Origin of the sequence: Actinomycetospora corticicola, from assembly GCF_013409505.1 — a bacterium.
Taxonomy (GTDB): domain Bacteria; phylum Actinomycetota; class Actinomycetes; order Mycobacteriales; family Pseudonocardiaceae; genus Actinomycetospora; species Actinomycetospora corticicola.
Map to the genome: position 1 here is coordinate 3,571,691 of NZ_JACCBN010000001.1, position 56,664 is coordinate 3,628,354.

The following is a 56,664-nucleotide window of genomic DNA, read 5'->3' on the forward strand; positions in this document are numbered from 1 at the left end:
CGGGCCGTGGGCGCCCGGCGCCATGGGTGCCGCCCACGCCGAGGTTCACACCAGGCAGCCGCGCGGGCCCTCCGACCTGCCCCACGTCACCCTCGCGCCCGTGAACGACGACGGCCCGGCGCCGGAGCGGGAACTCCAGGGCCGGGCCGTCGGTCGGACCAGATCAGTCGCGCGAACCCCCGCGATCGGCGTCGCCGGAGGTGGTCGACGCGACGCGGTTCGGCGTCGCGTCGGGCCGGGGCCGGGGCCGGGGCGTGGGGCTCGGACCACCCTTGCGCCGCATGTCGACGGCCACGGTGTCGGCGTCGAGCCCGCCCGAGCGGGCCGGGGTGTGCCCACCGGGTGCCACGCTCGGGGCCGGCGACGGCGAGGACGTCGACGACGGGCTCTTCGGCTTGATCGACACCGGCTTGCCGGGCGCGGGCCGTCGAGGCGTGGGCGAGGACGATGAGGACGACGACGGCGAGGTGCCGACCGTCGTCGTCGGGGCGTCCGCCTCCGGGGCACTGGGCTTCGGCGCGGATCCCGAGCCGTTCGCGGCCGGAGCGGGCTTCGGACCCGACCCTGCCGCGGCGGCGCCGGCCTGCCCGTTCACGGCACTCCCGTTGGCCGCCGGCGCGGGCTTCGGCGCCGCACCGCCGCCCGGACCGGAGGACCCCTTCGCGCCGGCGGGAGCAGGGCTCCCCGAGGACGGTGCGGCACCGCTCTTCGCGGCGCCGGGGTTCTGGGCCGGACCCGGGGTCGGGCCGCCCTGCTTCGGCGCAGCCTGCGGAGGACCGGACTGCGGCGTCTGGCCCCGGGCGCCGTTCTGCTGCTGCCCCTGCGGGGCATTCTGCTGACCGCCCTGCGGCGCCTGACCCTTCGCGCCGTTCTGCTGCTGGCTCTGCGGGGTGCCCTGCTGCTGACCGCCCTGGGGCGCCTGCCCCTTGGCCCCGTTCTGCTGCTGGCCACCCTGCGGGGCGTTCTGCTGGCCACCCTGCGGCGCCTGGCTCTTCGCGCCGTTCTGCTGCTGGCCCTTCGGGCCGTTCTGCTGAGCGGCCGGCGACGGCTTCGGCCCTGCGCCGTTCGGCCCGGGGGTCGCACCGGGCTTCGGCGCACCGGGACCGGACGGTGTCTGACCACCGCGGCCGGCCTGACCGTTGGCGCCGTTGGCGGGCCCGGCGTTCTTGGCACCGCCGCCCGCGGACCCGGCCGCCGCACCCGCTGCCGTGGCACCGCCGGGCGAGGGCTTGGACGGCGAGGGCTTCGACGGTGACTGCGGACCGGGACCCGGCCCGGGGCGCCCGTTCTGGCCGGACTGCGCCGAACCGTTCTGCTGCGCGGGGCCGGAGGGCGACGGACCACCCGCGGAGGGCTTCTGTCCGGGACCGGCCGAGGGCTTCGAGGGCGACTGCGGACCGGAGCCCGGGGAACCACCGGGACCGGACGACGACGCGGCCTTCGCCGCCGCCGCACCGGCGGCAGCCCCCGCGGCACCGGCGGCGACGGCACCGGCCTTGCCGGGACCGCTGCCCTCACCCGTGCCGGAGGACCCGGCCCCGGAGGACCCGGCCGAGGTGCCCGAGGTCCCGCCGGACGAGCTGCCCGACGGCTTGCCGTCGGCAGCGGCCGCGGCCGGCTTCGCCGCCCCGGCGCCGGCACCGGACTCGCCGCCCTGCACCCGCTGGGTGGCCTCGGACGACCCGGGGCCGGCGCCACGGGCGGCGGCGAGCTGCGCCGCGGAGACCGGGGTGGTCGGGGTCGGGTCGACCGCCGGCTGCGGCGCGGGCGGACCCGACGGTCGCGGCGGCGGGGGCAGGGGCCGACCGGGCGGCGGGTAGTAGCCGGGCGGAGGACCGAGCGCGGGGTTCGCCCCGGTCGGCGGGCCCATCATCGGGGGCCGGGCGCCGTCGGGGTCGCTGGACACCCACGCGAGGACCCGGTTCCCCGTGCGGCGCACGTACTGCGAGCCGTAGAGGACCACGCCGATCAGCACGAGCAGGAGCCCGGCGATCGCGCCGCCCGCCACGCGCAGCACGGAGCTGGACTGGCTCTGCGTCGGGGTGGACGGGTCGCCGGTGACCTGCGTGGTGATGCGTGGCGGCTGACCCGGGGCCGGCGTCTCGAGGACCTCGACGGCCTGGGTGAAGGACTGGGTGACCGCCCGGGCGGACCGGACGGCGTCGTCGGGGGTGGCCCCCTGCACGTCGATCGACAGGACGGTCGTGTCGCTCCCCGCGTTGGCCGTGACCCGCGAGGCGAGGTCCGGCTCGGAGATCCCGAGCTGCTGGGCGGCCGGGCCGAGCACCTGGTCGCTCGTCACGAACTCCGCGTACGTCGACATCCGCTGGTTGACGTACTGGTTCGCGTTGTAGACCTCGTCGGCGTCCCCACCCCCGCCTCCGGAGACGAGGACCTGGGACGCGGAGGTGTACCCCTGCCCCGAGACCCGGAGGTCCACGACGAGACCCACCACGGCACCGAGCACGGCACCGAGCACGAGCACCCACCACGCCTTGCGTAGCGCTGACGTCACGGTCATCGGTGTGCTCACTCCTCCATGGTGCCTGCGGGGACGGCAGGACGTCGGGGGGGACCCGGCGGACGCATCGGTCCGGCGCCCGGCGGACGCATCGGTCCCGCGCCCATCGGGGGCCCGGGCCGGCGCGGTGGGAAGGGCGGCCGGGTCGGCCAGGGCGACCACGTGGCGAACGCCGACAGCGCCGCCATGAGGGTGACCGTGGTGATGATCGCGGGTCGGTCGACGAGCATCGTCTGCAGGCTGGACTGCGCCGCGAGGCACGCCAGGCCCATCCCGACGACCACGACCATCGGGGCGCCGGGCGATCGCCGCCGCCAGGACAGCAGCACCGTCGAGAGGATCCGGGTGCCCGCGAAGGCGTAGGCGAACAGGCCCAGCACCCCCATGTACAGCCAGATCCGCAGGTACTGGTTGTGGATGTACGGGCGCGGGTCGACGTACGGCCGGCTCAGGTCGTTGTTGTACTGCGGCAGCTCCCCGCCGTAGTACTGCCCGACGCCGACCCCGAAGAAGGGCTGGCGCTCGAGCGTGGCGTAGGCGGCGGCGTTCTCGCGCAGCCGGTCGGGGAGGCTGTCCTCGCCGTAGGCCTGCCCGGTGACGACGCTCGTGGCGCGCAGCGCGATGGCCTTCGCCTGCCCACCGGCCAGACCGGTGAGCGCGACGCTGAGCCCGATGGCCCCGACGACGACGAGCACCGCGGCGCGGCGCACCAGGCCCTTGGGGCCGTGCGTCACGGCCGCGACCGCCACGACGAGCAGGATCAGCGGGGCCCAGGTCGAACGGTTGAAGCTCGCGGCCTGGTGCAGCACGCCGATGACGACGAGCCCGATCCACAGCCAGCGCGGCCGGCGCGGCATCAGGGCCGAGAGCAGCAGGATCAGCAGCGGCGCCCACATGTCGAGTGTGGGACCGGAGAGCCGGGCGACGTCGGAGGTGGCCGACCCCGTGATGACCGAGGTGCGCTCGTCCACGAGGAGCCGCGACCACCCGGCCACGGAGGCGACCAGCACGATCGAGCTGCAGACCCCGGCGATCGACAGCATCACCGCGATCAGCTGGTGCGGGCGCCGGGCGAAGGCGAAGTACACCGGGAAGAACGCCGCGACCATGAGCAGGGCGCGGTAGTTGTCGATCATCAGGCTGAACGCCCCGCCGAGCGCCAGCGCGGCGACGGCGCCGACCGTGGCGGCGACCAGGATCGCGATCACCGGCCACGTGAGCACCGGCCGGGGCGAGCGGGCGATCCCCCGGCCGCGCAGCAGCAGCACGAAGGCGAGCACGAGCGAGACCTCGAGCACCGTCGGCGTCACCGGGCCGAGCTTGATCAGGTCGACCTTCTCCGGGAACACGCCGACGCCGGTGAACAGCAGCGCCGCCGAGGACCACCGGGGGTCGGCCTTCTTCCACGTCCACACCGCGGCCGCGAGGACCGGGATCAACGGGAAGATCGCGAGCCCCGTCAGGCCGTAGCCCGCGATCGACAACGCCGCGATCCCCGCCGTCACCTTGCCGACCGGCGAGCGCAGACCGGTGATGATCAGGTCGCGCAGCGCCTCGTGCATCACCGCCTGGTTCAGCTCGACCATGCGCCGGCGGGACCGGATGGTGAACGGGGCGAGGTCGCGCGACCAGCGTCCGGGCCGCAGCAGGGAGCACGCGAGCAGCGACAGGATGAACCCGCCGACCGCGCCGAGGATCGCCCACCAGCGGGCCTCCTCGACGCCGTGGTCGGTGGCGGGCCCGCCAGGGCTCACGACCCGCGCGGTCACCTTGGAGTTCGCCGAGCCGGGGTAGCGCTCGCTGCCGACCACCACGTCGGCGAGGGCCTGCGCCGCGGTGCTCGCGTCCGCCGCGACGGTCGCCTCGTCGTCGGAGGTGACCGTGACCTCGAGGATCTCGGTGGCCGTGAGGTGCTTGGACGAGATGGAGACGGTCGCCGGGTCGAACGGGGTGCTGCCGGGCCGCGCACCGATCTCGGCGGCCCGCCGGGCGACGGCCTCGCTGCTGCCGAGCGTCTCCCAGGTGGTCAGCCGGTCCTGGATGTAGCGCGAGCCCCGGGCGATGTTCTGGTCGGTCTCCATCGTCGAGTTGAAGACCACCTCGGAGGTGCTCTGCCAGCGCCCGACCGAGGCGAACACCCCGACGAAGGTGATCGCGCCCGTGAGCAGCGTCGAGAGCACGACGACGGCGGCGGCGACGCGGAGATGGGGGCTGCTGCGCCGGGGCCGCGTCGGGCCGGGCCGCTGCTGCGGGACCCGGGGCCCGGGCGCGGCGCCCGCTGCCCGGTGGGCCTCGACTGCCGTCATGCCACGCGTCCCATCCCTCGATCGTGTCGGTCCGGCCGTACGGTCCCCGTCACCCGCCCGGCTGAGCCGGACGGCGGCACCGGCCGCTCCCGCCCGGGCAGTCTAGGGCCGACCCCCGACGGCCCACCCACCCGCCGGTGAGCAGGGCCGATCGGGGCAGCCGTCCCGCAAGACGCCGCGCCGCACCCCGCGGTGCTTCGTCGGAGACGTGGGTCACTCAGCTCCGCGGCTCCGCCACGCGGACGGCCGGGTCCACGACGACCCACCGGCCGCCCGCCGCCTCGACCTCCGGGATGCGGTCGCGCATCTCCTCGAGCAGGTCGGTGACGAAGAGGACCACCTCGTCGGGCCGTCGCCCCGCGACGTCCGCCGCGGCCACGATGGGCACCGGCACCCCCGGGAACCGGCGGCCCTGCTTGCCGGGCGACCCGTCGGCGACGGCGGGCAGCAGGTCCGGCCCGATCCGGGCCCGGTTGAGCAGCGGCACGGCCCGCGACGCCGCGGCGTAGCCGAGGACCGAGCGGCCCGCGTCCCGCGCGGCGGTGAGGTGCTCGGCGAGCGCGTCGGCGCTCGCGGCCGTCGCGCCCTCGAGGGTCCCGACGACGGCGGGGTCCAGCACGCCCGCCGCGGTCTCGGCCTCGACGAGCGCCGACACCGACGCCGGGTCGGCCGGGCCGCCCACGCCCCGACGACGCGCGGCGAGCAGCACCGTCCCGCCGTAGAGGTCGAAGCGGAACGCGTGCGTGGCCTCGAACCCGATCTCCTCGAGCATGCGCACCAGCACCGGCGTCGAGTAGTAGGCGAAGTGCCCGTGCCGCAACGCGTTCCACCCGCCGTCGGCGACGATCGCGGCGAGCGTGTGGAACTGCAGCAGCAGCGTCCCGCCGGGCGCCACCGCGGCGGCCCGGCGCCCGAGGCCGGCGGCCTGGTCCGCGTCGTGCATGAGCCCGAAGCAGTCGATCACCAGGTCCGCGCCCACGCCCTCGGGCACCGGGGACAGCCCGACGGCGTCGAGCAGGTCCAGCCACGACCCGCCGTGCGGACTGCCGAACTCGGTCACCGTCGTCCGCGCCGTGCCGTCCGGCGCGTCCAGCAGCCCCGCCGCCCGCACCCGGGACACGGCGTCGCGGGCCTGGTCGACCATCGCCTGCGGTTCGGCGCCCCGCGGCTCCTCGGGGGTGGTCGGGTCCTCGGCGAGGTTCGCCAGGCCGCATCCGGAGCACAGCCACATCCGCAGCGGGTGGACCGGGTCGGGCCCCGGGTCGTCGACGGCCGGGAAGTGGTCGGCCGCGGGCTGGTCGCCGAGGTCGAGCACCAGGGTGCCCTCGGTGGAGCCGCACCAGCGGCAGGTGACGGTGGCGGAGACCTCGCGGGTCACGGGGGGTCCTTCCTGACGGCGGGTCGATGCGTGCTGGGAGGGTGGTGGCCATGGAGGTTCGCACGAGCTCGATCGACGGTGTCCTGGTGTTCGTCCCCACGCCGCACACCGACGACCGGGGCTTCTTCACCCGCACGTTCGACACCGCGATCGGCGCCGAGCACGGCGTCGACCTCGGGGCCCTGGCGCAGGACAGCCAGTCGCGGTCCCGCGCGGGCACGATCCGCGGGATGCACGGGCGGCGCGGGGCGGGCGAGGCGAAGCTGGTGCGGGTGGCGCACGGGGCGGTGCACGACGTCCTCGTCGACGCCCGCCCGCACTCCCCCACGTTCGGCGTCGTCGCGAGCTTCCGGCTCGACGACGTCGACCACCACCACCTCTACGTGCCGGCCGGCCTGCTGCACGGCTTCCAGGCCATCAGCGACGCCGACGTCTGCTACCGCATCGACCGGCCGCACGCGCCCGGTGAGGACCTCGGGGTGGCCCACGACGACCCCGACCTGGCCATCACCTGGCCGGTCGAGGTCACCGCGATCTCCGAGCGCGACCGGACGGCCGGCTCGTGGAAGGACCTGGTGGCGACCCTCTAGACCAGCTCTAGACGGGCCGCAGCGTCGCGTCGAGCGTCCCGGCCTCCTGCCGCGCGTGCAGCACGGCGAGGCGGGTGAAGCGACGGTCGAAGGTCTCCTGGGTGAGCCCACGCGCCCGGTACTCGCGCAGCAGCTCGGCGGCCCCGTCGGCCACCGACCACGCCGCACGGAACTCCGGCAGCTCCTTCTCGATCCGCGAGAAGTCGACGCGGTAGGAGCGCGGGTCGCCGCCGGTCTCGCCGGTGACGATCAGCTCCGCCTCGGGCACGGCGACCTTCACGGCCTCGGCGATGTCGCGGACCTGCACGTTGTTGTCGGTGCGCCCGACGTTGAAGGCCCGGGCGCGCACGACCTCGGCCGGGGCCTCCATCGCGGCGATCGCGGCGGCGACGATGTCACGGCCGTGGCACAGCGGACGCCACGGCGTGCCGTCGCTCATCACGAGGATGCGCCCGGAGAGCACGGCGTGACCGACGAGGTTGTTCAGCACGATGTCGGCGCGCAGGCGCGGCGAGAAGCCGAACGCGGTCGCGTTGCGCATGGACACCGGCACGAACTCGTCCGACGCCAGGTCCACCAGGTCGGACTCGACGCGCACCTTGGACTCGGCGTAGGGGGTCACCGGCTTCATCGGCGCCTCCTCGTCGAGGACGTCGGCGGTGCCGGAGGCGCCGTACACCGAGCAGGTCGACGCGTAGACGAACCGGCCGACCCCGGCCTCCTTGGCCAGGCGGGCCAGCCGCGTCGAGGCGTGGTGGTTGATGTCGTAGGTGTGCTCCGGGGCCAGCGAGCCCAGCGGGTCGTTCGACAGCGCCGCGAGGTGGATGACGGCGTCGAAGCCCTCCAGCTGCTCGACGGTGACGTCGCGCAGGTCGACGGCGAGCGCCGGCGGGTCGGGCTGCTCCAGGTCCCCGAGGATGCAGTCGGCGTACAGCCCGGAGTCGAGGCCGGTGACCTCGTGGCCCGCCGCGGCGAGCATCGGGGAGGCCAGGGTCCCCAGGTAGCCCTGGTGGCCGGTCAGCAGGACGCGCACGTGCAACAGCTCCGTTCGGTGTTCTACACACCCACCAGCAGGCGGGTCGGGTGGAAGCCCTCGGCGTAGCGGACGCCGGCCTGCACCCCGCGGATCCGCGCGAGGCCGCGGAAGGCCTCGTCGTCGAACCAGGTGCGGCCGGTCTGCGAGGGGTAGTGCTCGTGCAGCAGCCGGATCTTGTCGTCCACGGCCTCCTGCGACAGCGGCCAGAGCACCGGCGGCTGCGCCAGGTCGGGCTCGGCCTTGAGGATCTCGTAGCCGAGCGTGGCGTGGTCCCGGAAGACCGTGGGGACGAGCCGGGCGAGCTCGCGGTGGTCCTGGTGGTCGTCGGCGCGGTGGCCGGCGAGCACCAGATCGGGCTCGGTGGTGCGCCGGAAGGTCTCCAGCGCCTCCTTCGCCCAGTTCCAGTGGTGGGGCAGGCGCCCGTCGGGCATGTCCAGCACGGTGACCTCCAGCGAGGCCCCGGGGCAGAACGCGGCGAGCGCGGCGCGCTCCTCGGCCTCCCGCGGCGTGCCGCCCCCGGAGAGCACCAGCGCCCGCACCCGCAGGCCCGGCCGGGCGCGACACAGCGTGAGGACGGTGCCGCCCGCTCCGATCGGGATGTCGTCGCAGTGCGCGCCGAGCAGGACGAGCTCGTCGAGCCGTTCGGGGACCAGGCGCTGCATCTAGGACTGCAGGTGCTGCGTGACGAGGCTCTCCAGCGGCGGGAGGTCCGGTCCCTGCTCCTTCTCCCAGAGCATCCACGGCCGGCTGCCGGCCCGGTAGGACGCCTCGAGCTGGTTGCGCTCCTTGAGCGTGTCCGCCGGGAGCCAGAAGCCCTCGTACGGGTAGCCCATCAGCTTGCCCTCGGCGGCCAGCGCGGTGCACGCGTCGCCCACCAGGTCCCCGTTCTCCGGGATGCGGTCGATCACCGACGGCCGCAGCACGAAGTAGCCGCCGTTCTCCCGCACGCCCATGTCGGTGACGGGGTGGATCGAGGTGATCCGGTCCTCGTCGTCGGACTCGACGATGTGGAACACGGCTTGCGGCAGCACCGCGAGCAGCGCCGCCTCGGCGTCGGAGTCGGAGAACCGCTTGACCATCTGGTCGAGCGGGGCGTCGGTCAGCACGTCGGCGTAGTTCGCGAGGAACATCTCGTCGCCGTCGACCAGGTGACGCACCCGGCGCAGGCGCTCACCGATCGGCGACTCCAGGCCGGTGTGGACGAAGTGGATCGTCCAGTCGGCGATGTCGGAGCCGCCGAGTTCGATCGCGCCCTCCCGCAGGACGAAGTCGTTCGACTCCGTCTCGCGGTAGTTGAGGAAGTAGTCCTTGATGTGGTGCGCCCCGTAGCCCAGGCACAGGATGAACTCCTTGTGCCCGAAGTGGGCGTAGTAGCGCATCACGTGCCAGATCAGCGGGCGCGGGCCGACCATCTGCATCGGCTTGGGGACGTCGGAGTCCCCATCCCGCATCCGCATGCCGAAACCGCCGCAGAACAGGACGACCTTCACTGCAGTACTTCCCTCTCGAGTTGGCTCAGGCGGGCGAGCTGCCGGGCTCCACGACCTCGAGGGCCGGGATCGGGAAGACGAGCTTCCCGCCCCACTCGGCCACCGGCGCCAGCTGCGCCGTGATCTCGTCGCGGAGGTTCCACGGCAGGACGAGCACGTAGTCGGGCCGGTCGGCGTCGATGCGCTCCGGCGGGTGGATCGGGATCCGCGTGCCGGGCGTGTACCGCCCGTGCTTGTAGGGGTTCCGGTCCACCGTGTAGGCGAGCAGGTCCGGACGGATGCCGCAGTAGTTCAGCAGGGTGTTGCCCTTGCCGGGCGCCCCGTAGCCGACCACGGTCTTCCCGGCATCGGCCGCCTCGATGAGGAAGCGCATCAGGTCGTTGCGGATGCGCGAGACCTCGCGGGCGAACCCGGCGTGGCCCTCGACGGTGTCCAGGCCGGCCTTGGCCTCGTCGGCCAGGACCTTCCCGACGGCGGGGGTGCGTCCGGCCCCCAGCTCGGTCGGCCGGGCCCAGAGCCGGATCGACCCGCCGTGGGTGGGGACCAGTTCGACGTCGACGAGGTCCAGGCCGCCGCTGGCCAGGGCCCTGATGGCCGTGCCGACGGTGTAGTACTGGAAGTGCTCGTGGTAGATCGTGTCGAACTGCCGGTAGGCCACGAGGGTCAGCAGGTGCTGCACCTCGATCGACACCCACCCGTCGTCGGCCAGCATGGCCCGCAGGCCCTGCGTGAAGCCCACGACGTCGGGGATGTGCGCGTAGACGTTGTTCGCCACGACGAGGTCGGCCGGGCCGTGCTCGGCCCGCACCGCCGCGCCGGTCTCCGGCGAGAGGAACGCCGTGACGGTCGGGACGCCCTTGTCGCGGGCCGCCTGGCCCACGTTGACGCTGGGCTCGACGCCCACCGCGCGCATCCCGTCGGCCACCACGTGCTGCAGCAGGTAGCCGTCGTTGGACGCCGCCTCGACCACCAGCGAGTCCTGCGTCAGCCCCGCGCGCTCGGTGGCGGCGGTGACGAAGCGGCGTGCGTGCTCGACCCACGAGGTGGAGAACGAGGAGAAGTACGCGTACTCCGTGAACGTCTCGTCGGGGTCGATCAGCGGGGGCAGCTGCACGAGCAGACACGACCGGCACACCCGCGGGTGCAGCGGGAAGGTCGGCTCCGGGCCCTCGAGCGCCTCGGCGGTGAGGAACAGCTCGCACGGCGGCGTGGCCCCGAGGTCGACGAAGCTCTCCAGCTCCGTCGAACCGCACAGGCGGCAGACCAGGGCGGGGGCCCCCATCAGTAGGCCCCGTCACCGCGGAAGACGGCCGAGACCGTCTTCCACAGGATGACCAGGTCCATGGCGGGCGACCAGTTCTCCACGTAACGCAGGTCCAACCGGACCGACTCCTCCCACGACAGATCGGAACGGCCGCTGACCTGCCACAGACCCGTCATGCCCGGCCGCACCAGGAACTTGCGCTTGGCGGCGTCGGAGTAGGCGTCGACCTCTCCGGGCAGGGGCGGGCGGGGCCCGACCAGCGACATCGAGCCCCCGACGACGTTGAACAGCTGCGGGAGCTCGTCCAGAGAGTAGCGGCGCAGCATCGAGCCGATCCGGGTCACCCGGGGGTCGCGGCGCAGCTTGAACAGCGGACCGGAGCCGTCGTTACCGCCTGCGACCACCTGGGCACGGAGCCGGTCCGCGTCCGGGACCATCGAGCGGAACTTGACCATGCGGAACGTACGGCCGCGCAGACCGACGCGGGTCTGTCGGTAGAACACCGGTCCGCCGTCGAGCTTCACGAACAGCGCGATGAGCAGGAACACCGGCGCGAGGGCCAGCACGAGGGCCATCGAGGCGGCCCGGTCGAAGAGCAGCTTGCCGATGCGCGGCACGCCGGACAGGCGCGGCTCGGTGAGGCGCAGCAGCGGCAGGCCGTCCACCGGCGCCACGTGCAGGCGCGGCCCCGCGACCTCCATCAGGCCGGGGTCGACGACGAGCTCGGACCCGGTGCCCTCGAGGTCCCAGGCGAGGCGGTGCAGGCGCTTCGGGCTCCAGCCGGGGGTCTGGGCCACCGCGACGACGCCGAAGCGACCGGACCGCACGGACGCGGGCAGCGAGTCGAGGTCGCCGATGACCGGCACGCCCGCGACGTGTCCCTGCCCCTCCTCGCCGAGGCCGGTCGGGGTGCAGGCGCCGGTGACGACCCAGCCGATGTGCGCCACGCGGCGGGTGCGCTCGATGAGGTCGCGCACCGACTCCTCGGTGCCGATCGCGAGCACGGGCAGCAGGCCGCGGCCGCGCTTGCGGGCCTGGTGCAGCCAGCGGCGCAGCGTGTAGCGGCCCGCCATGGAGAGGAGGCCGGCGATCGGGAGGATGCCGAACACCCACGGCCGGACGCCGGTGCGCTCGAGTACGAGGCCGGCCAGCGCGAGCAGGATCGCCGCGCTGACGTAGCCGCGCATCAGGCGGCTCCACTCCTCGGAGCCCTGACCGAGCACGCGCGGGTCCCAGGCCCGGGTCGCCCCGAGCGCCATCGGCACCAGCACCAGCGAGACGACGGCGAGGGCCCACGGGTTGGTCCCCGTGGTCCCGCTGCCCGCGCCGAAGCCGATCAGGGCGCCCAGCACCGCGCACACCGCGAGGACGAGCACGTCGCTCGCCGCCACGCCCAGCGCGAACTTGGTCTGCCAGCTGGTGGCGGTCGCCACGCTGCCCGGCTGCCCGGGGGCCTCGTCGTCCCAGATCCGGATGAAGCCCGGGGCGGTCGGATCCGGGTCGACGAAGGGCTCGGGAGCCGCCTGGGCTCCCGGGTCGCCGGGCCGTACCTCCCCGCGCCGCCGCGGGGTGGCCGGGATCCCGCCGGTGTCGGTCGGGTCGGTCCGACCGTCCAGCTCGGTGCCGCTCACGCGTTCGCCCCTGTTCTGAGCGCCGGGGTCCGGCCCTGCGGCCGTCCCTCCGTCGCCCGACGTCGATCGTCGCCCGTGCGGTGGTGGGGGTGGGCGACCGGGGGCCGCACGCACACGTCCCGTGTCCGGGCCACCCGCTCACCTCCCTCGCACGGCGTCCGCCACCGGCCGGCGGATCGGGTTCTCCACCACGAAGGACGCACGTGCCCCGGACGGGTTGCGCGCGGATCCCGCGTGAGCCATGTCATGGCACCCGGCCGCAGCTCCTGGTGGGGATCAACGAGGCCACCGGGCCGGGGTCACGGTGGGGCGATTCGCCGACGGCGGGTGGTTCCACCCGCCGTCGGGAACGGTGGGTGACCGGTATTGGGCCGTCCGGTCCGGGGCCGGTCTCCGTCCGGGTGGCTCCCCCGCCGGGTCCGGCCCGCGGCGCGGCCGCGAGGGGGACCGACCGGTCGTGTCACCATGAGCAGCGCGGGCCGCGGCCCGCGGTCCGCCGTGGTGTAAGGGCAACACCTCGGATTTTGGTTCCGATGATCCTGGTTCGAATCCAGGCGGCGGAGCAGCACGTCCGGCCGGGAGGGTGCGTGGAGGGCAGGCGCGTCCCCGCCGCCGGTGCGGTGGTCCACGACGCGACCGGCCGGCTCCTGCTCGTGCAGCGCGGCCGGGAGCCGCAGGCCGGGCGCTGGACCCTCCCCGGCGGCCGGGTCGAGCCCGGGGAGTCGCCCGCCGAGGCGGCCGCCCGCGAGGTGGCCGAGGAGACCGGCATCGTCGTGACCGTCGGCCGGGAGTGGCTCGTCCTCGAGCGCCCGGGCCCCGGCGACGTGCTCTTCGAGATCCACGACTTCGTGGCCGAGGTCGTCGGCGGTGCCCTGCGCGCCGGCGACGACGCCGCCGACGTGGGCTGGTTCACGGTCGCGGAGATGGCGGACCTGCCCCTGACCACGGATCTGTTCGGAATCCTCGACCGGGCGGGGCTCCTGCCGGGGCGGTGACCGTACGGGTCGCCCCGTGGTCACGACGTGAGAATCCGACAAGGGATGCAACATGCGTTTACCCTGGAGGGATGACCACGGCCGAGGCAGGAACGGGCACGCAGCCCTTCACGATCGACGGGCAGCTGTGTTTCGCACTGCACTCCGCATCGCGGGCGATGACCGCCTGCTACCGCCAGGGCCTCGACGCCCTGGGCCTGACGTACAGCCAGTACGCCGTCATGCTCGTGCTCTGGCAGCACGAGGCCGTCTCCATGGGCTTCCTGTGCGAGCAGCTGCACCTCGACTCGGGCACGCTCTCCCCCCTGCTCAAGCGCCTGGAGAAGCAGGGGCGGGTCACCCGCCGTCGTCGTCCGGAGGACGAGCGCACCCTGGAGATCGCGTGCACCGAGGAGGGACGCGCGCTGTTCGACCAGGCCCGTCTCGTGCAGCGTGACGTCGAGCGCGCCACCGGCCTGGACGGGTCCGACCTGGCCTCGCTGCGCGGGCAGCTCGACGAGCTCGCCGGCCGTCTGCGCACCGCCACCACGGTGCAGGAGCAGCAGCCGGTCGCCCAGGCCTGATCCCGGCGTGACCCGTCCGGCCGGACGGGCCCTTGCTCCTCAGTTCGGTTGCGGGCAATCTACTCGGGTCCACCTGTCCGATCGGACAGTCCTCCTCCCCCGGGAGCGCCCCCGATGAGCACACCGGCCCGAGTCCGTCCCGTCGCGGCTCCCGCTTCCCGCTGCCCGGTGTGCCTGCGGACGGTCGCGCCGGACGCCGACGGGACGGTGCGTGTGGTCGGCCTCGCGCCGCGGGAGGCCCCGCGGCTGTGGGTGTGGGGCCCCGCCGTCGTGCACGACGAGTGTCGCTACGACGTCCGCACGCCCCTCGACGACCGCACGGGCTACCTGCCCGTGGAGCAGCGGGTGCGCACCGCGGCGCGGTGACCGTTTCCCCGGTCACACACGGGGGTAGAAGGTGGGGTCAGCACGCCCTCGCACCCGGGAGCCGACCCTTCCGTGACTCCGCAGGCCCCGCCCGACCTCGACCTGACCGCGCAGGCCGCGCCCCCGCAGGTCGGCTCCTTCCGGCGCGCCCTCCGACGCTGGCTCGGTGAGGTCCTCGACGCCGTCGGCGGCTCCCCCGTCGGCGACGACCTGGAGGACCTCGCCGACGACCTGGTGCTCGCCACGAGCGAGGCCCTCGAGAACGTGGTGGACCACGCCTACGCCGGCGCCGGCGAGCCCGGCGCCATGTCGTTGCGCGCCCGCCTGCAGGAGGACACCGTCGCGGTGGTCGTCACCGACCACGGCCACTGGCGCGACCCGCCGACGGGACCCTCGTCGCGGGGTCGTGGCCTGGAGATGATGGAGCGGCTGGCCGAGACGCGGGTCGACCGCGGCGAGCCCGGCACGGTGGTCACGCTGTCCCGGCGCCTGCCGCAGGACGCGCCCCACGACCGGTCGGCCGCGCAGGCCTGAGCCCGCCCGGCGGACCGCCGCCGGTCAGCGCAGCGCCGGCAGGCGGCGCGTCGCCACCTCGTGGTTCGGCGACTCCGTCGCGGCGAGGTCCGCGAACGCGTCGACGACGAGGGCGGCCGGGCCCACCACCGCGACCACCACCCCCAGCGCGGCGACCACGTCGCTCGGGTCGTGCACGTCGCGGCCCACGAGGCTGACCCCGACGGCGAGGACGCCGAGACCGAGGGCGACCGCGATGCCGTGGCGCTGCGCCCGGGACAGCACCGGGGCCGAGAGGACCAGCACCGCGGCGACCGCGGCGAGCGACGCCACCGCCGTCGTGTGGCCGCTGGGGAAGGCCAGCTCGCCGCCCCGGGTCCGTCCGACGATCGGCTTGAGCACCAACGACGTCAGCACCATCGCGGCGGGCGGCGCCACGAGCACCAGGGCGAGACCACGACCACCGCGTCCCCACCACGCCGCCACCGCGCCGAGGAGCAGCAGGGCCGCCACGGGGAGCGGGTCGCCGAGGGCGGCGAGCACGTCCCCCACCGCGGCCGGCAGGCCGTGGTGCATCGGGACCAGCGCGGCGAGAGCGCGATCGAACGGCCCGGCGGAGGAGGTCCCGGCGACGCGCACGGCGAGCACCCCGACCACGAGCACCCCGAGGACCACGAGGAGGGCGACCGCGCGCCGTCCCGTGGCGGGCACGAGTCGTGGGGTGCCCGCGCGGCCGTCCGTCGTCGCTCCGCTGTGCGCCATGCGGGGTACAACGACGCGGAGCGACCCGGGCTGCGCCCCCGGCGTCCGCATGTGCAGAATCCCGGGTGACACGGAGCGACGACACTTCTGCGCTGCGTGATCGACGGAGGGGAAGCGCCCTCGTCCGTCGCACGGGTGGTGAGGAGGTGGCGCATGGGACGTCCGGGTGAGGGACGCCCCCGGCCCGACGACCGGACGCCGCCGCGGGACGCGTGGCACGGCCGGCCCGCCGACGCCCCGCGCGACAGCCTGCTGGCGCACGTCCGCGCGGCGAGCGCCCGGGCGGCCCGCGCACCGCACCCCGCCCCCGGCGCCGACCTCGCGACCCTCCTCGAGCTCGTCCGGCACGCCGGGGACCGGGAGCCCGCCACCCGCGCGGTGCTGCTGCGCGAGGCCGCCGCCGGGCTCCTCGCCGTCCGGGGGGCCGGGACCTGCCCCCGGACCGGGCGGCCAGCGGCCGACACCGACGCGGCGGAACGGATGCTCGACGACCTCGTGTCCGTCGTGTCCGAGCACGGCCTGACCCTCTTCGCGGTCGACGCCGAGGCGCTGCTGGCCCGCCGGGCCCTCCTCGCCGACGACGAGGAGTCCGCCCTGGCTGCGGCGACCCGGGCGCTGACCACCCTCGACGAGCAGGCCGCCGTGGACCGGGCGCCGACCGAGCGGGAGCACCGCGGGAACCTCCAGGACACCTACCGCCTGGTCGCCTCGACCCTCGCGGCCCTCGGGCTCCACGAGAACGCCCAGCCCCTGCTCACGCGGGCCCAGGTGATCGCGGAGGACGACGGGGACCTGCTGGCCACGGCGCGGTGCGAGCACGAGCACGTCCGGGTCCTCGCCGGCTGGGGCCTCCGCCTCCTGCGCGCGGGCCGGGACGGTCTCCCGCACCTGGAGGAGGCCGCCCGGCGGGCCGGGGCGCTGCACGCCGAGCCGGCCCTGCTGGGCGCCGACCACCGCCGGGCCCAGCGTGCCCTGGTCACCCTCGCCCGCCAGCCGGCCGGCCCCGACCGTCCCGACGCCGGGATCGGGACCGCCCGGGCCGACCTGGAGGCCCTCGGCCCCGGGCAGCCGCCGTCGGCCTGCCTCGCCGACCACCTGCTCGTCGTCCTCGCCCGGGCCCGCGCGCTCGTGGCCCTCGGCCGTCCCGACGAGGCCGCCGCCGGACTCGACGAGGTCCGGGCCCGGCGACCCCGGGGCGAACCCGGACTCGCCCTCGCCGTCAGCCGCGAGCTGGTCGCGGTCACCGCGGACCACCTCGGCGGGGTCCCGGGCCGCCGGGCGCTGCGCGACTACACCGCCGATCTCGAGCACGAGCTGTTCACGCTGCAGCAGGCGCGGGTGCTCTCGCTGCGCACCCGCATCGCCCACGAGCAGCTGCGACGGGAGCACGGCGAGATCTCGGTCCAGGCACGGACGGACCCGCTGACCGGCCTGCCGAACCGCCGGGCCCTCGACGACGCCCTGGCCGACCACCTCACCACCGTGGCCGGCCGCGGGTCCGTCCTCGCGATCGCGATGGTCGACGTCGACCGGTTCAAGACCATCAACGACCGGGTGTCCCACGCCCGCGGGGACGAGGTGCTGCGCCTGGTCGCCGAGACCCTGCGCCGCTGCCTGCGGGCGGACGACCTCGTCGCCCGGTACGGCGGGGACGAGTTCGTCGCGGTGCTGCCCGGCAGCTCGCCGACCGACGCGCGGGCGGCGTTGGAGCGGGCCGCGGCGGCGGTGGCCGGGGTGCCGGTGGGCGACGGCTCCCGGGTGTCCCTGTCGGTCGGCGTGGCGGGCACCGAGCACTCGGGACTCACCCCCGGCACCCTCCTCGCGCGCGCCGACCGCGCGATGTACGAGGCCAAGCGCGCGGGCGGCGGCGCCGTGGTCCTCGACGCGAGCACGGACACCCCGGCGGACGGGCTGCTCGTCGGCGGCTGAGCCGCCGCCCCCGTCGCCGCCCGGGTCCGGGCAGGTGGGAGGATCGGAGGTGACCGGGGCACCGGTGCGTGTGCTCCGCGGCGTCGCCGGTGACGTCCCCAGTCGACCACACCCACCCGACCAGGAGCAGCAGAGCCGATGCCGCCGACCCCCACCGCGGTCGTCGTCCTCGCCGCGGGTGAGGGCACCCGCATGCGATCGGCCACGCCCAAGGTCCTGCACCCGGTCGGCGGCCGCAGCCTGCTCGGCCACGCGTTGCACGCGGCCGCGGGCACCACGCCCGAGCACCTCGTCGTCGTCGTGGGGCACGGCCGCGAGGAGGTCGGCACGCACTGCGCCCAGGTCGGCGCCGAGCTCGGCCGCCCCATCCGCACGGCGGTGCAGGACCGACGCCGCGGCACCGGGCACGCCGTCGCCTGCGGGGTGGACGCGCTGCCCGCCGACGCCGCCGGGACCGTGCTGGTCTCCTACGGCGACGTCCCGCTGCTCGACACCGCGACGCTGCGCGCGCTGGTCGCCGAGCACGACGACGCCGGGAACGCCGTCACCCTGCTCACCGCCGAGATGGACGACCCGACCGGGTACGGCCGCGTGGTGCGCGACGAGAAGGGCGGGGTGACCGCCATCGTCGAGCAGTCCGACGCCTCCCTCGACCAGCTCGCGATCACCGAGGTCAACTCCGGGGTCTACGCCTTCGACCTCGCCCTGCTGCGCACCGCGCTCGCCCGCCTGGGCACCGACAACGCCCAGGGCGAGCTCTACCTCACCGACGTCGTGGGGGTCGCGCACCGCGAGGGTCTCGACGTCGGTGCCGTCGAGCTGTCCGACCCCTGGCTGGTGACCGGCGTCAACGACCGCGTGCAGCTCGCCGCGCTCGGCGCGGAGCTCAACCGCCGGATGGTGGAGCGCGCGATGCGGGCGGGCGTCACCGTGGTCGACCCCCGGACCACCTGGATCGACGTCGGGGTCCGCCTCGAACGCGACGTGACCCTGCTGCCCGGCACCCAGCTGCACGGCACGACCTCCGTCGCCGAGGCGGCCACGGTCGGACCGGACACCACGTTGATCGACGTCGCCGTCGGCGCGCGGGCGACCGTCGTGCGGACCCACGGCAGCAACTCCGTCGTCGGGCCGGAGACCTCCGTCGGACCGTTCGCCTACCTGCGCCCCGGCGTCGAGCTGGCCGAGCGCGGCAAGATCGGCACCTTCGTCGAGGTCAAGAACTCGACCATCGGGCCCGGTTCGAAGGTGCCGCACCTGACCTACGTCGGCGACGCGACCATCGGCGAGGGCAGCAACATCGGTGCCTCGAGCGTGTTCGTGAACTACGACGGGGTGACCAAGCGCCGGAGCGTCGTGGGCGACCACGTCCGCACCGGCAGCGACAACACCTTCGTGGCGCCGGTCACCATCGGAGACGGCGCCTACACCGGAGCGGGCACGGTGGTGCGCGAGGACGTCCCCCCGGGCGCCCTCGCCGTCTCCTCGGGCCCGCAGCGGACCATCGAGGGTTGGGTGGAGCGCAAGCGACCCGGGACGGCGGCCGCCGAGGCCGCGGCCCGGGCGTCGACCTCGCCCGAGGGCGGACCGGACGACACCGTCCGGCCGCCCGAGCGGCGCGACCAGGAGGAGCAGTGAGCGTGAGCGCAGTGTCGTCGACCCCCAAGAAGAGCCTGATGCTCTTCTCCGGGCGGGCCCACCCGGAGCTGGCCGAGGAGGTCGCGAAGGAGCTCGACGTCACGATCACCCCGCAGTCGGCGTACGACTTCGCCAACGGCGAGATCTTCGTCCGCTTCGAGGAGTCGGTCCGCGGCTGCGACGCGTTCGTCCTGCAGAGCCACACCCAGCCGATCAACCAGTGGCTCATGGAGCAGCTGATCATGATCGACGCCCTGAAGCGGGCGTCGGCGAAGCGGATCACCGCGGTGGTGCCGTTCTACGGGTACGCCCGGCAGGACAAGAAGCACCGCGGCCGTGAGCCCATCTCGGCGCGGCTGGTGGCCGACCTGCTGAAGACCGCGGGCGCCCACCGGATCATGACGATCGACCTGCACACCGACCAGATCCAGGGCTTCTTCGACGGGCCGGTCGACCACCTGCTGGCGAACAAGGTCCTCGCCGAGCACCTGCGCGACGCCTACTCCGGCGAGGACCTCGCCGTGGTCGCCCCCGACTCCGGCCGCGTCCGCGTCGCCGAGAAGTGGGCGGACACGATGGGCGGCGTCCCGCTCGCCTTCATCCACAAGAGCCGCGACAAGACCCGGCCCAACGAGGTCGTCGCGAACCGCGTGGTCGGTGACGTCGAGGGCCGCTGCTGCATCCTCGTCGACGACATGATCGACACCGGCGGCACGATCGCGAAGGCCACCGAGGCGCTGTTGAAGGACGGCGCCTCCGACGTCGTCATCGCGGCCACCCACGGCGTGCTCTCCGGCCCCGCCATCGAGCGGCTCTCCTCCTGCGGCGCGCGCGAGGTGATCGTCACCAACACCCTGCCGATCCCCGACGAGAAGCGGTTCCCGCAGCTCACGGTGCTCTCGGTCGCGCCGCTGATCGCCCGCGCGGTGCGCGAGGTCTTCGAGGACGGCTCGGTCACGAACCTCTTCGACGGCAACGCCTGAGCGGTCGGTACACTCGTCCGCGATCCACTTCGGCGAGGGCCGGTCTCCGGCCGTGATCGACGCGGTGTGCATCCCGGCGTGATCCGCCGGTGGTGCCCGGCCGCTCGTCGTCGCCGAGTCCGCACCACCGCAGGAGCACCGACCAGCCATGGCTGACGTCAAGATCGCCGCCGAGACCCGTACCGAGTTCGGCAAGGGCGCCGCGCGCCGTACCCGGCGCGCCGGCCGCGTCCCCGCCGTCCTCTACGGGCGCGGCACCGACCCGATCCACCTCTCGTTCGACACCGTCGAGTTCGCCGCCGTGATGCGCGAGAACGGCCGCAACGCCGTCCTCACCGTCTCCGGGGTCGGCAAGGACCAGCTCGCGCTGACCAAGAGCGTCGTGCGTGACCCCATCAAGGGTTTCATCGAGCACGTCGACCTGGTGTCCATCAAGCGCGGCGAGAAGGTCCAGGTCGACGTCCGCGTCGTCACCCTCGGTGAGGCCGGCCCCGGCACGCTGGTCTTCCAGAACGAGGACACGCTGTCGATCGAGGCCGACGCGCTGAACATCCCCGAGGAGATCACCGTGGTGATCGACGAGGCGGAGATCGGCACGCAGTTCCTCGCGGGCGAGATCCGGCTGCCGGACGGCGCCACCCTGCTCTCCGACCCCGAGCTCCTCGTCGTGAACGTCACCGAGGCGCCGACCGAGGACGACATGGAGGAGGAGATCGACGCCGAGGGTGCGGGCGTCGAGGAGGACGCGCCCGAGGACGAGGCGGCCGAGGACTCCGAGACCGCGTCCGACTCCGGCTCCGACTCGTCGGACGACGCGGGCGAGAGCTCGGACGAGAGCTGATGTCGGTCCCGACGACGGGCGCGGGGCCCGTGCTCGTCGCCGGGCTCGGCAACCCGGGCGCCGAGTACGACGGCACCCGGCACAACGTGGGGTTCGCGGTCGCCGACGTGCTCGCCCGGCGCGTCGGCGGCCGGTTCTCCGCGCACCGGAAGTCCGGCTCCGACGTCGCCGAGGGGCGGCTCGTGGGCCGGAAGGCCGTGCTGGTGAAGCCGCGCGGCTACATGAACCTCTCCGGCGGCCCGGTGACGAACGCCCTGCGCTTCTTCTCCGTGCCCGTCGAGGATCTCGTCGTGGTCCACGACGACCTCGACCTCGACTTCGGCGTCGTCCGACTGAAGCGCGGCGGCGGCGAAGGTGGGCACAACGGCCTGCGGTCGATCTCGAAGTCCCTCGGCACGAAGGACTACCTGCGCGTGCGCTTCGGCATCGGCCGCCCGCCGGGCCGGCAGGACCCGGCGGACTTCGTGCTCAAGCGCTGGAGCGGCGCCGAGCGCAAGGAGCTCGACGTCTCGCTCGAGCTCGCGGCGGACGCCGTCGAGGCCCTGCTGACCGAGGGGTTGGAGTCGGCTCAGAACCGGTTCCACTGACGCCGGCGCTCAGGACGCCACCGGCGCCCGGGACGCGGCGAGACCGAGCGCGACGTCGACGATCATGTCCTCCTGGCCGCCCACCAGCCCCCGGCGACCGACCTCCACGAGGATCGTGCGGACGTCGATCCCGTAGCGGGCCGCCGCGACCTCCGCGTGCCGGAGGAAGGATCCGTAGACCCCGGCGTACCCCAGGGTCAGGGTCTCGCGGTCGACCCGGACCGGACGGTCCTGCAGCGGACGCACCAGGTCGTCGGCCGCGTCCTGCAGGGCGAACAGATCGCAGCCGTGGGACCAGCCCTGCAGGTCGGCGACGGCGACGAACGCCTCGATCGGGGTGTTGCCGGCGCCGGCCCCCTGTCCGGCCAGCGATGCGTCGACGCGGGTGACCCCCTCCTCGACGGCGGTCATCGAATTGGCGACCGACAGCGAGAGGTTCTCGTGGGCGTGGATCCCGATCTCGGTGATGGGGTCGAGCACGTCGCGGTAGGCCCGCATCCGCCTCCGCACGCCGTCGGGGGTCAAGCGCCCGCCCGAGTCGGTGACGTAGACGCAGTGCGCGCCGTACGACTCCATCAGCTTCGCCTGCCGCGCCAGTTCCTCGGGTGGCGCCATGTGACTCATCATGAGGAACCCCGAGACGTCCATCCCCAGCTCCCGGGCGGTGGCGATGTGCTGGGCGGCCACGTCCGCCTCGGTGGCGTGGGTCGCGACCCGGACCGAGGTCACCCCGAGCGCGTGGGCGTGCTCGAGGTCGCGGACGGTGCCGATCCCCGGCAGCAGCAGCGTGGTGAGCCGTGCCCGGGTGACGGCCGAGGCGGCGGCCTCGATCCACTCGGCGTCGGAGTGGCTGCCGGGGCCGTAGTTCAGGGAGCCGCCGGCGAGACCGTCGCCGTGCGACACCTCGATCGCGTCCACCCCGGCGGCGTCGAGGGCGGCGGCGATCGCCGCGACCTGCCCGGGCTCGAGGCGGTGGCGGATGGCGTGCATGCCGTCCCGCAGGGTCACGTCCTGGATGAACAACCGCGTGCTCACGCCCGGACCTCCTGGCGGCTCGCCGCGCCCGCGAGCGGCCCGGCGGCGAGCGCCTCGGCCACGCGCAGTGCGGCGCTGGTCATGATGTCGAGGTTCCCGGCGTAGGCGGGCAGGTAGTGCGCAGCGCCCTCCACCTGCAGGAACACCGACACCCGGTGCGTCGCCGGCGCCGTGGTGAGGGTGTGGACCGGGAGGTCGGCGGGGATCGGATCGATCTGCACGTGCTGGGCGAGGCGGTACCCGGGTACGTAGGCCGCCACGTCGTCCACCATCGCCGCGACCGAGGCACGGATGTGCTCGTGCTGCTCGGAGGTAGGCGCGTCGACCAGGGCCAGCACGGTGTCGCGCATGATCAGTGGTGGCTCGGCCGGGTTGAGGACGATGATGGCCTTGCCACGACCGGCACCACCGACCGTCTCGATCGCCCGCGCCGTGGTCTCGGTGAACTCGTCGATGTTCGCCCGCGTCCCCGGCCCGGCCGAGCGCGAGGCGATCGAGGCGACGATCTCGGCGTAGGGCACGGGAGCGGCCGCGGCGATGGCGGCGACGATCGGGACGGTGGCCTGTCCCCCGCAGGTCACCATGTTGACGTCGGGGGCGTCGAGGTGGTGGGCGAGGTTGACCGCGGGCACGACCATCGGCCCGAGCGCCGCCGGGGTGAGGTCGATCAGGCGCACGCCCGAGGGCGCGAGCACCGCGGCGTTGTGGCGGTGCGCCCCGGCCGACGTCGCGTCGAAGACCACGCCGATCTCGTCGAACCCCGGAAGTCCGAGGAGCCCCTCGACCCCCTCGGCCGTCGTCGGGACGCCGAGGCGGGCCGCCCGGGCGAGCCCGTCGGAGGCGGGGTCGATGCCGACCATCGCACCCATCTCCAGCTCGGTGGACAGCCGCAGGACCTTGATCATGAGGTCGGTCCCGATGTTGCCGGAACCGATGACGGCGACACGGGTGGTCACGGGCGTCCTCCGAGGGTGACGGTGGCCTCGCCGAGGCCGACGAGGTGGGCGGTGAAGACGTCGCCGACGGTCGCGGGCACCATCGGGCCGAGTGCGCCGGAGAGCACGACCTGCCCGGCGCGCAGGGGATCACCGAGGTCCCGCACGGTGCGCGCGAGCCAGGACAGGGCGGCGAGCGGGTCCCCGAGACAGGCCGTCCCGGTGCCCCGCGAGACCTCCTCGCCGTTGCGGGTCAGGGTCATCGCGACCCCGGCCGGTTCGACGTCCTCCGGACCGACGGCGGTCGGCCCGAGCACGTAGGCCGCGCTCGAGCCGTTGTCGGCGACGGTGTCGGCGACGGTGATGTCCCATCCGGCGATGCGGCTGTCGACGATCTCGAGGGCCGCGACCTGGTACGCGACCGCAGGACGGACGTCCTCGGGTCCCAGGGGGCCGTCGACGAGGTCGGCACCCAGGACGAACGCGATCTCGGCCTCGACCCGCGGCGCGAGCAGTCGGTCGAGCGGGAGGGTGCCGCGGTGCGGGATCGCCATGCCCTCGAGGAGCACCCCGAAGTCGGGCTGGTCGACGCCGAGCTGGGCCTGCACCGCGGGCGAGGTCAGTCCGATCTTGCGCCCGACGACCCGGGCGCCGTCGGCCCGCAGGCCGGCGACCACCCGCCGGGCCACGGCGTACGCGGCGTCGAGGTCCTCCGCGCCGATGAGATCGCGGACGGGCGCACAGGGTTCTCCGGTACGGGACGCGCGGAGGAGCCGCTCGGCCGCCTCGGCGACCACCGTGCTCGTCGGGAGGGTCATGCCGACACCCTCGATCACGGGGGACGCCGTGACCCAGCACCGAGTTCCGTGTGACGGAACTCAGCCCGACCGACCGCGCGCCAGCATCGACGCGATGCCCGCTCCGGCGGCGCGCACCGCGTCGAGGTGCCGCTCGGGGTCGAAGCGGTGCACCGGGCCCGTCACGCTGACGGCTGCGTGGGCGCCGCCCTCCCGGTCCGCGACGACGGCCGCGACACAGGTCACGCCGACGGCGGACTCCTCGTGCTCGAGGGCCACGCCCCGTTCGTGGACACGGTCGAGCTGGCGGCGCAGGACCTCCACGTTGACCACGGTGCGCGGGGTGAGCCTGGCCGGGCGGCCGCGCAGGACGGTCTCCCGGACGTCGGGAGGGGCGTGCGCGAGCAGCACCTTGCCGATGGCGGTGGCGTGCAGGGGCATCCGCCCCCCGAGCCGGCTGGGGGCGTCCACCTGCCGGTGACCGCCGCTCTTGGCCACGTAGACCACCTCGGTGCCCTCCCGCACGCCGAGGTGCACGGTCTCGCGGGTGCGTACGAAGAGGTCCTCGAGATAGGGCGCCGCGACCTCGAGGAGGCTGCGCCCGACGGCGGCCCGCATCCCGAGCTCGAACACCAGCCCGGAGAGCCGGTAGCGGCCGTCGGGACGCTCCAGGAGCCGGTGCTCGAGCAGTTCCGCCAGGGTCCGGTGCAGCGTGGCCTTGGCGAGGCCGGTCCGCCGGCCCAGCTCGGCGAACCCGAGCTCGGTGTCCTCGACGGTGAACGCCTGCAGGACCGTCAGCGCCTTGCCCAGCACCGTCGCGGGCACCATCGGTCCTCCCGGGCGAGTGCGAACGTGCTGGTCAGCGGTCGGTACGATGGACCGTACGCCGTCCGGGCGGTCACCCGCCCGCGTCCGCCGAAGGAGGACCCGTGCCCCCACGTCGGCGCCGCGGCGACGACTCGTCCGCCCTGACCGCGGACCGGATCGTCGACGCCGCTCTCGCTATCGCCGACCACGAGGCGGACCTCGACCGTCTGACGGTGCGGCGTCTCGCGGCGAACCTCGAGGTCGGGGTGATGACGCTCTACGGCTACTTCCGCAACAAGGACGAGATCCTCGACGCGATGGGCGACCGGATCCTCGGGTCGATGGCGCTGCCCGACGAGATCGACACGGAGCCGGCCGACGCGCTGCGGACCCTGGGCCACGCGTTCCTCCACATGATGCGGGAGCACCCGAGCGTGGTGCGCCTCCTCGCGACCCGGGTCACCGACAGTCCCGCCGCGCTCGTCGGAGCGATGGAGGGTGTGCTCCACCGGCTCGCCGCGGCAGGCATCACCGGTCCGGCCGCCGTGCGCTGCTACGGCTTCCTCATCACGTACGCGCTGGGGTTCTCGGCCTACGAGACACCGCGGACGTGGGGGCGGGCGGAGGACGCCGCCGAGGCCCGACGTCGCCGGTCGCACTTCTACGCGGGACTCGACCGCGAGCAGTTCCCGGAGACGGTGGGACTGGCGGCCGACCTGCCATCGCTGCCGACCGACGACCAGTTCGCGGACGGGCTCGACGCCTGGATCGCCGGCACGGTGGCCCGACTACCCACCCGGGCCTGAACGCGGCGCTGCCGGGCCCCGTCGTCGACGGGGCCCGGCAGCGGGGCGGAGGTCAGGCGCCCGCGGTGGGTACGGCCGAGGTCTCCGGGCCGGTGGCCGTCGGCCTCGCCGGGGCCGCGGGGCCGTCAGCCGGGAGCCGCAGCGCCAGGCCGGCGAGGAGCGAGACGACCGCCCCGCCCGCCATGTAGAGCGCGATGCCCCACCAGCCGCCCGTGGCCTCCAGCAGCGACGCCGCGACCGCCGGGGCGAAGGCGTTCCCGAGGATCGTGCCGATGGTGAAACCGATCCCCATGCCGCTGAACCTCAGCGCCGGCGGGAAGACGCCGGAGAAGTAGACCGGGAAGACGGCGTAGTTGGCGGAGTACGCGAGGAAGACGACGGCGAAGCCGAGCAGCATCAGCCCGTAGCTGCGGGTGTCGAGCAGCGCGAACCAGACGAACGGGGTGACGACGAGGCCCGCCGCCCCGACGAGGAAGACCCGACGGACACCGACCCGATCGGCCAGTCGCCCCGCGATCGGGATCGCCACCAGCAGCACGACGGCTGCCGGGAGCAGGACGGACAGCATGGTCGAGCTGGACAGGCCGAGGGCGAGACGTCCGTAGGAGATCGAGAAGACGGTCGTCAGCGTGAAGACCATGCCCGCGGAGATCGTCGCGAGGGCGACGAGGACGACGGCACGGCCACTGCCGCGGAGCACCTCGACGAGGGGGAGGCGGCGGACGGCGCCGGCCTGCTTGGCCTCGACGAAGTCCGGGCTCTCCTCGAGCGTCCAGCGCACGACGAGGCCGACGACGACGAGGATCCCGCTGAGGAGGAACGGGATGCGCCAGCCCCAGGACAGCAGTGCCTGCTCCGGGAGGGTGAGCACGGCGAGGAAGACCAGGTTGGACAGGATCATCCCCGTGGAGGTCCCGGTATTGACCAGCGCGCCCCGGACGCCCCGCCGGGCGCGCTCGGAGTGCTCCACCGTCATGAGCACCGCCCCGCTGTACTCCCCACCGACCGAGATGCCCTGCAGCACGCGCAGGGCGACGAGGAGGATCGGCGCGCCCAGTCCGATGCTCGCGTAGGTGGGCAGCAGCCCGATGAGGAAGGTCGAGCCGCCCATCATCAGGAGCGTGACGACGAGGACCGTGCGCCGGCCGATCCGGTCGCCGAAGTGCCCGAAGACCAGGGCGCCCAGGGGCCGGGCCACGTAGCCGACACCGAAGGTCGACAGCGCGATGAGCGTGCCGGCGAGCGGGTCGAAGGTCGGGAAGAACAGCTTCGCGAAGACCAGCGAGGACGCCAGCCCGTAGATCGCGAAGTCGTAGTACTCGATGGTCGTGCCGATCCAGCTGGCGATCACGGCCTTCGCCGGGCTACGGCGAGGTCCGGTGGTGACGGACATACGGACTCCGGGGGGAGGGGCGGGGACGCCGCCGGCCGGTGCCGGAGCGCGTCGGGAAGACCCGGACGTCGCGCAGTGTGCGACCTCGACGACGAGGGGCGTCCGACCGGGTGTCCGTACTTTGTATGGTGCGGCGCACGGTCGTCAAGCAGCGGTTCGACGGTCGCTCTCCGTCGTCACACAACGGAAACCTGGCGGCCCGTGACATCACCTCGGTGATGTGCCATGTTTCGTACCGTACTTAGTACGTCATGGAGGTGCTGGTGGACGACACGGTGATGGACCTCGAGGTCGTGGGGCTGCGTCGGGAGGCCGACGGTGTCCTGTCGGTCGAGCTGCGCGACCGCGCCGACCGCCTCCTGCCGAGCTGGGGACCGGGCGCGCACGTCGACCTCGTCGTCGGCGGTCACGTCCGGCAGTACTCCCTGTGCGGCGACCCCGCCGAGCGCCGGCGCTACCGCGTGGCGGTCCTGCGCGAGCCCGCATCGCGAGGTGGGTCGACCCACGTCCACGACCGGCTGCGCCCCGGCGACGAGGTCGAGGTCGGCGGGCCGCGCAACCACTTCCCGCTCGCCGACGCGTCGCGCCACCTGCTGGTGGCCGGCGGCATCGGGATCACCCCGGTCCTGACGATGGCCGCGGACCTCGCGGCCCGCGGGGCGGACTGGCGGCTGGTCTACCTGGGCCGGGCGCGCCGCGGGATGGCCTTCCTCGACGAACTGTCCGTGCTCGACGCCGGGGCGGGCCGGGTCACGCTGCACACCGACGACGTCGACGGGATCCCGGACCTCGACACGTTGCTGACCGGGCTCGACCCGTCCACCGCGGTCGCGGTGTGCGGGCCGGCCGGGCTCATCGCCGCCGTCGAGGCGCACTGCGCCGCGCGCGGTCTGCCGGTGCCCCGGGCCGAACGCTTCGCCGCCGTGGAGCGGGATGCCGACGAGGTGCTCACCCCCTTCGACGTCGTCGTCGCGAGTACCGGCGCCCGGATCACCGTGCCCGCCCACCGCTCCGCGCTCGAGGTCCTCGACGAGGCGGGCGTCGGCCTGCCCAACGCCTGCCGCGACGGGGTCTGCGGCAGTTGCCTCGTCCGCGTGGTGGCAGGGGAGCCGTGGCACCGCGACGCGCTCACCGCTCCGGACCGCACCGACGTCCTCGCGCCCTGTGTGTCCCGCGCCCGCGGCGCGGAGCTCGTGCTCGACCTCTGACCGCTCCCCCACCACCTCGCAGGAGACCTCCGTGACCACCGAAGCGACCCGTCCCGCACCCGACGAGTCCGCGCCGCGCCGCGAGCGCCGGCCTCGTCGTGCACCCGCCGCCGAACCGGGTCCCCCGGTGCAGGCGGGCTCCGACTGGTCCAACTGGAGCGCCTACGACCGGGCCGAGCTGGGGTTCCGCAACCACTGGTACCCGGCGGTGTGGGCCCACGAGGTCGGGCGCAAGCCCGTCCCGGTGACGATCGCCGGGGAGAAGGTCGTGCTCGTCCGGGACGACCGCTCCGGCGGGATCCGGGGCCTGCACGACCGCTGCCCGCACCGCGGGGTCCCACTCTCGCTTGGCCGGCGACAGTTCCCCGGCACGATCTCCTGTCCGTACCACGGCTGGACCTACGACCTCGAGGACGGCCGCCTGGCCGCCGTCATCACCGACGGCCCCGACTCCCCCATCTGCGGCAAGATCTCCGTGGCGACCTATCCCGTCGAGGAGCGGCTCGGCCTCGTCTTCGTCTACATCGGCGAGCTCGGCGCCGACGGCACGCCCCCGCCGGTGGAGGACGACATCCCCGCCGAGCTCACCGACAACACGCTGGTGCTGGGCGGCCGCAACGAGATCCGCGACGGCAACTGGCGTTTCGCCGCCGAGAACGGCTTCGACGAGGGCCACGCCAAGTACCTGCACAACACCGCGCTGTGGCGCCTGTTCAAGGTCATGCCGACCTGGAACCGGACCCGCATCGTGGAGCGCCACGGCTGGCTCATCCGGGTGCAGGACGAGGTGCACTGGGAGGCCGAGTTCCCGGGAGTCGGTTCGTTCAGCAACAAGCGGTGGTGGAAGCGGATGCCGCTGCCCGACCGTCCCGGCAAGAACGGTGACGCGAACCCCGTGATCGCCGCGCTCGACCTGCCCGGCTTCGTCAGCATCCGGCTGCCCGGCATCCTGCGGGTCGCCTACCCGCAGTTCATCCACTACGAGTGGTACGTGCCCGTGGACGCCGACCACGTGCGCTACGTGCAGCTCATGGTCCGGTTCGAGACGGGCTGGAAGGCCGCGGCGTTCAAGGCGAAGTACCTGACGGCGATCCGGTGGCTCTTCCACGGCCAGTTCACCGCGCAGGACGCGTGGATGGTCGACGTGATGGACTCACCGCCGGAGCGCCTCTACCGCCCCGACCTGTCCCTCACCGCGTGGCGCAAGCACGTCGAGGACGCCGGCGTGGTGGTGCAGACGGTGGCCGGCCGTGGCCACTGAGGCCGCTGTGCCGGCGCACGAGCGGGTCGGAGCGGCGACCGGACCCGTGACGGTCGTCCTGCACGGCGGTGGCCCCGGCTGCCGGGCCGCGTCCGACTTCGCGGCCGTCCTCGCCCTCCGGCCGGAGCGGAGCTGGCTGCTCGTCGACCTGCCCGGGTACGGCGGTTCGGCCGCGCCGGGCGCCGGGCCCCGGGTCGAGGTCGCGGCACGGGCGCTGCTCGGGCTGCTCGACGGCCTCGGGCTCGACCGGATCGACGTGCTCGCGCAGTCCTACGGCGGGCTCGTCGCGCTGCACGTCGCGGCGGCAGCGTCCGAGCGGATCCGCCGGATGGTGCTGGTCGGGTGCGTCCCCACACCCGCCCCCGGCGGAGTGCCCGGGCTGCCCGTCGACACCGGGCTCGGGGCTCGCCTGCGGGCCGACTACTCCGGCGACGGCCGACCGGACCGGGACCGGATGCGGGCCCTGATGGCGCAGGCGGAGTGGCACGACGGCACTGCGGTGCCGGAGACGCTGGTCGAGGCCCGGTTCCGGGCGGACCGGTCGGCCGCCGGGGTCGAGGGCGCCCTCGAGGACCTGGGTGAGCACCTCGCTGCCGTCGCCGCCCCGGTCCACCTCGTCTGGGGACGTCACGACCCCTTCGCCGGTCCCGCCTACGCCACGGCCCTCGCCGACGCCCTGCCGCGCGCCGACCTCACGGTGCTCGCGGCGACCGCCCACCACCCCCAGTCCGAGCGGCCCGACACCGTCGCCGCCCTCGTCGACGCCCACCTCGGGAGCTGACCGATGTTCCGCACCACCACCGCCAGAACCGCCGCAGCCGCCCTGCTCGGCGCGTTCGCCGCCTCGGCCCTCGCCGCCCGGACCGGCCACCTCGCCAAGCTCGGGCGTCGCACCACCGTCCGCACCGTGCGGGCCGGGCGATGAGCGCCCCGCCACGGGCCGACACGCTCTCCGAGCAGCAACGACGCTGGGTCGCCGACGCCTGCACGCAGCTCTCCGCCGACCGCATGACCGAACTCGTCGTCGGGATGGTCGACATCCCCAGCCCGACCGGGGAGGAGGGTCCGCTGGCCGCGTGGTTGGCCGACCAGCTCGACACCGCCGGCCTGGCCGGGCGTCTGCAACCCCTCGACGACCGGCAGGCCAACGCCCACGGCCGCCTCGCGGGCGACGGCACGGGCGAGAGCCTGCTGCTCTACGCACCCATCGACACGTTCACCGTCGGGGACCCCGCCGAGGACGTCCCGTGGATCGGCCCGGACCTCCGCGCCGACATGCAGCCGCGGGCCCGGGTGCGCGGTGACCACGTCCTCGGTCTCGGCGCGAGCAACCCGAAGGGCCACGGAGCGGCCGTGGTCGCCGCCGCCGAGGCGGTGGCCGCCGCCGGCATCCCGCTGCGTGGCGACCTGCTCGTCGGGCTCGGTGCCGGGGGGATGCCCACCAACGGCCGGAGCGCCCGCGGCCTCGTCCGGCGGAACACCGGGCAGGGCGTCGGTTGCTCCTACCTGCTCGAGCAGGGCGTGTGGGCCGACCACGCCGTCATCGCCAAGCCCGGCTGGGCGGTCGCCTGGGAGGAGGTGGGCCTCTGCTGGTTCGAGGTGCGGGTGCGCGGTGCCTTCTCCTACGTCGGGTCGCGCCACCGCATGCCCTACCGCAACGCCGTCGCCCATGCGGCCACCGTGATCACCGCCCTCGAGGAGTGGTTCCCGAGCTACGCCGCGGCCCACACCGACGGGCTCGTCGCCCCACAGGGCATCGTCGCCTCGGTGGAGGGCGGGTGGCCCCGCCTCGCGTCGGCGACCTCCGCCCTCGCCCGCATCACCGTCGACCTGCGGACCAACCCGCGCAGCACCCCTGCCGACGTGCGCCACGAGTTCGGGGCGGCCATCGCCGCGATCCTCGCCCGGCACCCCGAGCTCGACGTCGACTGGGAGATGACGCTCGCGATCCCCGGCACCCACACCCCGCCGGACGCACCCGTCGTCCGGAGCGCCGTGGCCGCATGGGAGGACCTCGAGGGCCGCGAGCACACGCCGATCGTCGCGAACAGCGGCGCGACCGACGCCAACATCCTGCGCAACCGCGGGCTGCCCACCGCCCGGATCGGCATGGACCGCATCGGCGACGACGCGCCGATCCCGCTGGACTTCCCCGCCGGGATGAACGTCGTCGACATCCGGGAGGCGCTGCGCCTGTCCCGCCACCTCGTGCACACCGCCGTCGCGCTGTGCACCCGAGAGAGGACACCGTCGTGAGCGAGATCGTGCTCGGCCTGGGGGCCTCGCACAGCACGTTGATGAACACGCACTGGGACGAGGTCGACCACCTGCCGGAGGCCCACCACTTCCGTGCCGGACTCGCCGCCGCGCGCGACACGCTCGCCGCGGCCGCGCCGGACGCCGTCGTGGTGGTCGGGTCCAACCACTTCCGCGGCATGTTCCTCGACCTCATGCCCGCGATCACCGTGGGCGTCGGCGAGGTCCTGGGAGCCGGCGAGGCGGGCACGCCCGGCGGCCCGCTGCCCACCGATCCCGACCTGGCGCGCGCCCTCGTCGACGGCATGGTCGACGACGGCTTCGACCCGGCGTTCTCGCTGCGGCTGACCGTCGACCACGGCATCACCCACTCGCTGCAGCACCTGGTGCCGGGCCTCGACGTGCCGGTCGTACCCGTCGTCGTGAACATGTTCGCGCCGCCGCTGCCGTCCCTGCGCCGGTGCGCCGCGCTGGGCGCGACGATCGGGCGGGTCCTCCGCTCCGACGGGCTCGACCGGCGGGTGGCGCTGATCGCCTCGGGAGGCCTGTCGCACCGGCTGCCGTGGCCGAAGTGGTTCGAGACGCTCTCCGACGACGACCGTTTCCTCGTCGAGGCGTGGCTCAACGGTCGGGACTCGTGGGCGCAGTACGAGGTCCGGCGGCGGGAGATCATCCGCGCCGCGCGGCCCGACATCAACGCCGACTTCGACACCCGGTTCCTCGCCGCCCTCGAGCGGGGCGACCTGTCCCACGTGCTCGCGATGTCCGACGACGAACTCGAGGCGGAGGCCGGCAACGGCGCCCACGAGATCCGGTCCTGGATCGCGGTGCAGGCCGCCCTGCACGGCCCCGACGGACCGCCCCGGGCGACCACCGCCGTCTACGCCGCGGTCGGCCCCTGGCTGACCGGCATGGGGGTCTCCGTCCTCACCCCTGCCCACCTCCCCCTCCCCGCCACCCCCCTGGAGTCCGCACCATGAGCCTCTGGACCGACCTCGCCGAGGTCTCGCTCTCGATCACCCACGACCCCGTCGGCGGCGCGCCGACCCGGGTCCTGCGCGCCGGGAACGGGGCCGAGCACGTGCTCATGCTGCACGGCACCAGCGGCCACCTCGAGGCCTTCGTCCGCAACGTGGGAGCGTTCGCGGAGCGGTTCACCGTGCACGCGGTCGACATGCTCGGCCACGGCTACACCGACAACCCCGGTGGCGACCTCCGGATCCCGCGCTACGTCGAGCACGTGCTGGCCTACCTCGACGCCCGGGGCATCGAGCGGGCGCACATCGTCGGCGAGTCCCTCGGCGGCTGGGTCGCGGGACGGCTGGCTGCCGACCACCCCGACCGGGTCGGCCGGCTCGTCCTCGTCGCGCCCGGCGGCACCGTCGCCAACCCCGAGGTCATGGAGCGCATCCGCACCAGTACCCGCCGCGCCGTCGAGACCGACGACCGCGCACTGACGCGCAGCCGCCTCGAGCTGTTGATGTTCGACCCGGCGAACGTCAGCGACGAGCTCGTCGACGTGCGCCACCGCATCTACCACCGCCCGGCCTTCGTCGCGGGCATCGACCACCTGTTGTGCCTGCAGCAGATGGAGAACCGCACGCAGGACCTGCTCACCGCCGAGCAGATGGCGCGGATCGAGGCCCCGACGCTGATCGTGTGGGGCGCCCAGAACCCGTTCGGCGACGTCCCCGAGGCGCACCGGATGCAGGAGTCCATCCCCGGCGCCAAGCTGGAGATCCTCGGCGAGTGCGGGCACTGGCCCCAGCACGAGCACGCCGCCCGGTTCAACGACCTCGCCCTGACCTTCCTCTCGTGAAGGTCGGCCTGCGCATCCCGCCGTGCGCCCCCGTGCCCGACCTGGTGGCCTTCGCCCGGGAGGCCGAGACCGCCGGACTCGACCAGGTCTGGTTCCCCGACTCGCAGCTGCTCTGGCGCGACGTCTTCGCGGTGTGCACCGCGGTGGCCGGGGCGACCGGACGGATCGGGCTCGGCACCGCGGTCACGAACCTCGCAACCCGCCACCCCTCGGTGGTCGCCTCCGCCGCCCGCACCGTGGCCGAGGTCGCCGACGGTCGGTTCACCCTCGGCGTCGGCGTCGGCAACAGCTCGGTCGGTCCCGTGGGCATGGCGCCGTCGACGGGTCGGGCGCTCCGCGAGGGCCTGGCGACGGTCCGGGCGCTTCTCGGGGGTCGCGACGTCGGGTTCGGTCCGGTGACCTCGCGGCTGCGCGACGCGGTCGCCGTGCCGCTCCACCTCGCCGCGAGCGGGCCACGGAACCTCCGCCTGGCCGGCGAGGTCGCCGACGGCGCGATCCTGCTCTCCGGGGTCGCACCCGGGCCGCTGGCCTTCGCGACCTCCCGGGTCGCCGAGGGCGCCGAGAGCGCGGGGAGGGATCCGGTCCCGATCACGGTGTCGGCGTTCTGCCGGGTCACCGACGACGTCGAGCGCGACGCCCGCGAACTCAAGCCGATCTGCGTGGAGATCGCCCGCAACGGGGGCGGGGCCGCCCTTGCGGCCGCCGGGGTCGCGGTCGACCCGCCTGCCGCTGTCGAGGGCGTCTACCCCGATCTCGTCCACGCCGAGGACTGGGACGCGGCCGTCCGGTTCTGCGACCCGTACGTCGACGACGCGTCGGTGGTCCGGTTCGCCCAGGAGTTCTGCCTGTTCGGCAGTGCGAAGGAGATCGAGGTGCGGGTCGCGGAGCTCACCGCTTCCGGGGTGGAGGGCCTGTTCCTCCAGCACGTCGGCTCGTACGACCTGCCTCACCGGCTCCTCGCCGATCTCGGAGGGGATCTGTCGGGGCGGCTGGGCGCGTGACCACCCTGGCCGTCCTCGCCCACCGGGCCCGCACGGCGGCGGACGACGCGGAGTCCGCCACGCGCCGTGAGGCGGGCCGCCAGGTCCTCGACGTTCTCGGCTGTATCGCCTCGGGTGCGGGTCACCCGCTCGCGCGGACCTGGTTGCCGCTGGTCGGAGAGGATCCGGACGGGGTGACGCTGCCCGGGGTGCCCGGACGGCGTCGCCTCGAGGACGCCGTCGAGGTGGGCGGCGTCCTGGCCCACCTCGACGAGCTGGACCCGCTGCACGGGCCGTCGGCGATGGCGCCCGGGGCGGTCGTCGTCCCCACCGTGCTGGCCCTGGCCGCTCGCTGCGGGTTCCCGGGAGAGCGGCTGGCACGCGCCGTGGTCGCCGGGTACGAGGCGGGCGCGGAGGCGAGCCTGCGCTTCGGCGGGCCCGCCCTCTACGCCTCCGGACGGTGGCCCACGGCGGTCTTCGGCCCGCTCGGCGCGGCCGCGGCGGCCGCGGTCCTGCTCGAGCTCGACGAGGCCACCACGACGACCGCCCTCGCCCTCGCGTCGACGGCGCTCGGCGGGCTGCTCTCCGCCGACGTCCTGGGCCACGGCCACTACCTGTTGGGCGGGAGCGCCGCACGTGACGGGCTGCGCGCCGCCCTCGGTGCCCGTGCGGGGCTCAGCGCCTCGACGACCCTGCTCGACGGTCCCGGGGCGACCGCGCTGGGGCGTGCCCCGGGCCCGCCGTCGGGACCGGGGCCGCACCTGCCCGGCACGGGCTCGAAGTACTGGCCCTGCTCGCGACCCCTGCAGTCCGCGCTGGCCGCGCTGGACGAACTCGCCGGGCGAGGGGTGCGCCCGGCCGACGGTGACGTCGTCACCGTCGCCCTGCCCGCCGCGGCCCGGGCCTTCGTCACGACCGCCGAGACCCCGGACGACGCCACGACCGCCGCCGCGAGCGCGACGGTCGCCGTGCGCGGGCACGCGCTGGGACGGGCGGGCGAGCCCGGGTGGTACCGGGAGGTCGCTGCCGGCCGCACCCGCGGCCCGCGGATCACCGTCGTCCTCGCCGACGGCCCCGACCTCGATGCCGCCTTCCCCGCCCGGTGGGGCGCACACGTCGCGCTGCGGGGTGACACCGCCACCTGCTTCGTCCCGCCCGGGGACCCGGCCGCACCGCTGTCCGATGACGTCCTGCTCGCCCGCACGGCCGCCCTCACGGGGACGGCCCCGGACGACCTCGCCCCCTGGCTGGATCTCGACGCGGTCGCCGACGTCCGTGCCGTGCTCGGACGTAACACGACGGTTGCTTGACGGGACCCGATAGCGGACGTTCACTGTCCCGTACAAAGTACGTCGCTCGACCGCCATCTCTCGCCCCACCCCGGAGCACGCCGTGACGCCTCCCCTCTCCGCCGACTACGTCGTCGTCGGCGCCGGTTCCGCCGGCTGCGTTCTCGCCCGCCGCCTCCTCGAGACGACCGACGGATCGGTCGTCGTGCTCGAGGCGGGCGGCTCCCCGGACGACCTCGGGTCGTCCACCGACCCGAGGCGGTGGGTGGAGAACATCGGCGCGCCGCACGACTGGACCTACACCTACGGCCCGGAGCCCGGGCTCGACGATCGCACGCTGCTGCTCTCCCGGGGCCGGGTCCTCGGTGGTTCCGGCAGCACGAACGCCCTCGTGTGGGTCCGTGGGCAGCGCTCCGACTACGACGGCTGGGCCGCCGCCGGCGCGACCGGGTGGAGCTTCGACGAGGTCCTGCCGTACTTCAGGCGCAGCGAGGACTGGGAGGACGGCACCTCGGCGCTGCGCGGCGCGGGTGGCCCGGTCCGGGTCGAGCGGTGCACCGACCTGCACCCGGTGGCGCAGGCCCTCGTCGAGGCCGGGATCAGTCACGGCATGCCCTATCTCGACGACATCAACGTCGCCGAGCCCGTCGGCGCGGGCCCGATCAACATCGACGCCGCCGCCGGTGTCCGCACCAGCACGTGGACCGGCCATCTGCGCCCGGTGCTGGACCACGAACGCCTCACCGTGGTCACCGGCGCGCAGGTGACCGGCCTGTCGGTGCGCGGCGGGCGCTGTACCGGCGTCGACGTCGTGATCGACGGGTCCACCCACGCGATACGGGCCGAGCGCGAGACCCTGCTGTGCGCCGGATCGATCGACAGCCCGCGGCTGTTGCTCGCCTCCGGCATCGGGCCCGCCGACCGGCTGCGCGCGGTCGGCGTCGAACCCGTACTCGACCTGCCGGGGGTCGGCGAGAACCTGCAGGAGCACCCGATCATCGCCGGGCTGTGCTTCGAGGCGTCCGAGGAGCTCCCGCCGTTGCGCGACAACCTCGAGGGCTCGATGGCCTTCTGGCGCAGCGCCCCGGGGGTCCCGGACCTGACGTTCGTGTCGGTCCAGATTCCCTACGTCTCCGCCGAGGTCGCCCAGGCCCATCCCGTGCCGCCGAACGCGTTCTGCCTGGCGCCCGGCGTCATGGCCGTGCGCAGCCGCGGACGGCTCCGGCTCACCCCGGACGGCGGCCTGGACATCCGGTCGAACATGCTCACCGACCCCGCCGACGTCGACGCCGCCGTCGCCGGGGTGGAGATCGGACTCGAGCTCGCCGACCAGCCCGCCTTCCGCAAGCTCGTCGCCCGCCGGGTCGCCCCGGAGACGACCGACCGCACATCGCTGGTGCAGTTCGTCCGGCGGGCGGCGATGCCGTACTTCCACCCGGTCGGCACCTGCGCCATGGGCGTGGACGAGGCCTCCGTGGTCGACCCGGACCTGCGGGTGCGCGGCATCGAGGGGCTGCGCGTCGCGGACGCCTCCGTGATGCCGACCATCACCTCGGCCAACACCAACGCACCCACCGTCATGATCGCGGAACGGGCCGCTCACCTCGTCGCGTGACGCCGGAGCCCGAGAGTCAGGAGGTCCCCGTGCCCCACGTCCTCGTCGTGGACGGCCACCCGGTCGACGTCGACGTCGCCGGCCTGCCGTCCCTCGCGACGGTGCTGCGCGACCAACTGCACCTCACCGCGGCCAAGGTCGCCTGCGGGCGGGGCGAGTGCGGGGCGTGCACCGTCCTGATCGGAGGTCGTCCGACCATGTCCTGCATCACGCCCGCGGCGCTGGTGCGCGAGCCGGTGGAGACCAGCGAGGGACTCGCGGAGGAGAGCCGGGACCTGCGTGCCCGCTTCGCCGACACCGGCGCCTTCCAGTGCGGGTTCTGCACGCCGGGCCAGGTGGTGCACGCCTGCGCCCTGTTGCGCGCCGGGCTGCCCACCGACGACGAGGCCGGCCGCGACCACGTCCGGCAGGCCCTGTCGGGGAACATCTGCCGTTGCACCGGCTACCAGGCGATCGTCGAGTCCGTGTGCGCGGTCGCGCGGGAGCGGTCGTGAGCTGGGTCGGGGCCCGCGTCCGCCCGATCGACTGGGACGCCCGCAGCGCGGGCCGCACCCTGTTCACGGCCGATCTGCCGGGCGAGCACCTCGTGGGCGCCGTGCTGCGGTCCCCGCACCCGTTCGCCGAGCTCCGTGGCATCGACACCCGGGCCGCGCGGTCGCTGCCCGGCGTCCACGCGGTGATCACCGCCGCCGACTTCGCCCCCGGCGCCCGCTACGTGCATCGCGGTGGTCCGCTCTCCGATCGACCCCCACTCGCCGACGGCGTCGTCCGCCATGTCGGGCAGGAGGTCGCCGCGGTCGCCGCCGAGACCCCCGAGCAGGCCGTCGCCGCCCTGCGGGCGATCCGGGTCCGCTACCGCGTGCGTCGGGCACCGCTGACGACGGCGGAGTCCCGCGCGCCGCGCGCCCGCCGACTGCACGAGCGGACCACCGACGAGCCGAACGTGTCGATGCGCCTGGACACCGTGTGGGGCGACGCGGACGGCGGGCGCGCCGCCGCGTCGGTGTCGGTGACCGGGGCGTTCACCTATCCGAGCGTCTCGCACGCCTGCATGGAGCCGAACACCACCCTCGCGGCGTGGCACGACGGCCGGGTGGAGCTGTGGACCTCCACCCAGTCCCCCTGGTTCCTGGCCAAGGAGGTCTCCCAGCTCCTGGGGATCGACCACGACGACGTCGTCATCCGCGAGGTCGCCACCGGCGGCGGCTTCGGCAGCAAGTCCAAGGCCTCCGAGCACGAGGTGCTGGCCGCGGCCCTGTCCCGCGCCGCGGGACGTCCGGTGCTGCTCGCGCTCTCGCGGGAGGAGGAGCTGGGCGCCAACAAGCCCCGGCACCGCTTCGCCACGACGCTCGCGACGCACGCGGACGCCGACGGCGTGCTCCGGGCCCTCGACGCCGACATCGCGGTCGACAACGGCTCCTACAACCACATGGGGACCTCGGTGATGCGCGTCGGCGTCATCACCCTGGGATCGATGTACCGGCCGGACGGCGTGGCCTTCACCGCGCGCCTGGTGGACACCGCGACACAGCCCGGAGGGCAGTTCCGGGGCTACGGGACTCCGCAGGTGTCCCTCGCGATGGAGTCCCAGGTCGACGAGATCGCCGAGCGCCTCGGGGTGGACCCGATCGAACTGCGGCTGCGCAACCTCGCTCCCGAGCACGTCGAGACGCTGTGCGGCTACCGGGTCGGCACCAACCGGCTCGGCGACTGCCTGGTCGCCGTACGCGACGGCCTCGACTGGGACGCACCACGCCCGTCGTCGGGACCGGTCGCCCGGGGTCGCGGCGTGGCCGCGGGGTCACACGGCAGCGGCGCCTACGCCTACGAGTTCGCCAACCGCTCGGACGCCGCGGTCGACCTGTTCGACGACGGGCGGGTCCAGGTCCGACACGGCGGCGCGGACGCCGGGACGGGCCAGAACACCATCCTCGCCCAGATCGCGGCCGAGGAGCTCGGCGTCGACCTCGCCGACGTCTCGGTGCTGTCGACCGACACCGAGCACACCCCCTTCGAACTGGGCGCCTGGTCCTCGCGCGGCACCCACATGACCGGTTCCTCGGTCGGGCAGGCCGCCCGTGAACTCGGTGACCGACTGCGCGGACTCGCCGCGGCGAAGCTCGGCGTCGACACGGACGCCGTGGAGCTCGGCGGCGGCCGGGCGCGGGCCGGGAACGACGACGTCGAGCTCGGCGATCTCGTCGGGCTCGCCGACGAGGCCCGTGACGGCGTGCTCTCGCACGAGACGAGCTACGTGCTCGAGGGCACCGAGATGCTCACCCCGGACCGCGACCGGGCGAACCTCTCGCCCAGCTACGCCTTCGCCGCCCACGGCGCCGTCGTCGACGTCGACCGACGCACGGGTGCCGTGCACGTCGTCGACTACCTGGCCGCCCACGACGTCGGACGGGCCATCAACCCGACGGCGGTGGAGGGCCAGATCCTGGGCGGGGCCGTGATGGGCCTCGGCGCTGCGCTCGGCGAGGAACTCGTCCGCGAGGGCGGGCGCGTGGTCCCGACCGGTTACCTGCACTACGCCCTGCCGCGCAGTGCCGACGTACCCCGGGTCCGCGCGCACGTCGTGGACAACCACGAGGCCGCGGGCCCCTACGGCGCCAAGTCAGTCGGCGAGATGTCGATCGTGCCGCCCGGGGCCGCCGTCGCGAACGCGGTGGCCGACGCGGTCGGGGTGCGGGTGCGCGACCTCCCGATCACCCCAGACAAGGTCCTGACCGCGCTGGCCGAGCAGGACGGACGCCGCCGGCGGCACGGCATCTGGCGACGCCCCTCTCGGTGGTGGGTCGCGGCGATCCGGGCCCTCTACCCGCTCGGGCTGCACCACGTCCTCGACCGGTACGGCACTCGGTTCGGCCCCGCGCACCGTGCGCGGTCCCGGCCGCCGGCCCCGGCGCCGCAGGTTCACGTGGCGGGCGGGCTCGACGACGCGCTGGCCGTGCTCGCGGGTCCCGGCGCCGAGGCGCTGGGCGGCGGCACCGACCTGCTACCCGACCGCGCCCGCCGCGCCCGGCCCGCTCCGGTCCTCGTCGCGACCTCCGCCGTCACCGAACTCCGACGCCTCGAGATCGTCAGCGGGGTCCTGCACGTCGGTGGAGCAGTGACCCTGGCCGAGCTCGCGGCGCACCCGGAGGCTCCCTCCGCGCTGACCACGGCCATCGGGACCATCGCGTCGCCGCAGATCCGCAACGCGGCCACGGTCGCGGGGAACCTCGTGCAGGCCAAGCGCTGTTGGTTCTTCCGCAACGGATTCGACTGCTACAAGCGCAACGGGGCCACCAGCCCCTGCTACGCGGTGCTCGGCGACCACCGTTTCCAGCACGCGGCCGTCGGCGGGCACCGCTGCCAGGCCGTCACCCCCTCCGACCTGGGGACCGTCCTGCCCGTGCTCGACGCCACACTCGTCCTGGTCGGAGCGCAGGGCACCCGTCGTGTGGTCCCGGCGACGGAGTTCTACTCCGGGCCCGGCGAGACGGTCCTGGCCGACGGTGAGCTCGTGCAGGAGGTGCGGATTCCCCTCGTGGCGGGGCGGCGCAGCGTCTACACCAAGCTCGGCCTCTACACCGGCGACTTCGCCACGGCGGCCGCCGCGCTCGCCGTCGTCCCCGCCGAGGACGGCACGTGGCACGACGTCCGGCTCGCGCTCGGAGCCCTCGCGCCCGTCCCGTGGCGCCTGCCCGTGGTGGAGGCCGCCCTGGAGGGCACCAGACCGGACGTCCCGGTCGTGCGCCGGCTGGTCGACGCCGTGCTCGACCGACATGCCCACCCCCTGCCCGGCAACGGCTGGAAGCTCGACGCATCCGCAGGCCTGGTCGAGCAGGCCGTCGAGAAGGTCCTGGAACCGTGATGCGCCACCGCTTCGCCGAGACCCGGTACGGGCAGATCCACTACGTCGAGGACGGCGTGGGTGACCCGGTACTGCTCCTGCACCAGACGCCGCGATCGGGCGACGAGTACCGCGACCTGGTGCCGATGCTCGCGGCCACCCACCGGGCGATCGCCCCCGACACCCCGGGCTTCGGACTCTCCGACGGCCCGACTACGCGGTGGACGATCGAGGCGTTCGCCGCCGGCATCCTCGATCTCTGCGACGCGCTCGACCTCGGGGCGGTCGGCCTCGTCGGGCACCACACCGGTGCCGTCGTCGCGACGGAGATCGCCGCCACGGCCCCGGAACGCGTGTCGGCCCTCGTGTTGTCCGGCATGCCCTACGTGGACGCGGCGCGGCGCGAGCAGGTCGCCACCGGACGCCCTCCGATCGACCACGTCGAGCGCGCGACCGACGGCAGCCACCTGCAGCAGCTGTGGGACAACCGGGCGCCCTACTACCCCGCCGACCGACCGGACCTGCTGGAACGCCTCGTCCACGACGCCGTCGCCGTGCTCGACCGGGTGGAGGAGGGCCACGAGGCGGTCAACCACTACCGGATGGAGGATCGCATCGGTCGCATCACGGCGCCCACGCTGGTGCTCTGCGGCGAGCTCGACACCTTCTCCCTCCCCGACGTCGGGAAGATCCTCGCTGCGATCCCCGGTGCGCGCTCAGCGCTGCTGCCCGACACCGGGGTGCCCGCGATGGACCACCGCCCCGACCTCGTCGCAGAGGAACTGGGGCGGTTCCTGCGCTGCCGCGCCTGACCGGGCCTACGGCGACCAACCGTGTCGCAGGAGGTCGAACACCGCGTCGATCGCGGCCGGGTCGAGGGCGAGCGCCGAGATGACCACGTGCGCCAGCGCCAGCGCCCGCGGGTCGTCGGCCCCGAGCCCGGCGTCGAGCGCGACGGCCTCGGCGAGCGACGACGCGTAGGACGCCCACATCCGCTGCGAGTAGGCCCGGACCGAGGGCGCAGCCTCCGTCATCGCGACGAACCGGTCGTGTCCCGGCTCCGCGCGGCGGGTGACCGACGCCCGGACGAACCGGTGCAGCGCCGTCACCACGTCGACGCCCTCGGGCCGCTCCCGGACGGCCGCGAGCAGCCTCGCCCTGCGCGTCGGGTACGCCGAGGACCTCGGCACCGAGCTGTTCTGCCGCGCCGCCGGGGTCCGCGTGGTCCCGGTGCCGATGACCACGCCCGAACAGGTGTCGGCGATCCTCGAACGGCGGCTCGACGCCGGGTGGTGCTGGGAGCCGGAGTTGCCGGACGAGGTCGACTCGGAGGTCGTCGGGCGGGAGGCCGTACGCATCCTCCTCGCCGCGGACGACCCGGCGGACGCCGATCCGGTCGTCCCCTCGTCGCTGGCCGGTCGGTCCCTGGCGGTGGTGCCGCGGTCGGTCAACCCGCGCCTGCACGACCGGTTCGTCGACGGGCTGCGGGCCCGCGGCGCCGAGGTGGTCGTGGCCCACGAGGCGGTCCGGCTCGACCGGCTCGTGCCCCTGGTGCTCGCCGGGGTCGCGATCGGGATCACCCAGGAGCGCGTCCTCGCCGGTGGACTGCCGGCGGGACTGGTCGCGCGTCCCCTGCAGGGCGAGCCGCTGGTCGTCGAGCACCGTCTCGTCTGGCGCCGGGACAGGGGTCGGCCCCCGTTGTAGACGGTGAGGCCCTCAGCCGAAACGGGCCAACAGCCACCCGGCCAGGGGACTGCCGACGCGAGCCGGCAGGGCCTCGAACACCCGGCCCACCACCGCGTTGAACCCGCCGTCGATCACGGCCGGGGAGGACCCGTCCAGCGCCGCGAGCGCCGTCGTCGCCACCTGCTCGGCGGTCCGCGTGCCGTCGGGGTTCATCGCGGTCCGCGTCGCCCCGGGGCTCACCGCGACGACGCGGACCCCGCTGCCGCGCAGCTCCGCCCACAGCGCACGGCTCAGCGCGAGCACGTAGCTCTTGGACGCCGCGTACCCGGCGAGCCCCGGTGCGGGCAGGTAACCCGCCACGCTGGCGACGTTCAGCACGCTGCCGTGGCCCCGCGCCACCATCGCGGGGATCAGGAGCGCCGACAGCTCGGTGAGGGCCGTGACGTTGAGGTCGAGCATCGATCGCAGCGCCGCGGGGTCGGCCTCCGCGATCGGGCCGCCGGGCGCGACGCCGGCGTTGTTCACCAACAGCTCCACCTCGCCGACCTGGTCGACGAGCTTGCGGGGCGCCGCGGGGTCGGCGAGGTCGAGCGCGATGGTCCGGGCCGTCCCGCCGCGGGTCCGCACGGTGGCCGCCGCCGCCTCGAGGGCGGCCTCGTTCCGCCCGACGAGGACGACGTCCGCGCCGCGCCCACCGAGCTGTTCGGCGATCGCCCGCCCGATCCCGCCCGAGGCGCCGGTGACGAGGGCGGTGCGGCCCCGCATCTCTGCTGCTGTGGTCATGTCGGCCACGCTAGACCTTGACACTGACGTGAATGTCAAGGTCTGATGCGGCCCGTGCGGATCGGGGAACTGAGCGAGCTCACCGGGGTGAGCACCCGTTCGTTGCGCTACTACGAGGAGCAGGGGCTGCTGGTGGGCGGGCGCCTGCCCAACGGCTACCGGGACTACCCGGCGGACGCCGTCGACACGGTCGCCTTCATCCAGGACCTCTTCAGTGCCGGCCTCCCCTCCGACGTCGTCCGCGACGTGCTCCCCTGCGCCCGCGGCGAGCGCCCGACGGGCGACTGCACCGCCCTGTTCGCCCGGGCCCAGCAGGTCCGGGCCGCGCTCGTCGAGCAGGAGGAGCGGATCGCCCAGCGGCGCCGCACCCTCGACCGGTTCCTCGCCGAGGGCCGGACCTGATCCCGCAGCTGCCACCGATCGTGATCGCTTCGTGATCTCTGCGCGTGCTCCGAGCTGGGCTTTCCCGGCCGTGACTGTCGGGGGTTCGTCCTAGTGTTCGAATCGTGGCGGTGGAGGCGGGGTTCGCGGTCGGGGACGGGGTGTTCGACACCCCGTTGCCCGCCGTCCCGCTGAGCGACCCGCGCGAGTCGGTCGGGCAGGAGTGCGAGGCCGGGCTGGTGGCCTGGCAGGCGCGGTTGGTGCACGCGGAGTGGCGAAGGGCGTGCTGGATGCTCGAGACCGCCCGATCCCGGGCCGACACGCTGGAGCGCTGGCCCGAGCCGGATCCGCGGATCATCGCCGCGCGGTTGGGGTGGTCGGTGACGATGGCCGCGGCCCGGTTGGAGACCGCTCAGGGGGCTTTGGAGCGCCTGCCGCGGCTCGGGGTGGCGATGTGTGAGGGCTGGTTGGAGCACGCCAAGGCCGCGGTGTTCGTGAGCGGTCTGCGCGATGTGACCGACGAGCAGGCCACGGTGGTGGTGGACCGCTTGATCGAGGCCGCGCCGAAGCTGGGGATGTTCGAGCTTGGCCAGCGGGTCGCGGCCGCGGTTGCCGATGTCGACCCGCTCGGCGCGGAGAACCGGCGCAACGCGGCGGTGGCGCGGGCGCGGGTGTCGACGCGGATCGCGCCGTCGGGCGCGGCGGAGATCCACGGCCTGGACTTGGACCCGTTGATGGCGGAGCCGGCGTTCGACCGGATCGTCGCGGTCGCCGAAGAGGCCCTGTCGCGCCTGAAATCAGCAGGGGTCACGGTGGGGCCGGCGAAGGTGCAGGCCCAGGTGTACCTGCGGTTGTTGCACGGCTGCCCCGACGGCTCGGACGACCTCGCGGTCGCCGCGCAGGTCGTCGTGGACCTCACCCCGACCCCGCCAGCGCAGGACCCGATCGACCTCGACGACCTCCCCGACGGTCCCGACGACCTCCCCGATGACGGGCCGGACGACGGGCCGGACGGCCCCGAGGACAGCGGCCCCGACGGCCCCGACGACGAGCCGGGCGGCCCTGATGACGGCGGCCCGGACGATCCCGATAGCCCTGATGGACCCGGCGACGAACCGGATGGCCCGAACGACGGCGACAAGCCGGATGGCCCGGACAACAGCGGGCCGGGCGACGGCGGCCCCGAGGACGACTCGGCTGGCCCTCACGAGGGCGGGCCGGGTGACGACGGGCCTGACGGCACCGATGGTCCTGGCGGTGGCGGCGCTACCGATGGCGCCTCCCGGGATCACGGCTCTGGCGACGGCGGCTCTGGCGACGACGGCTCTGGCGACGACGGCTCTGGCGACGACCGATCAGACGTCAGCCGCCCATTCGGGCTGCTCGACGATTTCGAGGAGCCCCTCGACGAGGCGGTGGATGAGCCCGATGAACCAGGCGACTCGTGGCCCGGGTTCACGGCGACTCCCTCACCGCAGCCCTCACCGGCCGGGTGGCAGCCCGGGGACCCCGAACCCGACCCGCCGCCACCGGACACCCCCGATCCGCGGATCCCGACCAACGACCCGCCGCCGCCCCTGGCCGCGCGGCTGACCGAACGTGGCCTGGTGTTCTCCCCGGCGACGTTGCGCACCACGTGGGCGACCGTGCTCGGGCTCGAACGCGCCCACGGCCGCCTCCGCGCCGGCACGTTGACCGGGTGGGACGCCTACCGCGCCGCCTGGACCCGGACCTGTGCCCAGTGGCGGGTCCTGCTCTACAACGACATCGGTGCACTGCAATGGGTGCTGCTCGTGCGGCCGCCGCTTCAACCCGACGCCGACCCGCGATATCGCCGACAGGTCGTCGAACTCACCGCCCACACGCGCGAGGTCGACGCCCTCGACCTCGACGCTCCTGACGACGATGGATCACTGGTGGGGATCTGGGCCGAGCTGGCCCGCCGCACGAAGCGTGCCCTGGCCGCGGCCCGCGAGAGGCCGCCCGAGGAGCACCCGGCCGTCACCATCCGGGAGGCCGGGAACCGGTTCCCCGGAGCGGAGCTGACCCGCTGGATCCACGCCCGCGACCAGACCTCCCGGTTCCCCATGTCCACCGTGCCCGCCGTGGCCTGCCCCATCGACCACACCCACGACCACACCCTCGGCGGACCCACCCAGGCCGACAACCTCGGCCCCCTCTCCGTCGGCGACCACCTCCGCAAACACGACCCGCTCTCCGGGTGGACCGTCCGCCAGACCCGCCCCGGCCACTTCGTGTGGACCGCGCCCACCGGCACCCACCACACCGTCGAACCCCAGCCCTACCGGCCCCTACAACCGATCGCGCGCGCCCCGTTCGACCACGGCATCACCGACACCCGCGCCGAACCCCGACCCCAGACACCCTGGCGGCCCCGCACCGACCGCCACGGGCATATCACCGACGCCCAACGCCACACCCTCGACGACCTCGACCGCCGACGACGCCGGAAAGAACGACGACCCCCCAACCCCTTCGACGACGACCCACCGTTCTGAGCACGCCAACCGACAGGTGCACGGCGATGCAAACGTCTGCGCCGTGCGGCGGAATTCGTCGTCCGGCCGATTCGCGGGCGTCCCCGCGAGGGCACTCCTCCCCATGAGCGAGTCTGCGGCACGGCGGACGACGTCCGGGTCCGAGACCCGGCACCGGCGCGCAGCACCGTCGCGCGAGGACGGCAACCGGTCCCCCGCGCCCGGTGGGCGGGAGGTCCTCGACGCCGTCCGTGACCTCGCGGACGATCTCGGCTGGCAGTCCGAGGCCGTCGCCGGTCTGCGCCGCACCGCCGACGGGTGGACCGCGACGGTCGACGTCGTCGAGACCAGCCGCGTGCCGTCGACCACCGACGTCATCGGGGTCTACGAGATCGATCTCGACGACCGGGCGGACATGCTCGGATTCCGTCGGCTCCGCCACTACATCCGCGGTCGCGGCGACAACGACCGGGACCACTGAGCCGGTCCACGATCGTCGCCGGCACGACCGGCCTCAGCGGGGCCGGGCGGCCTCGCCCTGCTTCGCGGCCTTCTCCGGCTCGCTCATCGAGCGGTGGTCGACGACCTGCTGCTTCGTGGCCTCGTCCCCGCCGACGACGTGGTCGTCGCCGGCGAACAGCGCCTCGATGCCCTGGCGGGCGACCTCGGTCCGGTCGTTCTTCCAGCTGTTGTCACCGAAGCGGGTGTTGCCCATGCCGGCGTTGGCGTGGAACTCGGAGTCGGTGGCCCCGGGCAGCAGCGCGGTGACGACGATGCCCTCCTCGCGGAGCTCCTCGCGGATCGACTCGGCGAAGTTGAACCCGAAGGCCTTGGTGGCGCCGTAGGCCGGCTCGTAGGGGGTGGGTGTGGTCGCCGAGACCGACGACACGACGAGGATCCGCCGGTCGCCCCGGTCGGGGCCCTGGTCGTGCATCGCCCGGACCACGCGCTTGGCCAGGTGCACGGTGCCCGCGCAGTTGATCGCGATCATGCGGAGCTCGTCGTCGAGATCGGTGTCGAGGAAGCGCCCGCCGACACCGATCCCGACGTTGAGACAGGCGACGTTGAGCGGGCGGCCGAGGTCGGCGACGGCCTTCCAGAAGGACTCCACGCCGTCGTAGGTGGCGGCGTCGGCCTGGTGCGGATAGGCCTCGACGCCGTGCCCACGCAGCTTCTCGGCGGCGTCGTGGACCCGCTCGCTCTGCCCGGAGATCGCGACGTCGTGCCCACGGTCGGCGAGCTGGACGGCCAGCTCGAAGCCGATGCCCGACGAGCCGCCGGTCACCAGGGCCAGAGGACGCGTGGGGGTGCTCATCTACGGGTTCTCCTTCGTCGGTGCTGCGCCGGGAGCGACGGAGGGAGGCGCCCGGACCTACCGGTCGGAGCGGTACCCGAACCGGAGGATGTCACGTGCCCCGTCGGCCTGGCGGCTACCCGTCGGACCGGTCGACCCGAGCCACGCCAGCATCGCCGCACAGCCGACCAGGTCGTGTGCCGTGACGTCGGCGCGGACGGTCCCGGCCTGCCGCGCGTCGGCCAGGAACCCCTCGGTCGTCGCGATCATCTCCCGGCAGGCGAGACCGAGCGGCGTGGGCTCCGCGCCCTCCAGCGCCCCGACGAGCGGACCGGACAGACCGCGGTAGGTCGCGATGTGCCGCTCCACCTCGCACAGCCAGGCGTCCAGCCGTTCCGAAGGCTCGACCTCGCGGGCGACCCGGGCACGGGCCTCGGCGAGCTCGTCGTTCTCGACCCGCAGGACCTCCGCGAGCAGGCTCTCGCGGTCGGGGAAGTGCCGGTAGAGCGTCCCCGGTCCCACCCCGGCGTCGCGGGCGATGGCCTCCAGCGACGTCGTCACGCCGTGGCGCCGCACGTGCTGCCGGGCGACCGCGACCAGCAGGTCGCGGTTCTTGCGGGCGTCCGCGCGCATGGGGCGGTCGGTGCTCGTCATCGACCCCTCCTCCCGGCCCGCGCTGCTCACCCCACCCTAGCGGAGGCAGCCTCCGTGTACGCTAACTGGAGGCTGCCTCCGCTCGAACCGCGTCGGGCCGCCGACCGTTCCCCCGGAACACGAGAGGACCGCCATGCCCACGTCCGTCCCGCTCTCCCTGCTGGATCTGGCCCGGGTGAACCCCGGCGAGGCCGCGTCCGAGGGCATCGCCCGCAGCGTGCGCCTCGCGCAGACCGCGGACGGACTCGGCTACCACCGGCTGTGGGTCTCCGAGCACCACAACATGCCCGGCCTCGCCTCCTCGGCGACCTCGCTCTACATCCAGCACATCGCGGCCCACACCACGAACCTGCGCGTCGGGTCCGGCGGGATCATGCTGCCCAACCACTCCCCCCTGGTGATCGCCGAGCAGTTCGGCCTGCTCGAGACCCTCTTCCCGGGCCGGATCGACCTCGGCCTCGGTCGCGCGCCGGGTACCGACGGGGCGACCATGCAGGCCCTGCGCCGCGACGCCCGCGCCTCCGAGCACTTCCCGTCCGACATCGTCGAGCTCGACGGCTACCTGACCGGGGCCACCAGGGTCCCGGGCGTCCACGCCTACCCGCACGGCAGCGCCGGCGTGCCGCTCTACATCCTCGGCTCGTCGCTGTACGGCGCGCAGCTGGCCGCGCACCTCGGCCTGCCCTACGCCTTCGCCTCCCACTTCGCCCCCGAGGCCCTCGAGGAGGCGGCCCGGACCTACCGCGACCGGTTCGACCCGTCGGGCCCGCTCGCCGGCCCGGAAGCGACCCCGCACTTCATCGCGGCGGCCAACGTCATCGCCGCCGACGACGTCGAGACCGCACGCGAGCAGTACGCGAAGACCGAGCTGGCCTGGCTGCGCTCCATCCTGGGGCGCGGGCGGGACCTGACCGACGAGCAGCTCGCCGTGCTCCGCGACCACCCGCAGGGACGGCAGGTGCTCGGCATGCTGCAGCGCACCCTCGTCGGGACCGGACCCGAGGTCGTCGCCGGGCTCGACGCGCTCGCCGAGGAGGTGGAGGCCGACGAGCTGATCGTCGTCAACGCCGCCACCGAGGAGCCGCACCAGCACCGCACCCTCGAGCTCCTCGCCCCCGGCGCGGACCGGCGGGACCGCGAAGGGTCCGCGTTGGCCGCCGCGGGGGTCTGAGCGACCCGGACACGCCGACTAGGTTGCCGCGGGTGAGTACCGCGACGCTCGACTGGTTCGGCTGCGCCACCTTCCGCCTGCGGACCGCCGAGGGCCTGACGGTGATGCTCGACGCCTATCTCGACCGGGTCCCCGAGGCCGCGCAGAGCGGGGTGGGCGTCACGGACGTCGCGGCCGAGCTGGGTCCCCGGGACTGGATCCTCGTCGGGCACTCCCACTTCGACCACATCTACGGCGCCGAACGGCTCGCCGCCACGGGCGCCCGGATCGTCGGCTCCTACGAGTCGGTGCGGGTGATGGCGGCCCAGGGTGTGCCCGAGGAGCAGCTGGTGCCGGTCTCGGGCGGGGAGCGGGTCCGGCTCGACGACACCACGACGGTCCGCGTGCTCCCGGGCCTGCACTCGTGCGTCTGGTCCCGGGTGCCGTTCCCGGAGTCCGACCAGGAGTGCCTCGGCGAGCTCGGCGGCACGTGGCAGGAGCACCAGGAGCAGCTCCGGGCGATGTTCGCGGGACTGCCGGACCTCGGCCCCGACGTCGCCGCCCACCTGCAGGCGGCCGCCCAGGGCGAACGCGGGGACGGCGGGGCGCTGGTCTTCGTCGTCGAGACCTCGGAGGGCTCCCTGCTCGTGCAGGACACGGCGGGGGCCTGGAGCGGGCTGCTGGCCGCCGAGTCACCCGACGTCGCGATCCTCGCCGCCGCGGGCCGCGCCAACCGCGACGGCGAGCCGGTGCAGGGCTCGCTCGCGGAGTTCGTGGCCGAGGAGGCGGGTCGGCTGCGGCCGCGGCGACTGGTGCTCTCCCATCACGACGCCTGGCTCCCCGGCTTCGCCGGGGCGGTGGACGTCGGACCGATCCGCGAGGCCGTCGCACGCTCGACTCCGGACACCGAGTTCTGCGACCTGGGCTACGCCTCGGGCTTCCCACTCTTCGCCTGACCGGCGCCTCCGCTCCCGGGCGTGGGTGGGCTCAGGCGGTGAGCGCGGCGACGGCGCGACCGGTCTGGCGGCCGGAGAAGATGCAGCCGCCGAGGAAGGTGCCCTCCAGGGAACGGTAGCCGTGGACGCCGCCGCCACCGAAGCCGGCCGCCTCGCCGGCGGCGTAGAGCCCGCGCAGCGGAGACCCGTCGGGTTGCTGGACCCGGCCCGACAGGTCGGTCTGCAGTCCGCCGAGGCTCTTGCGGGTCAGGATGTTCAGGCGGGTGGCGATCAGCGGGCCGGCCTTCGGGTCGAGCAGCCGGTGCGGGGTCGCGACGCGGGCGAGCCGGTCCCCGAGGTAGCGCCGCGCCCCGTGGATGGCGTTGACCTGCGCGTCCTTGGTGAAGGAGTTGGTCATCTCGCGGTCCCGGGCGACGACCTCGCGTTCGACCTGCCCGTACTCCAGCAGCGGGGTGTCGGTCAGGGCGTTCATCCCGTCGACGAGGTCGCGCAGGTTCCCGGCGACGACGAAGTCCTCGCCCTTCTGCTTGAACGCCTCGACCGGGGCGGGGGCGCCCGGCAGGACCCGGCTCAGCGTCATCCGGAGGTCCTTGCCGGTCAGGTCGGGGTTCTGCTCGGACCCGGACAGCGCGAACTCCCGCTCGATGATCTTCTGGGTGAGCAGGAACCAGGAGTGGTCGTGCCCGGTGGTGCGCAGGTGGGCCAGGGTGCCGAGGGTGTCGAAGCCGGGGTAGAGCGGCACGGGCAGCCGGTGACCGGTGGCGTCGAGCCACAGCGACGACGGCCCGGGCAGGATGCGGATCCCGTGCATCGGCCAGATCGGGTCCCAGTCGACCAGGCCCTCGGTGTAGTGCCACATCCGGTCGCGGTTGACCAGCCGCGCCCCGGCGTCGCCGGCGATGTCGAGCATCCGGCCGTCGACGTGCGCGGGGACCCCGGAGATCATCTGCTTCGGCGCACGACCGAGCCGCTCGGGCCAGAACTTCCGCACCAGCTCGTGGTTGCCGCCGATGCCGCCGGAGGTGACCAGGACGGCCTGCGCGCGCAGCTCGAAGTCCCCGACCGCGGTCCGGGAGCTCGACTGACCGCGCAGTACGGCGCTCGGCTCGAGGACCGTGCCGACCACGCCGTCGACGGCGCCGTCGGTGACGGTGAGCCGGTCGACCCGGTGCCGGAACCGCAGCTCGACCAGGCCCCGCTCGACGGCGGCGCGCACCCGACGCTCGAACGGCTCGACGACGCCGGGGCCGGTCCCCCAGGTGACGTGGAAGCGGGGCACGGAGTTGCCGTGCCCGGTCGCGCCGTAGCCGCCGCGCTCGGCCCAGCCGACGACGGGGAACCACCGCATCCCCTGCTGGTGCAGCCAGGACCGCTTCTCCCCCGCGGCGAACTCGACGTAGGCCCGCGCCCACTGCCGCCCCCAGTGGTCCTCGCCGTCGGCCCCCTGGTCGCGGTCGAACCCGGCCGAGCCCTCCCAGTCCTGCCAGGCCAGGCCGGCCGAGTCCTTGACCCCGAGCCGCCGCTGCTCGGGCGAGTCGACGAGGAACAGCCCGCCGAACGACCAGAAGGCCTGCCCGCCCAACGAGGCCTCGGGTTCCTGGTCGAGCAGGATCACCCGGCGGCCCGCGTCGGCGAGCTCGGCGGTGGCGACCAGTCCGGCCAGACCACCCCCGACGACGATGACGTCTGCGTCCATGTCCCGATCATCGCCCTCCCGCGGCGCCGTGCCGAGGTGAGGTCGACCTCGCCGCGCGAGTTCGACCTGCGCCGTCTCTACCTGCACAACGTGGCCCTCATCGGGTCGTCGATGCACACGCCGGCGCACTTCGCCCGGCTCGCCGCGGACGCCGCCGCCGGTCGGGTCGCACCCCGCGTCGCCGCCCGCTACGCCCTCCGCGACATCCACGCGGCCCAGGAGGAGTTCGCCCGGTCCGCACACGTCGGCAAGATCGTCGTCGTGCCGGGGACGAGCACGCCGTCCTGACCGCTCCCGAGCCGGACCACCAGGACCCCGGACACGCCTAGGCTGGTGAGGTGTCGGTCGGCCCTGCAGCAGTCTTCTCGTTCCGTGAACGCGACCTCGACGGCGCGAAGGCAGCGGTGGGGCAGGACTTCTTCACGACGTCGATGGACCTCGTCGACCGCACGGCCGACTACGACTTCCGCTTCGACGGCGTCGTCCTCGGCTCCCTGGCGGTCGGGGTCGCCCACATCAACGCCGCCCTCGAGATCGGGACGGCCGACCTCGAGGACTGCTACTACGTCAACTACTCGGCCTCGGGCGCGATGCACGCCCGCCACCGCCGGCGGGCGGTGGAGATCACGCCGGGGTGGGGAGCGGTCTACCACCCCGTCGGGGCGGTGGCGATGACGACCAGCGACGACTACGACTCCTACGCCGTCCGCATCGACCGCCGTGCCGTCAACGAGGCGCTCGAGGAGCAGGTCGGCCTCCCCGTACCGCCCGACCCGGTGCTGGACCCCCGCGTCGACCTGCGCAGCACCCCGGGGCGGCGGTGGGACCGGCTGGTCCGTCTGCTGTGCGAGGAGGCCCGCACGTCGCCGAGCGTGCTCGATCACCCGATGATCGCCGCGCCCCTGCACGACGCCGTGGTGACCGGCTTCGTCCATGCCACCGGGCACCGGTGGCGGGAGGCGCTGGAACGTCCGACCAGGTGCTGGAGCCGGACGCCGGTGCGTCGCGCGGTCGAGGCCATCCGCAGCGACCCGGCACACCCGTTCACCCCCACCGACCTCGCCCGCCTGGCCGGCGCGTCCACGCGCACCCTGCACGACGGGTTCCGCCGCCATCTCGACACCACTCCGATGGCCTACCTGCGGCTCGTCCGGCTCGGGCGGGCCCACGACGAGCTGCGCGCCGCCGATCCGGCCGCGACGACGGTGGCGGCGGTCGCGCACCGGTGGGGCTTCACCCACCTCGGCCGGTTCTCCCAGGCCTACGGCCGGGAGTACGGCCGTTCTCCCTCCACGACGCTCCGCGGCCGCTGAGCCGATTCCGTCCGTCGGCGGACGGTCGGACGTTGCGGTCCACGGATCGACCCGGACGCGCCCGACGGACGAATGTCGGTCCAGCCGCCGACATCCGGCTCCGGCGCCCCCGGGCCTCGGCGGCGTGGAAAGCGAGCGAGCCCGTTCGATGACGCCCGACGACGATCTGATCGCCCCCCGTCCCGCCGGCGCCGATCCCGCCCGTGCCCGGGAGTCCGGCCCGACGTCCCCGGGGAGCGCCCGCGTGATCCGTGCTCGTGCCGTCCTGGACGCGGCGGCCGCGGCGGACCTCCGCCGTCAGACCCGAGCCCTGCTGGCACGCTCCGGCGACCCGATCGTCGTCGACCTGACGGACGTGCGGGACGTCGAGCCCGCCGTCGCCCCCGGCGCGCTCCGTGACCTGGCCTACGAGGCCGGCGACGCGGACGTCGATCTCCGCGTCGTCCGGGGGCCGGGCGCCCCGTCGGTGAGCCGGGCCCTCCTGGTCGACGGAGCCCTGTTCGAGTTGTACCCCACGCTCGACGCGGCCCTGCGGCGTCGGTCCGACGGGGCCGGGTCGCCGAACGGTCGCTGACTGCCGTGCGTGGATGGACCGCCGCAGCTCCTGCTCGGTAGATCTTCCACCCGTTCACCAGGCCGCGCCTGGGTGGACCCCCCTGACCGGCCGTCCGATCGCCTCCCCCCGGCGCAGGACGGTCGACGCGGGACGGGTCCGGACCGTTGCCCCGTCCCCGCGGGCGATCCGGTCCGGGCCCGTCCCGCACCCTCGTCCGTGTCCCTCCCCGTCAGCCGTGCAGGGTGCGGCTGGGCGACCGGCCGTAGGCGTCGCGGTAGGCGGTGGCGAAGCGGCCGGGGTGGGCGAAGCCCCATCGTGCGGCGACGGCGGTGACGGTGTCCCCGGCGCGGGGGTCGGCGTCCAGCAGGTCGTGATGGGCCGCGTCGAGGCGGACCCGGCGGAGGTAGGCCAGGGGGGTGGTCTGCAGGTGGCGCGCGAACGCGTACTGCAGGGCGCGCGGCGTGACGTGGGCGGCGGCGGCGATCTCGACGAGCGTGATCTCGCGGGCGGGGTCGGCCTCGATGAACGCGACGGCGCGGCGCACGGTGTCGGGGTGGGCGTCGTGGCGGTCGGTGGGCGTGGGTTCGCTCAGCGCGGTGTTGGGGAAGGTGTGCAGCACGGTGGCGGCCAGGTACTGGCTCGCGGTGGCGACGACCAGCGGCGCGTCGTCCCCGTCCAGCACCTCGTACAGGTGGTCGATGACCCGACGCAGCCGCATCCCGGCCGTCGCCGTGATCTGGTGGTGGTCGAGCAGGCGCACGGGGTGGCGGTCGTCGGCGGGGGCGGCGACCTGCCCGAGCAGGGCGGGATCGAACATGCTGATGCTGTAGCGGGCGTGGTTGATGCGGCCCCGGTAGGGACGGTCGGGCGGGGCGAACGAGAACACCTGACCCGTCCCGTAGGACTCGGCGTACCGGGCGCCGTCCGGCCGGTGTTCGTCGACGGAGCCCGCCGTGATGTCGCACAGGCAGATTCGCCCCAGCGGCTCGCCGTCGTAGTCCATGGCGAAACCGAGCTCCAGGCGGTCCACGCTGACGCCGCCGGCGGCCCTGCGGGTGATCCGCGCCCGGGCCCGCTCGCCGGTCCCCGCCCCGATCCGCATCGGGGCGTAGTGGGTGCTCAGGAACTCCTCGGTGACGGACAGTTGATCGCTGTCGAACACCACTTCTCCACGCTTCACGTCGCGATCTCGTCTTCCGCTCGGAGGCGTCGGTGAGGTCGGTCGGGCGTGGTGGGTCAGCGTGGCCGTCCACGCACAGTGTGTTCGTTTCCCGGACGGTGGTCCAGTCCCTGGTTCGCTACCGGTGCTGCCGGATCCGGCCATTCCGCGCCAACGTTCCACCCGTGAGGACCACGACACGCAACGGGCACGACCCGGTGGGCCGAGACCGCGCCCCGCTCGGTCCGCAGCCCGGGCCCGCCCTCCCGCCCACGGCCGAGGTCGAAGCGGCCCTGGCCCGCGACTACCGCTTCCAGGCCGCACTCGGTGAGGCACTCACGGGCGAGTTCCCGGAACAGGGGCTCGCCGACGTGCTCCACGACCACCTCGGCCGGGCGGTGAGCGTGGAGGACCCCTTCGGCCGCGTGCTGGCGCGGGCGGGTGCCGACGGCCGCACCCCGGACACGCGACTGACCCGCCCGCAGCGTGACGGCGTGCTCGACGGCGCTCGGCGCGGGGTGCGGGCGCTCCGGGTGGGAGACCGGCTGATCTGCGTCGTCGGCTCGCCCGGCACCGTCCTCGGTCTGATCGTCGTCCTCGACCCGGAGGGCGTCCTCGATCCGGCCGGGACGTCCGAGCAGGTGGACGCCGAACTCGGCAGCTTCCGGACCGGGGCCATGCATGCGATCGGGCTGACGGTCGGCGCGCTCACCATGCATCTGCTCCACCGGCGCCGCCTGGCCACGACCGAACTCCGGCTGCGCCACGATCTCGTGGAGGCCGTGCTGCTCGAGTGCGACCCCGGCGACCTCGAACCCGAGGTCGATCGCCGGGTCGGACGCGCGTCGGCCCTGAGCCACGACCTCACCGGTCCCCACCGCGTACTGGCCGTACGACCCGGTCACGGCGGCTGGCCCGGCGACGGGTCCGTGGGCGACCTGATGGAACAGGCCGCCCGCCGCCTGGACATGGCCTTCCTCGGCACCCTGCGGGGACGGACCGCGGTCCTCGTGTGCGGGACCCCGGGACCGTGGCGCGGCGGTGACGGCTCGGCCACCGGTCCGTGGTCGGACCGCGCCCGTGGGCGCCGGTCCGACGAGCCG

Annotated in this window: 54 protein-coding genes and 1 tRNA gene (1 of these 55 running past the window's edge); 35 read left to right on the plus strand and 20 right to left on the minus strand. The window is 74.4% G+C overall.

Translation table 11 applies throughout. From position 1 onward, the window contains the following. Positions 1–163: 163 nt before the first annotated feature. The 3 genes from BJ983_RS31735 to BJ983_RS32390 all read right to left on the minus strand — a co-directional run bounded on the left by BJ983_RS31735 (position 164) and on the right by BJ983_RS32390 (position 6,205). Positions 164–2,521, minus strand: coding sequence for a Wzz/FepE/Etk N-terminal domain-containing protein (locus BJ983_RS31735; RefSeq protein WP_179794937.1), 2,358 nt, complete (start codon positions 2,519–2,521; stop codon positions 164–166). An 8-nt stretch (positions 2,522–2,529) separates the two neighbouring features. Further along, on the minus strand, positions 2,530–4,827 hold the full coding sequence (locus BJ983_RS17340) for an O-antigen ligase family protein (protein ID WP_179794938.1): 2,298 nt from the start codon (positions 4,825–4,827) through the stop codon (positions 2,530–2,532). Positions 4,828–5,044: 217 nt separating this feature from the next. Then, on the minus strand, positions 5,045–6,205 hold the full coding sequence (locus tag BJ983_RS32390) for a methyltransferase domain-containing protein (RefSeq protein WP_179794939.1): 1,161 nt from the start codon (positions 6,203–6,205) through the stop codon (positions 5,045–5,047). Between the two features lie 50 nt (positions 6,206–6,255). Here BJ983_RS32390 and BJ983_RS17350 point away from each other — a divergent pair, with 50 nt between their 5' ends. Next, positions 6,256–6,795 carry a dTDP-4-dehydrorhamnose 3,5-epimerase family protein gene (locus BJ983_RS17350; RefSeq protein ID WP_179794940.1) on the plus strand — a complete coding sequence of 180 codons (540 nt, stop codon included), beginning with the start codon at positions 6,256–6,258 and terminating at the stop codon, positions 6,793–6,795. A 7-nt stretch (positions 6,796–6,802) separates the two neighbouring features. Here BJ983_RS17350 and BJ983_RS17355 read toward each other — a convergent pair whose 3' ends face one another. From BJ983_RS17355 to BJ983_RS17375, 5 genes are read right to left on the minus strand one after another with little or no spacing between them, the layout of a single operon-like run. Continuing rightward, positions 6,803–7,828, minus strand: a complete 1,026-nt coding sequence (locus BJ983_RS17355) for an NAD-dependent epimerase/dehydratase family protein (protein WP_179794941.1) — start codon at positions 7,826–7,828, stop codon at positions 6,803–6,805. Positions 7,829–7,851: 23 nt separating this feature from the next. Then, on the minus strand, positions 7,852–8,493 hold the full coding sequence (locus tag BJ983_RS17360; protein WP_179794942.1) for a PIG-L deacetylase family protein: 642 nt from the start codon (positions 8,491–8,493) through the stop codon (positions 7,852–7,854). Next, positions 8,494–9,321 carry a sugar phosphate nucleotidyltransferase gene (locus BJ983_RS17365; RefSeq protein ID WP_179794943.1) on the minus strand — a complete coding sequence of 276 codons (828 nt, stop codon included), beginning with the start codon at positions 9,319–9,321 and terminating at the stop codon, positions 8,494–8,496. A gap of 25 nt (positions 9,322–9,346) precedes the next feature. Further along, positions 9,347–10,603, minus strand: coding sequence for a class I SAM-dependent methyltransferase (locus tag BJ983_RS17370; RefSeq protein WP_179794944.1), 1,257 nt, complete (start codon positions 10,601–10,603; stop codon positions 9,347–9,349). After that, positions 10,603–12,216: an exopolysaccharide biosynthesis polyprenyl glycosylphosphotransferase gene (locus tag BJ983_RS17375; RefSeq protein ID WP_179794945.1), complete on the minus strand. Its 1,614-nt coding sequence runs from the start codon at positions 12,214–12,216 to the stop codon at positions 10,603–10,605. Before BJ983_RS17375 ends, BJ983_RS17370 begins: the two co-directional genes overlap by 1 nt. 492 nt (positions 12,217–12,708) lie before the next feature. Between BJ983_RS17375 and BJ983_RS17380 the strand changes: the two genes are divergently transcribed. From BJ983_RS17380 to BJ983_RS17400, 5 genes are all read left to right on the plus strand, one after another. Continuing rightward, positions 12,709–12,779 (plus strand) — tRNA-Gln (locus BJ983_RS17380). Between the two features lie 24 nt (positions 12,780–12,803). Next, complete coding sequence (locus BJ983_RS17385; RefSeq protein ID WP_343054232.1) at positions 12,804–13,211, plus strand: NUDIX domain-containing protein; 408 nt, start codon at positions 12,804–12,806, stop codon at positions 13,209–13,211. A 71-nt stretch (positions 13,212–13,282) separates the two neighbouring features. Then, entirely contained in the window at positions 13,283–13,774 is a 492-nt protein-coding gene (locus BJ983_RS17390; protein WP_179794947.1) for a MarR family winged helix-turn-helix transcriptional regulator, read from the plus strand. 114 nt (positions 13,775–13,888) lie between these two features. Then, the gene (locus BJ983_RS17395; protein WP_179794948.1) at positions 13,889–14,140 is read left to right on the plus strand and encodes a hypothetical protein; all 252 of its coding nucleotides are present in this window, start codon (positions 13,889–13,891) and stop codon (positions 14,138–14,140) included. 72 nt (positions 14,141–14,212) lie between these two features. Further along, positions 14,213–14,674: an ATP-binding protein gene (locus tag BJ983_RS17400; RefSeq protein ID WP_179794949.1), complete on the plus strand. Its 462-nt coding sequence runs from the start codon at positions 14,213–14,215 to the stop codon at positions 14,672–14,674. Between the two features lie 24 nt (positions 14,675–14,698). Here BJ983_RS17400 and BJ983_RS17405 read toward each other — a convergent pair whose 3' ends face one another. Next, positions 14,699–15,364 (minus strand): hypothetical protein, encoded by a 666-nt coding sequence (locus BJ983_RS17405; protein WP_179794950.1) that lies wholly within the window; start codon positions 15,362–15,364, stop codon positions 14,699–14,701. A gap of 204 nt (positions 15,365–15,568) precedes the next feature. Between BJ983_RS17405 and BJ983_RS17410 the strand changes: the two genes are divergently transcribed. From BJ983_RS17410 to pth, 5 genes are all read left to right on the plus strand, one after another. Continuing rightward, positions 15,569–17,344 (plus strand): GGDEF domain-containing protein, encoded by a 1,776-nt coding sequence (locus BJ983_RS17410; protein WP_179794951.1) that lies wholly within the window; start codon positions 15,569–15,571, stop codon positions 17,342–17,344. 138 nt (positions 17,345–17,482) lie between these two features. Continuing rightward, entirely contained in the window at positions 17,483–18,982 is a 1,500-nt protein-coding gene (gene glmU / locus BJ983_RS17415) for a bifunctional UDP-N-acetylglucosamine diphosphorylase/glucosamine-1-phosphate N-acetyltransferase GlmU (RefSeq protein ID WP_179794952.1), read from the plus strand. 2 nt (positions 18,983–18,984) lie between these two features. Next, positions 18,985–19,965: a ribose-phosphate diphosphokinase gene (locus BJ983_RS17420; protein ID WP_179794953.1), complete on the plus strand. Its 981-nt coding sequence runs from the start codon at positions 18,985–18,987 to the stop codon at positions 19,963–19,965. A 148-nt stretch (positions 19,966–20,113) separates the two neighbouring features. Further along, positions 20,114–20,806 (plus strand): 50S ribosomal protein L25/general stress protein Ctc, encoded by a 693-nt coding sequence (locus BJ983_RS17425; protein WP_179794954.1) that lies wholly within the window; start codon positions 20,114–20,116, stop codon positions 20,804–20,806. Next, positions 20,806–21,393 carry an aminoacyl-tRNA hydrolase gene (gene pth, locus BJ983_RS17430; RefSeq protein ID WP_179794955.1) on the plus strand — a complete coding sequence of 196 codons (588 nt, stop codon included), beginning with the start codon at positions 20,806–20,808 and terminating at the stop codon, positions 21,391–21,393. The genes BJ983_RS17425 and pth overlap by 1 nt, the downstream gene beginning before the upstream one ends. A 9-nt stretch (positions 21,394–21,402) precedes the next feature. On the opposite strand, the gene dmpG is transcribed toward pth, so the two are convergent. Genes dmpG through BJ983_RS17450 form a run of 4 tightly spaced genes read right to left on the minus strand, consistent with a single transcriptional unit; the run spans position 21,403 to position 24,988 of the window. Continuing rightward, entirely contained in the window at positions 21,403–22,428 is a 1,026-nt protein-coding gene (gene dmpG / locus BJ983_RS17435) for a 4-hydroxy-2-oxovalerate aldolase (RefSeq protein WP_179794956.1), read from the minus strand. After that, positions 22,425–23,384 (minus strand): acetaldehyde dehydrogenase (acetylating), encoded by a 960-nt coding sequence (locus BJ983_RS17440; protein WP_179794957.1) that lies wholly within the window; start codon positions 23,382–23,384, stop codon positions 22,425–22,427. Before BJ983_RS17440 ends, dmpG begins: the two co-directional genes overlap by 4 nt. Next, positions 23,381–24,181: a 2-keto-4-pentenoate hydratase gene (locus tag BJ983_RS17445; protein ID WP_179794958.1), complete on the minus strand. Its 801-nt coding sequence runs from the start codon at positions 24,179–24,181 to the stop codon at positions 23,381–23,383. The genes BJ983_RS17440 and BJ983_RS17445 overlap by 4 nt, the downstream gene beginning before the upstream one ends. A 60-nt stretch (positions 24,182–24,241) precedes the next feature. Continuing rightward, a complete protein-coding gene (locus BJ983_RS17450) occupies positions 24,242–24,988 on the minus strand; it encodes an IclR family transcriptional regulator (protein WP_179794959.1) in 747 nt (248 codons plus the stop codon). A gap of 101 nt (positions 24,989–25,089) precedes the next feature. Between BJ983_RS17450 and BJ983_RS17455 the strand changes: the two genes are divergently transcribed. After that, on the plus strand, positions 25,090–25,773 hold the full coding sequence (locus BJ983_RS17455; RefSeq protein ID WP_179794960.1) for a TetR/AcrR family transcriptional regulator C-terminal domain-containing protein: 684 nt from the start codon (positions 25,090–25,092) through the stop codon (positions 25,771–25,773). Positions 25,774–25,825: 52 nt separating this feature from the next. Here the strand turns inward: BJ983_RS17455 and BJ983_RS17460 are convergent, their stop codons facing one another. Beyond that, positions 25,826–27,166 (minus strand): MFS transporter, encoded by a 1,341-nt coding sequence (locus tag BJ983_RS17460; RefSeq protein WP_179794961.1) that lies wholly within the window; start codon positions 27,164–27,166, stop codon positions 25,826–25,828. A 263-nt stretch (positions 27,167–27,429) separates the two neighbouring features. On the opposite strand from BJ983_RS17460, the gene BJ983_RS17465 reads away from it, so the two are divergent. The 13 genes from BJ983_RS17465 (at position 27,430) to BJ983_RS17525 (ending at position 42,247) form a co-directional block, all read left to right on the plus strand. Next, positions 27,430–28,374, plus strand: coding sequence for a PDR/VanB family oxidoreductase (locus BJ983_RS17465; RefSeq protein ID WP_343054233.1), 945 nt, complete (start codon positions 27,430–27,432; stop codon positions 28,372–28,374). Between the two features lie 31 nt (positions 28,375–28,405). Further along, a complete protein-coding gene (locus BJ983_RS17470; RefSeq protein ID WP_218890316.1) occupies positions 28,406–29,635 on the plus strand; it encodes a Rieske 2Fe-2S domain-containing protein in 1,230 nt (409 codons plus the stop codon). Continuing rightward, the gene (locus tag BJ983_RS17475) at positions 29,625–30,416 is read left to right on the plus strand and encodes an alpha/beta fold hydrolase (protein ID WP_179794962.1); all 792 of its coding nucleotides are present in this window, start codon (positions 29,625–29,627) and stop codon (positions 30,414–30,416) included. The genes BJ983_RS17470 and BJ983_RS17475 overlap by 11 nt, the downstream gene beginning before the upstream one ends. A 3-nt stretch (positions 30,417–30,419) precedes the next feature. Beyond that, positions 30,420–30,560 (plus strand): hypothetical protein, encoded by a 141-nt coding sequence (locus BJ983_RS17480; RefSeq protein ID WP_179794963.1) that lies wholly within the window; start codon positions 30,420–30,422, stop codon positions 30,558–30,560. Then, on the plus strand, positions 30,557–31,891 hold the full coding sequence (locus tag BJ983_RS17485; RefSeq protein WP_179794964.1) for a M20 family metallopeptidase: 1,335 nt from the start codon (positions 30,557–30,559) through the stop codon (positions 31,889–31,891). Before BJ983_RS17480 ends, BJ983_RS17485 begins: the two co-directional genes overlap by 4 nt. Next, on the plus strand, positions 31,888–32,871 hold the full coding sequence (locus BJ983_RS17490; RefSeq protein ID WP_179794965.1) for a DODA-type extradiol aromatic ring-opening family dioxygenase: 984 nt from the start codon (positions 31,888–31,890) through the stop codon (positions 32,869–32,871). The genes BJ983_RS17485 and BJ983_RS17490 overlap by 4 nt, the downstream gene beginning before the upstream one ends. Beyond that, positions 32,868–33,710 carry an alpha/beta fold hydrolase gene (locus BJ983_RS17495; RefSeq protein WP_179794966.1) on the plus strand — a complete coding sequence of 281 codons (843 nt, stop codon included), beginning with the start codon at positions 32,868–32,870 and terminating at the stop codon, positions 33,708–33,710. The genes BJ983_RS17490 and BJ983_RS17495 overlap by 4 nt, the downstream gene beginning before the upstream one ends. Then, positions 33,707–34,711, plus strand: a complete 1,005-nt coding sequence (locus BJ983_RS17500) for an LLM class flavin-dependent oxidoreductase (protein WP_179794967.1) — start codon at positions 33,707–33,709, stop codon at positions 34,709–34,711. The genes BJ983_RS17495 and BJ983_RS17500 overlap by 4 nt, the downstream gene beginning before the upstream one ends. Beyond that, complete coding sequence (locus BJ983_RS17505; protein ID WP_179794968.1) at positions 34,708–36,000, plus strand: MmgE/PrpD family protein; 1,293 nt, start codon at positions 34,708–34,710, stop codon at positions 35,998–36,000. Before BJ983_RS17500 ends, BJ983_RS17505 begins: the two co-directional genes overlap by 4 nt. An 82-nt stretch (positions 36,001–36,082) precedes the next feature. After that, complete coding sequence (locus tag BJ983_RS32395) at positions 36,083–37,594, plus strand: GMC family oxidoreductase N-terminal domain-containing protein (protein WP_179794969.1); 1,512 nt, start codon at positions 36,083–36,085, stop codon at positions 37,592–37,594. 29 nt (positions 37,595–37,623) lie between these two features. Next, complete coding sequence (locus BJ983_RS17515; protein WP_343054234.1) at positions 37,624–38,088, plus strand: (2Fe-2S)-binding protein; 465 nt, start codon at positions 37,624–37,626, stop codon at positions 38,086–38,088. Then, positions 38,085–41,456: a molybdopterin cofactor-binding domain-containing protein gene (locus BJ983_RS17520; RefSeq protein ID WP_179794971.1), complete on the plus strand. Its 3,372-nt coding sequence runs from the start codon at positions 38,085–38,087 to the stop codon at positions 41,454–41,456. Before BJ983_RS17515 ends, BJ983_RS17520 begins: the two co-directional genes overlap by 4 nt. Next, complete coding sequence (locus tag BJ983_RS17525; RefSeq protein WP_179797934.1) at positions 41,456–42,247, plus strand: alpha/beta fold hydrolase; 792 nt, start codon at positions 41,456–41,458, stop codon at positions 42,245–42,247. The genes BJ983_RS17520 and BJ983_RS17525 overlap by 1 nt, the downstream gene beginning before the upstream one ends. A 6-nt stretch (positions 42,248–42,253) precedes the next feature. Here BJ983_RS17525 and BJ983_RS17530 read toward each other — a convergent pair whose 3' ends face one another. After that, complete coding sequence (locus tag BJ983_RS17530) at positions 42,254–42,469, minus strand: acyl-CoA-like ligand-binding transcription factor (RefSeq protein ID WP_179794972.1); 216 nt, start codon at positions 42,467–42,469, stop codon at positions 42,254–42,256. Between the two features lie 37 nt (positions 42,470–42,506). Here BJ983_RS17530 and BJ983_RS17535 point away from each other — a divergent pair, with 37 nt between their 5' ends. Then, positions 42,507–43,139, plus strand: coding sequence for a LysR substrate-binding domain-containing protein (locus BJ983_RS17535; RefSeq protein ID WP_179794973.1), 633 nt, complete (start codon positions 42,507–42,509; stop codon positions 43,137–43,139). 12 nt (positions 43,140–43,151) lie between these two features. On the opposite strand, the gene BJ983_RS17540 is transcribed toward BJ983_RS17535, so the two are convergent. Beyond that, positions 43,152–43,904 (minus strand): SDR family NAD(P)-dependent oxidoreductase, encoded by a 753-nt coding sequence (locus BJ983_RS17540; RefSeq protein ID WP_218890320.1) that lies wholly within the window; start codon positions 43,902–43,904, stop codon positions 43,152–43,154. A gap of 54 nt (positions 43,905–43,958) precedes the next feature. Here BJ983_RS17540 and BJ983_RS17545 point away from each other — a divergent pair, with 54 nt between their 5' ends. From BJ983_RS17545 to gvpO, 3 genes are all read left to right on the plus strand, one after another. Continuing rightward, positions 43,959–44,306 carry a MerR family transcriptional regulator gene (locus BJ983_RS17545; RefSeq protein WP_179794974.1) on the plus strand — a complete coding sequence of 116 codons (348 nt, stop codon included), beginning with the start codon at positions 43,959–43,961 and terminating at the stop codon, positions 44,304–44,306. A gap of 104 nt (positions 44,307–44,410) precedes the next feature. Next, positions 44,411–46,804, plus strand: a complete 2,394-nt coding sequence (locus tag BJ983_RS17550; RefSeq protein WP_179794975.1) for a DUF222 domain-containing protein — start codon at positions 44,411–44,413, stop codon at positions 46,802–46,804. Positions 46,805–46,907: 103 nt separating this feature from the next. After that, a complete protein-coding gene (gene gvpO / locus BJ983_RS17555; protein WP_179794976.1) occupies positions 46,908–47,264 on the plus strand; it encodes a gas vesicle protein GvpO in 357 nt (118 codons plus the stop codon). Positions 47,265–47,297: 33 nt separating this feature from the next. Here gvpO and BJ983_RS17560 read toward each other — a convergent pair whose 3' ends face one another. Together BJ983_RS17560 and BJ983_RS17565 are read right to left on the minus strand one after the other, a co-directional pair. Beyond that, positions 47,298–48,098 carry an SDR family NAD(P)-dependent oxidoreductase gene (locus BJ983_RS17560; RefSeq protein ID WP_179794977.1) on the minus strand — a complete coding sequence of 267 codons (801 nt, stop codon included), beginning with the start codon at positions 48,096–48,098 and terminating at the stop codon, positions 47,298–47,300. 57 nt (positions 48,099–48,155) lie between these two features. After that, complete coding sequence (locus BJ983_RS17565; protein ID WP_179794978.1) at positions 48,156–48,731, minus strand: TetR/AcrR family transcriptional regulator; 576 nt, start codon at positions 48,729–48,731, stop codon at positions 48,156–48,158. Positions 48,732–48,864: 133 nt separating this feature from the next. Between BJ983_RS17565 and BJ983_RS17570 the strand changes: the two genes are divergently transcribed. Continuing rightward, entirely contained in the window at positions 48,865–49,902 is a 1,038-nt protein-coding gene (locus BJ983_RS17570; protein ID WP_179794979.1) for an LLM class flavin-dependent oxidoreductase, read from the plus strand. 32 nt (positions 49,903–49,934) lie between these two features. Further along, positions 49,935–50,837, plus strand: a complete 903-nt coding sequence (locus BJ983_RS17575; protein WP_179794980.1) for an MBL fold metallo-hydrolase — start codon at positions 49,935–49,937, stop codon at positions 50,835–50,837. A 31-nt stretch (positions 50,838–50,868) separates the two neighbouring features. On the opposite strand, the gene BJ983_RS17580 is transcribed toward BJ983_RS17575, so the two are convergent. Next, on the minus strand, positions 50,869–52,533 hold the full coding sequence (locus tag BJ983_RS17580) for an FAD-binding dehydrogenase (protein ID WP_179794981.1): 1,665 nt from the start codon (positions 52,531–52,533) through the stop codon (positions 50,869–50,871). A 36-nt stretch (positions 52,534–52,569) separates the two neighbouring features. Here BJ983_RS17580 and BJ983_RS17585 point away from each other — a divergent pair, with 36 nt between their 5' ends. From BJ983_RS17585 to BJ983_RS17595, 3 genes are all read left to right on the plus strand, one after another. Then, on the plus strand, positions 52,570–52,821 hold the full coding sequence (locus BJ983_RS17585) for a zinc-binding dehydrogenase (protein ID WP_218890323.1): 252 nt from the start codon (positions 52,570–52,572) through the stop codon (positions 52,819–52,821). A 50-nt stretch (positions 52,822–52,871) separates the two neighbouring features. Further along, positions 52,872–53,846, plus strand: a complete 975-nt coding sequence (locus BJ983_RS32400; RefSeq protein ID WP_179794982.1) for an AraC-like ligand-binding domain-containing protein — start codon at positions 52,872–52,874, stop codon at positions 53,844–53,846. Positions 53,847–54,090: 244 nt separating this feature from the next. Next, positions 54,091–54,420, plus strand: a complete 330-nt coding sequence (locus BJ983_RS17595; protein ID WP_179794983.1) for a hypothetical protein — start codon at positions 54,091–54,093, stop codon at positions 54,418–54,420. Positions 54,421–54,631: 211 nt separating this feature from the next. On the opposite strand, the gene BJ983_RS17600 is transcribed toward BJ983_RS17595, so the two are convergent. Next, entirely contained in the window at positions 54,632–55,582 is a 951-nt protein-coding gene (locus tag BJ983_RS17600; protein ID WP_343054235.1) for a helix-turn-helix transcriptional regulator, read from the minus strand. A 164-nt stretch (positions 55,583–55,746) separates the two neighbouring features. Here BJ983_RS17600 and BJ983_RS17605 point away from each other — a divergent pair, with 164 nt between their 5' ends. Further along, a protein-coding gene (locus BJ983_RS17605) for a PucR family transcriptional regulator (RefSeq protein ID WP_343054236.1) crosses the window boundary here: on the plus strand, positions 55,747–56,664 show its 5' portion. Its footprint extends 519 nt past the window's final position; only the first 918 of its 1,437 coding nucleotides appear in the window; the start codon lies at positions 55,747–55,749; the stop codon falls past the right edge of the window.

What these genes read in the sequence shown, in the direction of transcription:
- BJ983_RS17530 (WP_179794972.1), bottom strand. Translation starts at nt 42,469, where the DNA reads ATGACGGAGGCTGCGCCCTCGGTCCGGGCCTACTCGCAGCGGATGTGG.
- BJ983_RS17425 (WP_179794954.1), top strand. Translation starts at nt 20,114, where the DNA reads ATGGCTGACGTCAAGATCGCCGCCGAGACCCGTACCGAGTTCGGCAAG.
- BJ983_RS31735 (WP_179794937.1), bottom strand. Translation starts at nt 2,521, where the DNA reads ATGACCGTGACGTCAGCGCTACGCAAGGCGTGGTGGGTGCTCGTGCTC.
- BJ983_RS17340 (WP_179794938.1), bottom strand. Translation starts at nt 4,827, where the DNA reads ATGACGGCAGTCGAGGCCCACCGGGCAGCGGGCGCCGCGCCCGGGCCC.
- BJ983_RS17390 (WP_179794947.1), top strand. Translation starts at nt 13,283, where the DNA reads ATGACCACGGCCGAGGCAGGAACGGGCACGCAGCCCTTCACGATCGAC.
- glmU (WP_179794952.1), top strand. Translation starts at nt 17,483, where the DNA reads ATGCCGCCGACCCCCACCGCGGTCGTCGTCCTCGCCGCGGGTGAGGGC.
- BJ983_RS17540 (WP_218890320.1), bottom strand. Translation starts at nt 43,904, where the DNA reads ATGACCACAGCAGCAGAGATGCGGGGCCGCACCGCCCTCGTCACCGGC.
- BJ983_RS17450 (WP_179794959.1), bottom strand. Translation starts at nt 24,988, where the DNA reads ATGGTGCCCGCGACGGTGCTGGGCAAGGCGCTGACGGTCCTGCAGGCG.
- BJ983_RS17445 (WP_179794958.1), bottom strand. Translation starts at nt 24,181, where the DNA reads ATGACCCTCCCGACGAGCACGGTGGTCGCCGAGGCGGCCGAGCGGCTC.
- BJ983_RS17570 (WP_179794979.1), top strand. Translation starts at nt 48,865, where the DNA reads ATGCCCACGTCCGTCCCGCTCTCCCTGCTGGATCTGGCCCGGGTGAAC.
- BJ983_RS17565 (WP_179794978.1), bottom strand. Translation starts at nt 48,731, where the DNA reads ATGACGAGCACCGACCGCCCCATGCGCGCGGACGCCCGCAAGAACCGC.
- BJ983_RS17350 (WP_179794940.1), top strand. Translation starts at nt 6,256, where the DNA reads ATGGAGGTTCGCACGAGCTCGATCGACGGTGTCCTGGTGTTCGTCCCC.
- BJ983_RS17395 (WP_179794948.1), top strand. Translation starts at nt 13,889, where the DNA reads ATGAGCACACCGGCCCGAGTCCGTCCCGTCGCGGCTCCCGCTTCCCGC.
- BJ983_RS17410 (WP_179794951.1), top strand. Translation starts at nt 15,569, where the DNA reads ATGGGACGTCCGGGTGAGGGACGCCCCCGGCCCGACGACCGGACGCCG.
- gvpO (WP_179794976.1), top strand. Translation starts at nt 46,908, where the DNA reads ATGAGCGAGTCTGCGGCACGGCGGACGACGTCCGGGTCCGAGACCCGG.
- BJ983_RS17480 (WP_179794963.1), top strand. Translation starts at nt 30,420, where the DNA reads ATGTTCCGCACCACCACCGCCAGAACCGCCGCAGCCGCCCTGCTCGGC.
- BJ983_RS17370 (WP_179794944.1), bottom strand. Translation starts at nt 10,603, where the DNA reads ATGGGGGCCCCCGCCCTGGTCTGCCGCCTGTGCGGTTCGACGGAGCTG.
- BJ983_RS17485 (WP_179794964.1), top strand. Translation starts at nt 30,557, where the DNA reads ATGAGCGCCCCGCCACGGGCCGACACGCTCTCCGAGCAGCAACGACGC.
- BJ983_RS17525 (WP_179797934.1), top strand. Translation starts at nt 41,456, where the DNA reads ATGCGCCACCGCTTCGCCGAGACCCGGTACGGGCAGATCCACTACGTC.
- BJ983_RS17560 (WP_179794977.1), bottom strand. Translation starts at nt 48,098, where the DNA reads ATGAGCACCCCCACGCGTCCTCTGGCCCTGGTGACCGGCGGCTCGTCG.
- BJ983_RS17460 (WP_179794961.1), bottom strand. Translation starts at nt 27,166, where the DNA reads ATGTCCGTCACCACCGGACCTCGCCGTAGCCCGGCGAAGGCCGTGATC.
- pth (WP_179794955.1), top strand. Translation starts at nt 20,806, where the DNA reads ATGTCGGTCCCGACGACGGGCGCGGGGCCCGTGCTCGTCGCCGGGCTC.
- BJ983_RS17360 (WP_179794942.1), bottom strand. Translation starts at nt 8,493, where the DNA reads ATGCAGCGCCTGGTCCCCGAACGGCTCGACGAGCTCGTCCTGCTCGGC.
- BJ983_RS17495 (WP_179794966.1), top strand. Translation starts at nt 32,868, where the DNA reads ATGAGCCTCTGGACCGACCTCGCCGAGGTCTCGCTCTCGATCACCCAC.
- BJ983_RS17580 (WP_179794981.1), bottom strand. Translation starts at nt 52,533, where the DNA reads ATGGACGCAGACGTCATCGTCGTCGGGGGTGGTCTGGCCGGACTGGTC.